Annotated in this window: 44 protein-coding genes and 2 other annotated features; of the genes, 37 read left to right on the top strand and 7 right to left on the bottom strand. The window is 38.8% G+C overall.

Features of this window, described 5'->3' with window-relative positions:
• On the bottom strand, positions 1–196 hold a 196-nt coding region (locus M3182_RS23250), incomplete at its 3' end, for a hypothetical protein (protein ID WP_251560292.1).
• Between the two features lie 314 nt (positions 197–510).
• Between M3182_RS23250 and M3182_RS23255 the strand changes: the two genes are divergently transcribed.
• Positions 511–1,446, top strand: a complete 936-nt coding sequence (locus M3182_RS23255; protein ID WP_251431656.1) for a manganese-dependent inorganic pyrophosphatase — start codon at positions 511–513, stop codon at positions 1,444–1,446.
• Between the two features lie 54 nt (positions 1,447–1,500).
• On the opposite strand, the gene deoC is transcribed toward M3182_RS23255, so the two are convergent.
• Together deoC and M3182_RS23265 are read right to left on the bottom strand one after the other, a co-directional pair.
• Positions 1,501–2,175, bottom strand: coding sequence for a deoxyribose-phosphate aldolase (gene deoC / locus M3182_RS23260; protein ID WP_251431654.1), 675 nt, complete (start codon positions 2,173–2,175; stop codon positions 1,501–1,503).
• 120 nt (positions 2,176–2,295) lie between these two features.
• Complete coding sequence (locus tag M3182_RS23265; RefSeq protein ID WP_251560294.1) at positions 2,296–3,396, bottom strand: M24 family metallopeptidase; 1,101 nt, start codon at positions 3,394–3,396, stop codon at positions 2,296–2,298.
• Between the two features lie 150 nt (positions 3,397–3,546).
• Here M3182_RS23265 and M3182_RS23270 point away from each other — a divergent pair, with 150 nt between their 5' ends.
• The 3 genes from M3182_RS23270 to M3182_RS23280 all read left to right on the top strand — a co-directional run bounded on the left by M3182_RS23270 (position 3,547) and on the right by M3182_RS23280 (position 6,299).
• Positions 3,547–4,227 carry a metal-dependent hydrolase gene (locus M3182_RS23270; RefSeq protein WP_251560296.1) on the top strand — a complete coding sequence of 227 codons (681 nt, stop codon included), beginning with the start codon at positions 3,547–3,549 and terminating at the stop codon, positions 4,225–4,227.
• A 109-nt stretch (positions 4,228–4,336) separates the two neighbouring features.
• The gene (locus tag M3182_RS23275) at positions 4,337–4,579 is read left to right on the top strand and encodes a hypothetical protein (RefSeq protein ID WP_251431645.1); all 243 of its coding nucleotides are present in this window, start codon (positions 4,337–4,339) and stop codon (positions 4,577–4,579) included.
• Positions 4,580–4,979: 400 nt separating this feature from the next.
• On the top strand, positions 4,980–6,299 hold the full coding sequence (locus M3182_RS23280) for a CBS domain-containing protein (RefSeq protein ID WP_251431642.1): 1,320 nt from the start codon (positions 4,980–4,982) through the stop codon (positions 6,297–6,299).
• A 378-nt stretch (positions 6,300–6,677) separates the two neighbouring features.
• On the opposite strand, the gene M3182_RS23285 is transcribed toward M3182_RS23280, so the two are convergent.
• On the bottom strand, positions 6,678–6,983 hold the full coding sequence (locus tag M3182_RS23285; protein WP_251431640.1) for a YtpI family protein: 306 nt from the start codon (positions 6,981–6,983) through the stop codon (positions 6,678–6,680).
• A 142-nt stretch (positions 6,984–7,125) separates the two neighbouring features.
• Between M3182_RS23285 and M3182_RS23290 the strand changes: the two genes are divergently transcribed.
• Positions 7,126–8,061 (top strand): DHH family phosphoesterase, encoded by a 936-nt coding sequence (locus M3182_RS23290; protein ID WP_251431637.1) that lies wholly within the window; start codon positions 7,126–7,128, stop codon positions 8,059–8,061.
• A 481-nt stretch (positions 8,062–8,542) separates the two neighbouring features.
• Here the strand turns inward: M3182_RS23290 and ytrI are convergent, their stop codons facing one another.
• Positions 8,543–9,049 (bottom strand): sporulation membrane protein YtrI, encoded by a 507-nt coding sequence (ytrI, locus tag M3182_RS23295; protein ID WP_251431634.1) that lies wholly within the window; start codon positions 9,047–9,049, stop codon positions 8,543–8,545.
• A 1-nt stretch (position 9,050) separates the two neighbouring features.
• Positions 9,051–9,380 (bottom strand): sporulation membrane protein YtrH, encoded by a 330-nt coding sequence (gene ytrH / locus M3182_RS23300; protein WP_251431631.1) that lies wholly within the window; start codon positions 9,378–9,380, stop codon positions 9,051–9,053.
• A gap of 156 nt (positions 9,381–9,536) precedes the next feature.
• Here ytrH and dnaE point away from each other — a divergent pair, with 156 nt between their 5' ends.
• The 8 genes from dnaE to M3182_RS23340 all read left to right on the top strand — a co-directional run bounded on the left by dnaE (position 9,537) and on the right by M3182_RS23340 (position 20,597).
• Positions 9,537–12,902: a DNA polymerase III subunit alpha gene (gene dnaE / locus M3182_RS23305; RefSeq protein WP_251560298.1), complete on the top strand. Its 3,366-nt coding sequence runs from the start codon at positions 9,537–9,539 to the stop codon at positions 12,900–12,902.
• Between the two features lie 118 nt (positions 12,903–13,020).
• Positions 13,021–14,259, top strand: a complete 1,239-nt coding sequence (gene ystJ, locus M3182_RS23310; RefSeq protein ID WP_251431625.1) for an NADP-dependent malic enzyme — start codon at positions 13,021–13,023, stop codon at positions 14,257–14,259.
• Positions 14,260–14,324: 65 nt separating this feature from the next.
• Positions 14,325–14,894: a FadR/GntR family transcriptional regulator gene (locus M3182_RS23315; protein WP_432806611.1), complete on the top strand. Its 570-nt coding sequence runs from the start codon at positions 14,325–14,327 to the stop codon at positions 14,892–14,894.
• 161 nt (positions 14,895–15,055) lie between these two features.
• On the top strand, positions 15,056–15,937 hold the full coding sequence (accD, locus tag M3182_RS23320; RefSeq protein ID WP_251431620.1) for an acetyl-CoA carboxylase, carboxyltransferase subunit beta: 882 nt from the start codon (positions 15,056–15,058) through the stop codon (positions 15,935–15,937).
• On the top strand, positions 15,922–16,899 hold the full coding sequence (accA, locus tag M3182_RS23325; protein ID WP_251431618.1) for an acetyl-CoA carboxylase carboxyl transferase subunit alpha: 978 nt from the start codon (positions 15,922–15,924) through the stop codon (positions 16,897–16,899). Before accD ends, accA begins: the two co-directional genes overlap by 16 nt.
• 246 nt (positions 16,900–17,145) lie before the next feature.
• Complete coding sequence (gene pfkA, locus M3182_RS23330) at positions 17,146–18,105, top strand: 6-phosphofructokinase (RefSeq protein WP_251431616.1); 960 nt, start codon at positions 17,146–17,148, stop codon at positions 18,103–18,105.
• A gap of 28 nt (positions 18,106–18,133) precedes the next feature.
• The gene (gene pyk / locus M3182_RS23335; RefSeq protein ID WP_251560300.1) at positions 18,134–19,894 is read left to right on the top strand and encodes a pyruvate kinase; all 1,761 of its coding nucleotides are present in this window, start codon (positions 18,134–18,136) and stop codon (positions 19,892–19,894) included.
• Positions 19,895–20,210: 316 nt separating this feature from the next.
• A complete protein-coding gene (locus tag M3182_RS23340; RefSeq protein ID WP_251431612.1) occupies positions 20,211–20,597 on the top strand; it encodes an FxsA family protein in 387 nt (128 codons plus the stop codon).
• Positions 20,598–20,604: 7 nt separating this feature from the next.
• Here M3182_RS23340 and ytvI read toward each other — a convergent pair whose 3' ends face one another.
• A complete protein-coding gene (gene ytvI / locus M3182_RS23345; protein WP_251431609.1) occupies positions 20,605–21,729 on the bottom strand; it encodes a sporulation integral membrane protein YtvI in 1,125 nt (374 codons plus the stop codon).
• A gap of 232 nt (positions 21,730–21,961) precedes the next feature.
• Here ytvI and M3182_RS23350 point away from each other — a divergent pair, with 232 nt between their 5' ends.
• The 24 genes from M3182_RS23350 to M3182_RS23465 all read left to right on the top strand — a co-directional run bounded on the left by M3182_RS23350 (position 21,962) and on the right by M3182_RS23465 (position 47,350).
• Entirely contained in the window at positions 21,962–22,423 is a 462-nt protein-coding gene (locus M3182_RS23350; RefSeq protein WP_251431606.1) for a DUF441 domain-containing protein, read from the top strand.
• A gap of 342 nt (positions 22,424–22,765) precedes the next feature.
• Positions 22,766–23,884: a citrate synthase gene (gene citZ, locus M3182_RS23355; RefSeq protein WP_251431604.1), complete on the top strand. Its 1,119-nt coding sequence runs from the start codon at positions 22,766–22,768 to the stop codon at positions 23,882–23,884.
• Positions 23,885–24,048: 164 nt separating this feature from the next.
• The gene (gene icd / locus M3182_RS23360; RefSeq protein ID WP_251431601.1) at positions 24,049–25,323 is read left to right on the top strand and encodes an NADP-dependent isocitrate dehydrogenase; all 1,275 of its coding nucleotides are present in this window, start codon (positions 24,049–24,051) and stop codon (positions 25,321–25,323) included.
• A gap of 98 nt (positions 25,324–25,421) precedes the next feature.
• Positions 25,422–26,360 carry a malate dehydrogenase gene (gene mdh, locus M3182_RS23365; protein ID WP_251431598.1) on the top strand — a complete coding sequence of 313 codons (939 nt, stop codon included), beginning with the start codon at positions 25,422–25,424 and terminating at the stop codon, positions 26,358–26,360.
• 84 nt (positions 26,361–26,444) lie between these two features.
• The gene (locus M3182_RS23370; protein WP_251560302.1) at positions 26,445–26,921 is read left to right on the top strand and encodes a MaoC/PaaZ C-terminal domain-containing protein; all 477 of its coding nucleotides are present in this window, start codon (positions 26,445–26,447) and stop codon (positions 26,919–26,921) included.
• Positions 26,922–27,189: 268 nt separating this feature from the next.
• A complete protein-coding gene (locus M3182_RS23375; RefSeq protein WP_251431592.1) occupies positions 27,190–27,906 on the top strand; it encodes a response regulator transcription factor in 717 nt (238 codons plus the stop codon).
• Positions 27,903–29,663, top strand: coding sequence for a two-component system histidine kinase PnpS (gene pnpS / locus M3182_RS23380; RefSeq protein ID WP_251560304.1), 1,761 nt, complete (start codon positions 27,903–27,905; stop codon positions 29,661–29,663). Before M3182_RS23375 ends, pnpS begins: the two co-directional genes overlap by 4 nt.
• Before the next feature lie 115 nt (positions 29,664–29,778).
• Complete coding sequence (hflK, locus tag M3182_RS23385) at positions 29,779–30,711, top strand: FtsH protease activity modulator HflK (RefSeq protein ID WP_432806731.1); 933 nt, start codon at positions 29,779–29,781, stop codon at positions 30,709–30,711.
• Positions 30,704–31,642 (top strand): protease modulator HflC, encoded by a 939-nt coding sequence (gene hflC, locus M3182_RS23390; protein ID WP_251560307.1) that lies wholly within the window; start codon positions 30,704–30,706, stop codon positions 31,640–31,642. Before hflK ends, hflC begins: the two co-directional genes overlap by 8 nt.
• A gap of 195 nt (positions 31,643–31,837) precedes the next feature.
• The gene (gene polA, locus M3182_RS23395; RefSeq protein WP_251560308.1) at positions 31,838–34,468 is read left to right on the top strand and encodes a DNA polymerase I; all 2,631 of its coding nucleotides are present in this window, start codon (positions 31,838–31,840) and stop codon (positions 34,466–34,468) included.
• An 18-nt stretch (positions 34,469–34,486) separates the two neighbouring features.
• On the top strand, positions 34,487–35,311 hold the full coding sequence (mutM, locus tag M3182_RS23400) for a DNA-formamidopyrimidine glycosylase (protein WP_251431577.1): 825 nt from the start codon (positions 34,487–34,489) through the stop codon (positions 35,309–35,311).
• A gap of 132 nt (positions 35,312–35,443) precedes the next feature.
• Positions 35,444–36,079, top strand: coding sequence for a sporulation membrane protein YtaF (gene ytaF, locus M3182_RS23405; protein WP_251560310.1), 636 nt, complete (start codon positions 35,444–35,446; stop codon positions 36,077–36,079).
• 20 nt (positions 36,080–36,099) lie between these two features.
• Positions 36,100–36,705: a dephospho-CoA kinase gene (gene coaE, locus M3182_RS23410; protein WP_251431571.1), complete on the top strand. Its 606-nt coding sequence runs from the start codon at positions 36,100–36,102 to the stop codon at positions 36,703–36,705.
• A 206-nt stretch (positions 36,706–36,911) separates the two neighbouring features.
• Positions 36,912–37,943 carry a glyceraldehyde-3-phosphate dehydrogenase gene (locus M3182_RS23415; protein WP_251431567.1) on the top strand — a complete coding sequence of 344 codons (1,032 nt, stop codon included), beginning with the start codon at positions 36,912–36,914 and terminating at the stop codon, positions 37,941–37,943.
• A 423-nt stretch (positions 37,944–38,366) separates the two neighbouring features.
• Positions 38,367–38,750 carry an adenosylmethionine decarboxylase gene (gene speD, locus M3182_RS23420; protein WP_251431564.1) on the top strand — a complete coding sequence of 128 codons (384 nt, stop codon included), beginning with the start codon at positions 38,367–38,369 and terminating at the stop codon, positions 38,748–38,750.
• A 292-nt stretch (positions 38,751–39,042) separates the two neighbouring features.
• Positions 39,043–39,504 carry a transcriptional regulator NrdR gene (gene nrdR, locus M3182_RS23425; protein WP_251431561.1) on the top strand — a complete coding sequence of 154 codons (462 nt, stop codon included), beginning with the start codon at positions 39,043–39,045 and terminating at the stop codon, positions 39,502–39,504.
• A gap of 163 nt (positions 39,505–39,667) precedes the next feature.
• Positions 39,668–41,065: a replication initiation and membrane attachment family protein gene (locus tag M3182_RS23430; RefSeq protein ID WP_251431558.1), complete on the top strand. Its 1,398-nt coding sequence runs from the start codon at positions 39,668–39,670 to the stop codon at positions 41,063–41,065.
• Positions 41,066–41,070: 5 nt separating this feature from the next.
• The gene (gene dnaI / locus M3182_RS23435; protein ID WP_251431555.1) at positions 41,071–42,003 is read left to right on the top strand and encodes a primosomal protein DnaI; all 933 of its coding nucleotides are present in this window, start codon (positions 41,071–41,073) and stop codon (positions 42,001–42,003) included.
• 154 nt (positions 42,004–42,157) lie between these two features.
• On the top strand, positions 42,158–43,024 hold the full coding sequence (locus tag M3182_RS23440) for a putative sporulation protein YtxC (RefSeq protein ID WP_251560312.1): 867 nt from the start codon (positions 42,158–42,160) through the stop codon (positions 43,022–43,024).
• 55 nt (positions 43,025–43,079) lie between these two features.
• Positions 43,080–43,311 (top strand) — a binding site (T-box leader).
• Positions 43,312–43,408: 97 nt separating this feature from the next.
• The gene (gene thrS / locus M3182_RS23445) at positions 43,409–45,340 is read left to right on the top strand and encodes a threonine--tRNA ligase (RefSeq protein ID WP_251560314.1); all 1,932 of its coding nucleotides are present in this window, start codon (positions 43,409–43,411) and stop codon (positions 45,338–45,340) included.
• A gap of 142 nt (positions 45,341–45,482) precedes the next feature.
• Positions 45,483–45,614, top strand: a sequence feature (ribosomal protein L20 leader region).
• A gap of 113 nt (positions 45,615–45,727) precedes the next feature.
• Entirely contained in the window at positions 45,728–46,231 is a 504-nt protein-coding gene (gene infC, locus M3182_RS23450) for a translation initiation factor IF-3 (protein WP_251431546.1), read from the top strand.
• 17 nt (positions 46,232–46,248) lie between these two features.
• Positions 46,249–46,449 (top strand): 50S ribosomal protein L35, encoded by a 201-nt coding sequence (gene rpmI, locus M3182_RS23455; RefSeq protein ID WP_251431543.1) that lies wholly within the window; start codon positions 46,249–46,251, stop codon positions 46,447–46,449.
• Positions 46,450–46,486: 37 nt separating this feature from the next.
• A complete protein-coding gene (gene rplT, locus M3182_RS23460; protein WP_251431540.1) occupies positions 46,487–46,846 on the top strand; it encodes a 50S ribosomal protein L20 in 360 nt (119 codons plus the stop codon).
• Positions 46,847–47,083: 237 nt separating this feature from the next.
• Positions 47,084–47,350 carry a DUF1294 domain-containing protein gene (locus tag M3182_RS23465; RefSeq protein WP_251431537.1) on the top strand — a complete coding sequence of 89 codons (267 nt, stop codon included), beginning with the start codon at positions 47,084–47,086 and terminating at the stop codon, positions 47,348–47,350.
• Positions 47,351–47,497: the final 147 nt, after the last annotated feature.

Here is a 47,497-nt window from a genome sequence, read left to right on the forward strand (position 1 = left end):
AAGATGCAAAATGCCTGGAACGCATCCTCTTGATAACACTTGTAACATATGGGTAAGCCGTATGCCTTAATAGGGCACGTACGGTTTGATAAGGGGGAAGCCATGATAGTGGTTTCCCTACTTTATTCATTTTGGCTCTTTTCTCAAACTTTGTTGCTTTCAGATACAAGGAGAAAAGCATTCGCTTTGTTTTCACTGGACAACAACTTTAAATCAGGAGAAAAGAATCTGTAAACTTAGCATGAACGCACAAAATGGTCTATCACGCGTTAAAATCGGCTTTAGGATTTTAACAATAATCTTTACCAAAATAGCCTTCATTTTTAATCATCTAAAATATTTTCAGTTAAGACCATTATTGTAAAGTTTGATTTGTACTGGGTCTTTTTTCTATTTAGTGAATAGGAATGATGTAAATTCTTGCCGATTTATAGTATATTGGTTAATGGATAAAGAGTGCATCTACAAGGTGTTCACTAAAATAGGAAATGAGTTGAAGGAGTGTCATAATTGGAAAAAGTATTGATTTTTGGACATAAGAACCCTGATACAGATACGATTTGTTCAGCGATTGCTTATGCGAATTTAAAGCAAAAACTTGGAGAAAACGTGGAACCTGTACGTTTAGGGCAAGTGAATGGTGAAACAGCATACGCACTAGAATATTTTAAGGCGGAAGAACCACGTTTAGTTGGAAATGTATCAGAAGAAACACAACAAGTTATTTTAGTAGATCACAATGAACGTCAGCAAAGTGCTGATGATATTGAAAAAGTGAAAGTTATAGAAGTCATTGACCATCACCGTGTTGCAAATTTTGAAACAAGTGATCCATTGTATTTCCGTGTAGAACCAGTGGGTTGTACCGCGACCATTTTAAATAAAATGTACAAAGAAAACAATGTTGAACTTGATAAGCAGACAGCAGGATTAATGCTATCCGCTATTATCTCTGATTCTTTATTGTTTAAATCTCCTACATGCACTGAGCAAGATGTTGCTGCAGCAAAAGAATTAGCGGAAATTGCTGGCGTGGATGCAGAAGTATACGGATTGGAAATGCTAAAAGCAGGTGCTGACTTAAGTAGCAAAACGACAAAAGAACTAATTTCCCTTGATGCGAAAGAATTTTCAATGGGAAGTTCTAAAGTTGAGATTGCACAAGTAAATACTGTAGATGTCAACGACGTACTCGCACGTCAAGCTGAATTGGAAGATGTGATTAACAATGTCATCGCTGACAAGGAGTTAGACCTATTCCTATTAGTCATCACAGATATTTTAACAAATGATTCTACTGGGTTGGCCCTAGGTAAGCAGGCGGATGCCGTTGAAACAGCGTTTGATGTTAAATTAGAAAATAACACAGCCGTTCTTAAAGGTGTTGTTTCTCGTAAGAAACAAGTTGTTCCTGTGTTAACAGATACGCTTGTTGCAAAAGGATAATAGAAAAATTGCGAACAAAAAACCAGCCATTGTTTTATTGGCTGGTTTTTTCAATTAATATGAACTATTTGAGGTTTGTCCCGATACAATAGCAATCCCAGAACTTGCACCAATGCGGGTAGCCCCAGCTTCAATCATCGTTTGAGCATCTTCCAAGCTTCTTACGCCACCTGAAGCTTTTACTCCAATGGATGGACCTACGACTTTTCTCATTAACGCAATATCTTCTTTCGTTGCCCCTCCAGTTGAAAAACCAGTTGAGGTTTTAACAAAATCAGTACCTGCTTGGACAGCAAGTTTACATGCTGTTTCTTTTTCTTCGTCAGTAAGAAGTGATGTTTCAATGATCACTTTTACCAAAGCTTTTCCTTTTGCAGCGTCAACAACAGCTTTAATATCTTGTTCGACGACATCATATTGTTTTCCTTTTAACGCTCCAATATTGATGACCATGTCCACTTCTCCCGCGCCATTTTCAATCGCATTTTTTGTTTCGAATGCTTTGACTTCTGGAGTGGATGCTCCAAGTGGGAAACCAATTACGGTACAAACCTTTACTTCTGGTACGTCTTTAAGGACTTTCGCTGCTGTTTTTACCCAAGCTGGGTTTACACAAACAGAGGCAAATTTATGTTCTTTTGCTTCCTCAGCAAGTTTGATAATTTCAGCTTCGGTTGCATTTGCTTTTAATAAAGTGTGGTCAATCATTTGTGCAAGTTGTGTTGTCATGCTTTATTTCCTCCTAGTTCTTTAGGGTAGTGCTTAACTTACTCTACTAGAACAATATATCAATTATATGAACAAATGTAAATTAGATGATGAACAGATGTTAAAACGTTTCATGAACGATTATTTTATTATTTGCAACTCTTTAGGATACTTTGTAAGAATTTCGCAGCCTGTGCTGGTAACAATGAGATCATCCTCAATACGGACACCTGCTAGCTCTGGTACATAGATACCTGGCTCAATGGTGAAAACGTTTCCTTCCTTTAAAACCAATGAATTCTTTTCCGTGATGGAAGGGTATTCGTGAACGCTAATCCCTAAACCATGACCAAGTCGATGTGGGAAAAATTCCCCATAGCCAGCATCTGAGATAACATTTCTCGCTGCTAAATCAACCGTTGAACAGGCGACACCTGGTCTTACGGTCTTAAGCGCCTCTAATTGCGCATTCAAGACAGTTTGATAAATTTTTTCTTGTTCAGAGCTAATGTCATGATAAGCAACAGTCCTTGTAATATCAGAGCAGTATCCGTCGACTATAACACCGAGGTCAAAGAGGACGAAATCACCTTTTTGAATTCGGGTATTGCCTGGGGTTCCGTGGGGAGAAGCAGCATTTTTTCCGGTTAAAACCATTGTAGAAAAGGACATCTCTAAGACTCCTTTTTTCTTAAGGGCGTATTCGATAGCTGCAAGGATTTCCATTTCTGTTTTACCTTCTTTAATCTCATGAACCCCAACTTCAATTGCATAGTCTGCTAAAGCACAAGCTTCCCGGAGTTTCTCAACTTCATGGGAATCCTTAACTAGGCGAAGTTCCCTTAACCTTTCTTCGACAGAAACATAGGTGCTATTTGGCAACATTTTCTGTAATTGTTCGTATCGCTCAACATTTAGATGTTCTTTTTCAACCGCTGTTTTATGTACATTGGCACTTCTGGAAAGAATTGCAGTGCGCACCATTTCCCAAGGGTTTACGGTGTCGTCATAACCAATGATTTCATAAGGCCAACCCGTTTTCTTTGCATCCTCTTTTTCCATACCTGGGCAAATTAAAAATGGTTCTGCATCGGGGAATACACCAATTCCTAGTAATCGTTCATGCGGATCACTTAAAAAACCACTTAGATAAAAGACATTCTCGGAAGAAGTAAGAAAAGCTACATCGATTTCCTTCTCCTCTAACCAGCTTGATAATTTTGTTAACCGTTCGGTTGTCATTAGTATTCCTCCTTTTTTATCTCATTATTAAGAGACTATCAAATGAAAAGAAGAAAGGGAAATGTTTGATGTATGATGTGTATAAATGAAAAGGATTTATATTAGAATTGTAGAAGTATCTAAGTGAGAAGATTGAAAGGAGAGATCAATTTGAAAGTATCTTATCATGGGCATTCAGTTGTGAAAGTGGAAACAGGCGGAAAGACAATAATAGTCGATCCTTTTATTAATGGGAATGAACTAACAGATTTAAAAGTAAATGAAATCAATGCGGATTATATTATTTTAACCCATGCACATAATGATCATGTCGGGGATACAGTGGAGTTGGCTAAAAAGAATGATGCGCTAGTAATCACCAATGCGGATTTAGCTACATATTTAGGTTGGCAAGGTGTTCGTACACATGGTATGAATATCGGTGGTGCATTTGAATTTGATTTTGGAAAAGTGAAGATGACTCAGGCTTTTCATGGCTCCGGATATGCAACAAGCGATCAACAAATTATTTATGGTGGAATGCCTGCGGGTGTGCTTTTGTTTATAGAAGGGAAAACCATTTATCATGCAGGTGATACAGGATTGTTTTCCGATATGAAACTAATTGGGGAACTTCACCCGATTGATCTTGCTTTCCTACCAATCGGTGACAATTTTACGATGGGACCTGAAGATGCTGCGATTGCGGCAGAGTTCCTGCAAGCGAAGAAAGTCGTACCAATTCATTTTAATACATTCCCACCAATTAAACAGGATCCACAGAAATTTATCCAATTGTTAAAAGCTGAAAATGGGCAAGTACTCAAGCCGGGAGAGAGTATTAAGCTATAAAACACAAAAAACTGTTGTTGCATGGATGACATGTGACAACAGTTTTTGTGTTTTTTTATAACTTTAAGCATAGATATATAGAACAAGCTATTAAAAAAGGAGGAGTACGATGAACAAAAATAAATATCTGCTATATTTGTTACTTTGCGGTTTGATGCTTTATTACGCGGTCCCAAAGTTTTCTTTGGAATCAATAGGAGTGGACAGCCTATTTGCCGGAACATGGCTTCTATTTGCCTTATTGGTTGCTGCAGGAAACCTTTCCGCTTTTCTTTATACACCGAAGAAGCAAAAAGCAGTTAGAACGAGTGGAGGATATGATCAAAAGAGAGAACGGGGTTTTGGTGGATAAGCTACTTTGATATGGGAGGTCCTCCTACATGTTGGTTGTTGTTTTTGTAAAGATTGTTGTTAAAATCCTAAAGTCGATTTTAACGCAGGATAAGCCATTTTGTGCGTTCGAATGAGTTTACTGACTCTTTTTTCCTGATTTTTAAGTTGCTGACCCGTGTAAACACAGCTAATTTTCTTCTCTTTATATCTAAAAGCAACAAAGTTTCAGAAAAGAGCCATAATCCAAAACCGGTGTCCACTCTGGTTCCCTTTAAAAGGATTGGTAAGGGGGTTTATACAAGTATCGGTGAAAAAAGGCTGTTGAAGGTAGGATATAATTGAATCAAGACTTTTTTCTCTTTATAATAAGGATAGGAAAGTATTTCCGTACGGAACTTTATTGATAAAGGGTGAACGTCTTGGCAACAAAGCATGAGCAAATTTTACAATACATTGATGGACTTCCTATTGGGGAAAAAATATCTGTACGACAGATCGCCAAGGCAATGAATGTAAGTGAAGGGACTGCATATCGCGCGATAAAAGATGCTGAAAATAAAGGGTATGTCAGTACGATTGAACGGGTAGGAACCATCCGAATCGAAAAGAAAAAGAAAGAAAATATTGAAAAGCTTACGTTTGCAGAGGTTGTTAACATCGTTGATGGTCAGGTTCTAGGTGGCAGAGGAGGCCTGCATAAGACGTTAAACAAATTCGTTATCGGAGCCATGAAACTTGAAGCGATGATGCGATATACAGGTGCGGGCAATCTATTAATCGTCGGAAATCGTGATAAAGCACATGAACAAGCATTAAGAGCTGGTGCAGCAGTATTAATTACTGGTGGTTTTGATACAGAGGAAAGTGTTAAAAAGCTAGCAGATGAACTTCAATTACCGATTATCTCTAGTAGTTATGATACATTCACGGTAGCGACGATGATTAACCGAGCAATTTACGATCAGCTAATTAAAAAAGAAATTGTCTTGGTTGAGGACATTCTTACATCGATTACCGAGACCGCGTATTTAAGGACGAATCATACAGTTGGAGACTGGTATCGATATAAAGAAGAGACCTCTCATAGTCGCTTCCCTGTTGTTGACAAGAATTTGAAGGTTCAAGGGATGGTCACTTCAAAGGATATATTGGGAGATAGCCCCGATACGCCAATTGAAAAAGTAATGACAAAACAACCGATGACCGTTGGCGGCAAAACGAGTGTAGCATCGGCCGCTCATATGATGGTATGGGAAGGAATCGAGATGCTCCCTGTTGTAGATGAATCAAATAAATTAATCGGGATCATTAGTAGGCAGGATGTATTGAAGGCGTTACAAATGATTCAGCGCCAGCCTCAAGTAGGGGAAACATTGGATGATACCGTGACAAGCCAAATAATTGTGACGAAAGGGAAAGGCAAAGGTGAGGAGAGTTTCCGCTGCACGGTCACTCCACAAATGACCAACCACATCGGGACAATTTCTTACGGGGTCTTTACAACTCTAGTCTCGGAAGCAGCGAATCGTATCCTAAGAGGATATAAAAAAGGTGATCTGGTCGTCGAAAACATGACGATTTATTTTCTGAAACCAGTACAAATTGATAGTGTTCTCGAGATTATTCCAAGAATCCTTGAAGTCGGTCGGAAGTTCGGAAAAGTCGACGTAGAAGTATATAACGACGGAGTCCTAGTAGGTAAAGCAATGATGGTCTGCCAACTAATCGATAGACAATAAGAAAAGCGGAAGCGCCCTGCTCAGCGGCGTATGGCCTGGAACTCTCCAACTGAGATAAAGGAAACACGAAGAGCGATAGCAATTCGATGTTGACGCAATCGTTGCGGCGGAGAGGGAAGGACACTAGCCGCTAGGGCGCTGGAGCTAGACAATAAGAAAAGCGGAGGCGACTGGCTCAGCCCCGACAAGCGCTGGAGGGCTGGCAGATGAAGTCGTTCTTTGACTTCAACTGCCAGACTGAAGCGACTCGAGGGGCTAGGAGCCGCAGCTTGACAAAAAAGAAAAGCGGAGGCGCCTTGCGCAACATCAAAGCTTTAAAGCTATACTCTATTGGGTAGTAAAAAAGAAGCCAGACCTAAAGTCGGCTTCTTTCTAATCTTAATGGTTGTTTAATGCTTCTGCTTCTTCTCTTGCGAATGGAAGATAGTGCTGATAAGCTTTAATCCCGTGATAGGCGTTATAGGCTCCTAACAGAATAAACAAACCAGCTATGATATACGTAATTGTGGCTGGAAATAAAAACAATTGATTGACCCCGAAAAGAGCAACAAAGATTCCTAATGCTATGCTTGATTTTGCGGAGAGCCACTTTTTTTCAATCGGCCGAGAGCTCCGAACATATTTCAGCTTATAGAATACATACATAACAAAGGAAACAACAATTAAGAAGACAAGGATTGCCATTATTTGTACCTCCAAACAAAAGTCTTCTTTTATTTTAACGGTAAATTGTATAAATTACTATAATACAGTTTTTTCTTTTTATTTTCTAAATACTAAGATTATAATAAACTTAACTATTTTGTTATTGAAGGAGATTTTCCCGATGAAAGAGCAAATTATTCGTGAAATTGAAAACTATGAAACCATTATTGTTCATCGTCATGTTCGTCCAGATCCAGATGCATATGGATCACAAGGAGGACTAGTAGAGATACTCAAACAATCCTATCCTGAAAAGAAGGTATATGCAGTTGGAAAAGAGGAGCCTTCGCTTCATTATATGAGAAGGTTGGATCAAATCACAGATGAAGAGTATGAGAAAGCTTTAGTCATTGTTTGTGATACAGCCAATCAGGAACGAGTCTGTGACAAGCGCTACCGGCAAGGAGAGAAGTTGATTAAAATTGACCATCATCCGAACGAGGACCCGTATGGGGATTTAGTATGGGTAGATACAACTGCAAGCTCTACCAGCGAAATGATTTATGAATTCTATCTTACATATAAAGAACGTGGCTTGAAATTATCAGATGAAGCAGCACGTTTGTTATTTGCAGGTATAGTTGGTGATACAGGACGTTTTCTTTATCCAAGTACAACAGATAAAACCTTCGCTTATGCAGGAGAGCTAATCCATTACAATTTCTCCCGGCCAGAACTTTTTAATCAGATGTATGATTTAGATGTAAAAGTCATCAAATTAAAGGGGTATGTCCTGCAGAATTTTGAAGCACTTGCAAACGGTGCTGCCTGTGTGTATTTGAAAAAAGAGCTTTTAGAAGAGTACGATGTAAGGCCTTCAGATGCATCACTACTTGTTAGTGAACTTGGATCAATTAAGGGAATTAAGGCATGGGTATTCTTCATTGAAGAGGAAGATCAAATACGGGTTCGCTTGCGTTCAAAAGGTCCAATTATTAATGTTCTTGCTCGTAAATACAATGGTGGAGGACATCCGCTAGCTTCTGGCGCGTCCATTTACTCATGGGATGAGGCAGAAAAAGTAATCAACGATTTAATTGAATTGTGTAAAGAATAGATATTACGGTTATAGTGTGTTGCGTTTTATCACATAAGTTCATATAGAAGAGTTCGATTTATTTTCGGTAGGGGGAATAAATCTTGAGAGATTGCTTGTTTATTCTCGGTAGTGTGAATATAACGAGCGACTTATTCCCGGTACTGGCATTAAGTTGTTCCTTACCGGGAATAAAACACTTTTATATTTCTCGTATGGGGGCCATGAGAAATATTTCAATATTATAGAGAACAAAATCGAAATTAGGATTAAATCTAGTGGGTATATATACCGTCTATTAATCCAGGTAATAGACCTGTTATCCTTGCCTTTTACCATTAAAAACAAATGAACAAGAACCCTCGGGAAAAACCCGTTTCCAGGCTGCCGAATAAATCGACAGTTATTTTTTTGCTTTTCTAATAAAAATAAAATACCCCTTTTGCTTATTGAAAAAGGGGCATGCAAGAGCCATGTAAATACTCAAAATGAACGGTCCGAATTAGTCATCTAACTGGAGTTCTAGCTCTAAATTGACTGTCGTGTAAACAACCGTTGATTTAATTCTGAGGCGATAACGTTTTCCGTTTGCCGCTTTGATTACTTTATTTTTAATGATTTTTGTTATTAAATCTCTGCTTTTATAAACGAATTCTAAATCCTTTGCAATAAAATAAGTCAAATCTTCTCTAATTTCTTCTTCTACTTGTAGGACAGCAAGTGTGTCTAAATCATATTTTGCTCCATTAGTAATTTTCACTTTGATATCTTGAATCGTAAGTTGTTCGAGGCTTTTTTCATTTAATGCTTTATAATCGTCCTGCCATATTTTCACTTTATTCTTCTCGTCTTTAAGTTCTGATGAAAGTTTGCTTATTTCTGCCGATTTTTCTTCAAGCATAACTCCATGCATGTAGAGAAAGATGCACCAGCTTAAACCGGCACCAACCACCATTCCTGAAAAAAAACGCTGCCATGAGGGTTTCCGGTAATAAGGTGGAATGTGCATGTTATACCTGCTCCAATGTTAGCCATTTAATAATCGTTGCTCCCGTTTTTGCTCCGCCCATAGCCGACAGGATGAGTAAAAACTGTTTAAAAATATCCTTCGTATCTCCATCCATTAAACCGCGTTCAAAACTGTAAACCGTGTCAAAGGTACCCCCAATCGCTGCAATAATAGCCCAAATCCGGATAAGATCAGAAATACGCGAAATCTGGGTGAGTAAGGGTTGACCGGTTAAGAAAGAAGCGAGTCCTCCAATTAAAGAACCGCCTAACAATACGCCAAGTGCAATAAAATAACTCTGAAATAACTGTGTAATAAATGGTTGGTTCATTTAATAGTCCCCTTTGGGAAAAATTCTCTTCCTTAAATCGTATGGACAAACAATCGGAATTATGATTAAACTCGTAGTGTAAAATGAGAACATATTTTCTTTTTTTGATACAACCCATATAATGAAATAGATAGAACTTTTAAGGGGGTGATTTCATTGTCAGCATTTATTCACCTACAAGTACATAGTTCATATAGTCTTTTGACTAGTACCATTAAGATTGAGGGTTTAGTTAAAAAAGCAAAAGAGAGTAGTTTTGATGCGATTGCGCTTACTGACCGTAATGTTATGTATGGAACGGTTGCTTTTTATAAAGAATGTCTGAAACATGGAATAAAGCCGATTATCGGGTTAACAGTAGATGTAGTAGAAGAGATAGATGGAGAAAAATTAGGGCCACTCGTCCTTTTAGCGATTAATAACGAGGGATTTAAAAACCTTATGAAAATATCAAGTGCTGTTCAAACAAAATCCCCGCAAGGAATACCGCTTAAATGGCTACGTCATTATGCGGTAGGTTTATATGCCCTCACACCTGGGATGGAAGGCAAGATTGAACAAGCATTACTGAATAACGAACCAGAGGTAGCTAACCGTACGTTAAAAATGTTAGCTGATCTATTTGGGGAAAATCGCTTTTACTTGTCGATACAGAACCAAGGGCTTTCTGGTCAAGTGGAACTTGTTGAGCGGTTGGCTAGCCTTTCAGCTGAAATGAACATCCCGCTCGTTGCAACAAATAATGTTCATTATTTGGATCGTGAAGATTCGTTTGCACAAGAATGTCTGTTAGCGATTAAGAGTGGGCAGAAACTCTCGGAAGACGGGCGACTAAAATTAGGGTCCGATCAGTTTTATTTGAAAAATACTTTGGAAATGACTGATTTATTTGGGGAATACCCGGACGCGCTAGAAAATACTTTGAAGATTGCTGAAAACTGTAATGTCATGATTGATTTGAAAAGCAGACATTTGCCAAAATACCCGGTAACTCAGGGGCAAACAGCAGATGAATTATTAGACGAGATTTGCTTTACTGGTCTAAAAAGTCGCTACATTCAACCAACCGCTGTTCAAGTAAATAGACTTAAATACGAACTATCAGTGATCAAAAAAATGAAGTTTAGTGACTATTTTTTAATTGTTTGGGACTTTATGAAGTTTGCTCGAGAGAATGGCATTTTAACAGGGCCAGGACGTGGTTCAGCTGCCGGTTCAATTGTTGCTTATGTTTTGTATATAACCGACGTCGATCCGATTCAACATAATTTGCTTTTTGAACGTTTTCTTAATCCTGAACGAGTAACTATGCCTGATATTGATATCGACTTTCCCGACCATCGTCGTGATGAAATGATTGCCTATGTGGCTGGAAAGTACGGTGAATTACATGTCGCTCAAATTGTTACCTTTGGGACACTAGCGGCTAAGGCTGCAGCTCGCGATGTAGGGAAGGTTTTTGGTCTCAATACAAAAGAATTAGAGCGGTTATCAAGGTTCATTCCTTCACGATTAGGGATTACATTAGCCGATGCCTATAAAGAGTCAGAACCGTTACGGAAATTTGTAGCTGAATCAGAATTAAATCAAAGGTTATTCCAAACGGCAGTAAAGTTAGAAGGCCTTCCAAGACATACTTCTACCCATGCAGCTGGGGTTGTGATTAGTGAACAGCCTCTTACAGAGTTAATCCCTATTCAATCTGGGCACGGAAATGTTCTATTGACACAATACTCTATGGAACATCTTGAAGAAGCTGGGTTATTAAAAATGGATTTTCTAGGTTTAAGAAATTTGACGCTCATTGAATCCATCCTTGTATCCATCCATAGGAAAACTGGTCAGAAAGTAGATATCCGTAAAATCCCCCTGCAAGACAAACAGACATTTGAATTATTGAGCAAGGGAGATACCACTGGTGTATTCCAATTAGAATCAGAAGGGATGCGCAAGGTCCTAACGAAATTAAAGCCTACTAGATTTGAAGACATCGTAGCCGTAAATGCTTTATATCGCCCAGGACCAATGGAGAATATTCCATTGTTTATTGACCGCAAACACGGAAAGGAACCAATTCAGTATCCACATCCTGATTTAGCGGAGATTCTGGAAAATACTTACGGAGTCATTGTTTATCAGGAACAAATCATTCAGATTGCTTCCAAGCTTGCAGGGTTTTCACTAGGAGAGGCCGATTTACTTCGTAGAGCCGTGAGTAAAAAGAAAAAAGAAGTGCTCGATAAGGAGAGAACTCATTTTGTTAAAGGGGCACTAGGGAAAGGATACAAAGAGCAAACAGCCAATCAGATTTATGATTTGATAGTACGTTTTGCTAATTATGGTTTTAATCGCAGCCATGCGGTAGCTTATAGTTTTATCTCCTATCAGTTAGCTTTTTTAAAAGCGCATTACCCGCTTTATTTTCTTGCTTCATTAATGACTTCATCGCTTGGAAATGAAGCGAAGATGACTCAATATGCTAGGGAATTGACACATAGAGGCTATGAATTATTACCCCCTTCGATTAATAAAAGTCATTTTAGTTTTTTGGTTGAAGGTAATAATATTCGATATAGTCTTGCAGGTATTAAAGGAGTTGGGGCAGTAGCATTAAAGGCGATCTTTCAAGCAAGGAGGAAAAAAGCTTTTGCCGATTTGTTTGATTTTTGTCTTCGGGTTCCTCAGAAAGTTATGAATCGAAAAACGATGGAGGCGCTAGTGCATTCGGGTGCTTTTGATGAATTTGGCCATGATCGTGCAACATTATTAGCGACCCTGGATGTTGCAGCCGAACATGCCCAATTGATGGCTCCGGATGACGAAAATCAATTTGGTCTGTTTGCCGAGGCTGAATTTGATATCAAACCTAAATACGTCATGGTTGATCCGATGAGAGTAGAAGATAAACTGGCCCTTGAAAAGGAAGTGCTAGGTCTGTATTTATCGACTCATCCAATTTCCGTAAGAAAAGAAGCATTTGCTCAAGCTGGTGCAAGGGCAATCATGGATATTCAAACCGGAGAACGTGCAAAAATAGGGGTATACATTACGGATGCTAAGATGATCCGAACAAAAAAAGGTGAAGCGATGTCCTTTTATACTCTTAGTGATCCTAGTGATGAAATCGAAGCTGTTGCCTTTCCGTTAGTCTATAAACGCTCAGGACATAATTTAAAGCAAGGAGAAATCGTCCTGCTTGAAGGGAAGCTTGAAGAAAGAAATGGGAAAAGGCAATTTATTATTCAAAGTCTACTCGACCTTGATCAGGAGAGAAAAGCAGTTCAGCAAAAACAGCCTACACTGTATTTGAAAGTTGATTCAAGTCATCAAGAAGCAGATCACTTATACGAGTTAAAAGAAGTTCTGAAAAAACACAATGGGTCAATACCGGTCATTCTTCACTATGCGGATATAGAAAAAACAGTGCTATTAAGTAAAGACTATCAAGTGGATGGTTCCAAACCTTGTTTGGAAGCTCTAAGGGAATTCCTCGGTGAGAAAAATGTCGTCCTAAAAAAATAGCCTTTTACAAGTTTCTGGAATGTGTTATATTGTAAAAGAAAATGTGGTCTGACCACCTAAAGACGTTTTGCTCGCGATAGAGGACCTTTTTTTAATGATAAAAGGGAGTGGACTTTAGTTGAACTTAAGAGATGAAGCATTGCATATGCACAAAGAGCACAAAGGTAAATTGGAATCAAAATCAAAGGTTCCAGTTAAAAATGCAAAAGATTTAAGCCTAGCATACTCTCCAGGGGTGGCAGAACCTTGTAAGGAAATTTATGATAAGCCTGAAACCGTATTTGATTATACGATGAAAGGCAATATGGTCGCTGTTGTTTCAGATGGTACAGCCGTGTTAGGGTTAGGAAATATTGGACCTGAAGCAGCTTTACCTGTTATGGAAGGAAAAGCAGTGCTATTTAAAAGTTTTGCAGGCGTAGACGCTTTCCCAATTTGTTTAAATACAACAGATATTGATAAAATTGTTGAAACGGTAAAGTTAATGGAACCAACATTTGGCGGAGTAAACCTTGAGGATATTGCTGCTCCGAATTGTTTTGTCATTGAAGAACGCTTGAAAAAAGAAGCGAATATTCCTGTTTTCCATGACGACCAGCATGGTACAGCTATTGTAACTGTAGCCGGTCTTGTAAATGCGTTGAAGATTACGGGCAAGAAGATGACTGAAATTAAGGTAGTTGCCAATGGGGCAGGTGCAGCGGGAATCGCGATTATCAAGTTACTTTATTCTTATGGAGTTCGTGACATTATCATGTGTGATACTAAGGGAGCCATCTATGAAGGGCGTCCTGAGGGTATGAATACTATAAAAGCAGAAATTGCCAAATACACAAACCGCAATAATGTTAAAGGAAGCCTTGCTGATGCTATTGTTGGAGCAGATGTTTTCATTGGCGTTTCAGCTGCTGGTGCATTGACAGCGGAAATGGTTAAGACAATGAACCCTGATCCAATTGTGTTTGCGATGGCAAATCCAACTCCAGAAATTATGCCAGAAGAGGCAAAAGCAGCAGGAGTTAAAGTAATTGGTACAGGACGTTCTGATTTCCCTAATCAAGTTAACAATGTGCTCGCTTTCCCAGGGATTTTTAGAGGTGCGCTGGATGCTAGGGCTACTCATATTAATGAAAAAATGAAGGTTGCTGCTGTAGAAGCAATTGCTGGTTTAGTTAGTGCAGAAGAGTTGTCGAGTGATTACGTGATTCCTGGACCATTTGATCCGCGTGTAGCTCCTGCTGTTGCTGCTGCGGTTGCGCAAGCGGCAATGGAAACAGGCGTGGCTAGAATTAAAGTGGATCCAGAAGAAGTGAAGGATCGCACACGCCGGCTCTCTATTATCGAAAAAAGCGAGTGATAGCAGTGGTGGGCCAAAATGAAAGCTCAACGAAAGTATATATCGAAATTGTGAAACAGTTAAGAATGATTATCGAGAAAGATGGCCTTAAACCTGGTGACAAAATCCCTTCAGAACGGGAACTATCGGAGCGTCTCAATGCGGGACGCTCCTCTGTTCGGGAGGCCCTAAGAGCTCTAGAACTGCTTGGGTTAATTGAAACTAGGCGAGGAGAAGGGACTTTTATCAGGGATTTTCGTGGCAATCAGCTTGTCCAACTGTTAAGTACTTTTATTCTCCAAGATCAAAAAGCGGTTCGTGATGTGATTGAGACAAAATATTTAGTCGAAATGGACTGTTTGCGGTTAGCGGTCCTTAAACGAGATAAAAATGACTTTCAACGTTTAAAAGCTTGGGTGAATGAACATAACGTTGAGGATAATGATTTTTTTATTAGAATAGCGGATCTAGCAGATAATCATCTTATCTATCGCATTTGGCAGATACTAGTAGACTATTATCAGGCAACGAATCGAGAGGAATTTAAAACAAACAAGGAAGACTATCTAGAATTAGTGGAATTTCTTGAACAAGGGGATATTGACCGAGTCCTCATCAAATATCGAAGGCTGCGTAATTTGTCGTACGAGTCGTGACAATATTCAACAGAATCCACCTCCCGATTGTTATATAGTAAAGGACAGGCTTTATACAAGATGAGGATTCGGGCATGATTTTGTTTTTTAGTGGTCTGTCCACCTAAGTGGTCTGTCCACTTTTGGAGTGTCATTGTTAAATCAATATGGGAGGTATTACCTTGCTGAAAGAACTATTTACGAAAACTACAAAAAAGAAAAAATACGCCACCATCCCTTCTGAAACAGCAAAACAGGATGTCCCTGAAGGAATTATGACAAAATGTCCGAGCTGTAAAAAGATTATGTATACAAAAGAGTTGGTGAAAAACCTCAAGGTATGTTTCCATTGTGGCTTTCATCATCAAATGAATTCCAAGGAGCGAATTGATAGCTTCGTTGATTTAGGAAGCTTTGAGGAATTGAACAATGGTATGATTTCTGGAAATCCCTTAGATTTTCCGGACTATGAGGATAAGCTTGAGAAAGACCGGTTAAAAACAAATTTAAATGAAGCAGTGGTTACGGGGACTGGGAGCATAGATGGTTTGAATGTAGTAGTCGCTATTATGGATGCTTCTTTCCGTATGGGAAGCATGGGGTCGGTAGTAGGAGAGAAGATTACATTAGCGATTGAAAAGGCGGATGAACTGAAGGTACCATTTATTATTTTTACGGCCTCCGGAGGTGCTAGAATGCAAGAGGGCGTGCTAAGTTTAATGCAAATGGCAAAAACAAGCGCGGCTCTTAAGAGATTTAGTGACCATGGAGGATTGATTATCTCAATTATGACGCATCCGACCACGGGGGGTGTTTCAGCAAGTTTCGCTTCATTAGGAGATTATAATTTTGCTGAGCCAGGTGCCTTAATCGGGTTTGCTGGGCGTAGAATCATTGAACAGACCATCCGTGAGGAACTTCCTGAGGATTTCCAAACATCAGAGTTTTTACTTAAGCATGGACAGCTAGATGCGGTTGTTTCACGTTCCGATTTACGTGAAACCATCGCGTCCATTTTAGAAATACATCAACCGGGGGGGATTAATCGGTGGCAGGAGATTTAGAATTTGAAAAACCAGTGGTTGAATTAAGGAAAAAGATTTCTGAACTAAGAGATTATACCCAAAACACGGATATGGACTTATCTGCAGAAATTGAAAAACTTGAAGCTAGACTAGAGAAGTTAGAAAATGAGATATATGAGAATATAAAACCGTGGGATCGTGTTCAAATTGCTCGTCATCCAGAGCGTCCAACTAGTTTGGATTATATTTCTAAACTTTTTACAGATTTCTTTGAATGCCATGGAGATCGAGTCTTTGGCGATGACGAGGCCATTGTTGGTGGTATTGCAAAATATCACGGTTTGCCCGTCACTGTAATTGGACACCAACGCGGGAAAGATACAAAAGAGAATATCCGAAGGAACTTTGGAATGCCTCATCCTGAAGGGTATCGAAAGGCACTTCGTTTAATGAAACAGGCTGAAAAATTTAGAAGACCAATTATTTGCTTTATTGACACGAAAGGTGCGTATCCAGGAAAGGCCGCTGAAGAAAGAGGACAGAGTGAAGCCATTGCAAGAAACCTATTCGAAATGGCAGGCTTAAAAGTACCGGTTGTTTGTATCGTAATAGGAGAAGGTGGTAGTGGGGGAGCACTGGCTCTTGGAGTTGGAAATCATATTCATATGCTCGAAAACTCAACCTATTCCGTAATCTCTCCAGAAGGGGCAGCCTCTATTCTGTGGAGAGATGCTTCGCAAGCAAAAAAAGCGGCAGAGACAATGCGAATTACCGCTCCAGATTTGAAAGAATTAGGAGTAGTGGATGAAATTATTCCTGAAGCAAGAGGTGGGGCCCATCGCGATTTAGAAAAACAGGTTCAAGCGATTGACCAGACCTTATTAGCATCGTTAAAGTCATTATCTGGATATTCTGAGGAAGAAATCATCGACCATCGATATAAAAAATATAAATTGATTGGGCAATATTCGTCATTAAATGAATATATCGGGGTAAATTAAGAACGTGTTTTTTACACGTTCTTTTTTAAATTTTTCAAAAAAACACCGCTTTCAATTAGGATGAAACGCTTCCATTATACTCATTATTCTGTCTTTATGAGTATTTAATGTCTATTCTTGTGATAGGCTAATCTTCATGGTATTTTTAAAATATTGGTGTTTAAAACTAATCCAATAGGTAGCGTACATAATGGAAATTATTGTTACCCAATAGGATACATAATTATAAAGAAGAGGTGAGTGACTATGAAACGAATCGGTGTTCTAACTAGTGGCGGTGACGCCCCAGGTATGAATGCGGCAGTACGTGCAGTGGTCAGAAAAGCGATCTACCATGATATGGAGATTTATGGAGTCTTCGGTGGATATGCTGGATTAATGAGTGGAAATATTAAAAAACTGGAACTGGGTTCTGTAGGAGATATTATTCATCGTGGAGGTACTTTTCTTCAATCTGCTCGCAGTGAGGAGTTTAAGACAAAAGAAGGTCGACAAAAAGGGATTGAACAATTAAAAAAACATGGGATTGAAGGTTTGGTTGTTATTGGTGGGGACGGCTCTTACCGTGGGGCAATGCTTTTGACGGAAGAGGGCTTTCCTTGTGTAGGTGTTCCAGGAACAATTGATAATGATATTCCAGGAACAGAATTTACGATTGGTTTCGATACAGCTGTCAATACAGTTATTGACGCAGTCGATAAGATTCGTGATACAGCTTCTTCACACGAAAGAACTTTCGTGATTGAGGTAATGGGGCGAAACGCAGGGGACATTGCGCTATGGGCTGGATTAGCTGGAGGAGCAGAGACGATTTTAATCCCTGAAGCAGAACAAGATATTCAAGAAATTGCTCAGCGATTGAAAAATGGACAAGAACGAGGCAAAAAGCATAGTATCATTATCGTTGCTGAAGGGGTAATGAGTGGATACGAAGCGGGAAAACAGATTGAAGAAGTAACAAAAATGGATACAAGGGTTACGGTTCTAGGCCATGTTCAGCGTGGGGGAACGCCAACTGTTACCGACCGTGTACTAGCAAGTCGTCTTGGTGCTAGAGCAGTTGAACTATTATTGAATAATACAGGTGGACGTGCAGTCGGTATCGAGAACAACCAGTTGGTAGATTATGATATCATAGAAGCGTTAGCTATGCCTCATAAGATTGATTTAGACATCTATAAACTTTCAAAAGAATTATCTATTTAAGAAGCAAATTCAGGGAGGTTCACTTTTAATGCGTAAAACAAAGATTGTATGTACCATTGGTCCAGCAAGTGAAAGTATTGAAAATTTAACAGCGTTGATGGAAGCGGGAATGAATGTTGCCCGTCTAAATTTCTCTCACGGTGACTTTGACGAGCATGGCCAAAGAATTAAGAATATCCGTGTAGCGTCAGAGAAAACAGGTAAAACTGTTGCGATTTTATTAGACACAAAAGGTCCTGAAATTCGGACAAATAATATGGAGAACGGTGCTATTGAGCTTCAATCTGGTAACGAGATCATTGTTTCAATGACTGAGGTACTTGGTACAACAGAAAAGTTTTCCGTTACATATGAAAACCTCATCGATGATGTGAAACCAGGAGATAAAATTTTATTAGATGATGGATTAATTGGTCTTGAAGTGTTAGACATTGATAAGGCGAAAAATGAAATCAAAACAAAAATCTTAAATAGCGGTACTTTGAAAAATAAAAAAGGTGTTAATGTTCCAGGTGTTTCTGTTAAATTACCAGGTATTACGGAGAAGGATGCCAACGATATTCGCTTTGGAATTGAACAAGGGGTAGATTTTATCGCTGCATCTTTTGTTAGACGTGGTTCGGATGTTCTAGAAATTCGTGAACTATTGGAAGAAAACAATGCTTCCCATATTAACATCATTCCTAAGATTGAGAACCAAGAAGGTGTCGATAATATCGATGAAATCTTAGCGGTTTCAGACGGTTTAATGGTTGCCCGTGGAGACTTAGGTGTAGAAATTCCTGCGGAAGAAGTTCCACTTGTACAAAAGGAATTAATTAAAAAGTGTAATACGCTTGGGAAGCCAGTTATTACTGCAACGCAAATGTTAGATTCAATGCAACGTAATCCAAGACCAACACGTGCAGAGGCAAGTGACGTAGCCAATGCAATTTTTGATGGTACTGATGCAATTATGCTTTCAGGTGAAACAGCTGCTGGACAATATCCAGTTGAAGCAGTTCAAACGATGCACAATATTGCTTCACGTGCAGAACAGGCATTAAACCATAAGAACTTATTATCAGCTCGTAGTAAGTCAACAGAACATAGCATCACGGATGCCATCGGACAGTCTGTTGCACATACAGCACTAAACCTGGACGTGAAGGCGATTATTACTCCAACTGAAAGTGGACACACTGCTCGGATGATTTCTAAATACCGTCCAAAAGCACCAATTGTTGCGGTTACATCAAATGACTTTGTTCAGCGTCGATTAGCTTTAGTATGGGGTGTTTATCCTCAGTTAGGGAAAAAGGCAGATACAACCGATGAAATGTTATCGAATGCAGTAGAAGATAGCATGAATAGTGGTTTAGTAAATAATAGTGATCTAGTTGTGATCACTGCTGGCGTACCGGTTGGTGAATCAGGAACAACAAACATTATGAAAATCCATGTTGTCGGAGATGTCATTGTTAAAGCTCAAGGCATTGGACGCAAAAGCGCATATGGGAAAGTCGTTTTAGCTCAAAATGCTCAAGAAGCAATAGATAAGGTACAAGCGGGAGACATTCTTGTTACGATTGGATCTGATCGCGAAATGGTTCCTGCCATTGAAAAATGTGCCGCTCTCATTACCCAAGAGGGTGGTTTAACAAGTCATGCTGCAGTTGTTGGATTGAATGTGGGCATTCCAGTAATTGTCGGTGTGGAAGATGCTATGGAGCGTTTTACAGAAGGTCAAGAAATTACTGTTGACGCACAAAGAGGAATCATTTATAACGGCCGTACGAATGTATTGTAAGTTTTAAAAGAGGCTGTTTTTGTAAAGAATGGTGTTAAAATCCTAAAACTGATTTTAACGCAATAGTAAGCCATTTCGTAAGTTTTAATGATATCTGCAAGCTCTTTTCTAATTAAGAAGCTATTATTTGGTATGACCTATCTCTTTTCAGTTGTATCATTTGTTCAAAGGCAACAAAGTTTGAGAAAAGAGCGTTAAAAAAGAACGGGCATGTGTGCTCGTTCTTTTTAATTTATCCTTTGTGGACTTCTAATGGACTTCCTCCCATTAAAAATGCGTATAATAGAGGGAAAACAAGCATTGCGAGGTGTATACAATGAGATATTTATTCTTAGTAATTGTAATTATTCCAGCTGTAGAAATTGCACTATTATTATTAATTGGTCAAACCATAGGGGCTTTCCCAACAATGGCTTTAATTTTGCTCACAGGAATCTTAGGTGCTTATTTAGCAAAGCAACAGGGATTGATGGCGATTCACAAGGTTCAAGACCTTTTAAGCCGCGGTATGATGCCAGGTGATGCTTTACTTGATGGTGTTTGTATTTTAGTAGGTGGAACCTTACTGCTTACTCCAGGATTTGTCACAGATGTGACAGGATTTTTATTGTTGTTCCCGATAACTCGGACATATGTAAAGCAGTGGTTAACAAAATATTTTAAAAAACGAATGGACAAGGGGACCATTACGATTATTCGTTAAGGTTACGCTATATTTTTGGTTTTCCAGAGCCAACAATGAAATCCCAAACGTCATGGAATACATTTGCACGGTGCAATGTGTTAACAATCACGAGAACGACTGGTCCCACAATCAATCCAAGGAAACCGATTAACTTATAGCCGACAAACAAGGCGACTAATGTTGCTAAAGGATCAATTCCAATGTTAGAAGAAAGTACTTTTGGTTCAATCAGCTGACGTTGAACTAACACAATAATGTAAAGTACACCTAAACCGATTGCAAGTCGCATATCACCAGTGATTGCTTCGAAAATAATCCACGGTACAAAGACAGCTCCGGTTCCTAAATAGGGCACAATGTCGACTAGGCCTGTAACAAGTGCAATCGTAATGGCATAATCAACTCGTAGAATTAACAAACCGATTAAAATGGTAATCGTTGTGATTGAAATTAGTGTGGCCTGTGCAGTGACAAACCCTAATAATGCTTTTTTCAGGTCAACAAAGACTGTTTTCCCACTAGATCTCGCTTTACCAGGGATGAACCTACTGCCAATAGCGGATAATCGATACCAATCTTTACTAATAAAAAATGTCCCTAAGAGAGAGAATATAATCACGGTCGCAGCAGTTGGTAACCATCCGAGCATATTGGGGATTTTTTCAAAAAAACGCTGAATAAAACTCCCAATCGTGCCTCCGACTTGAGTCCCAACGTTTTGGATATTCTCAAGAATGGTGTCTTGTTGACCAGTTTCAAGGTTCATAAACATACTTGAAAGCTGGTTATAAAGTGGAATAAGTTGAGCTGCAAAGATCATTTCAATGTAATCGATTAAGGTTTCAATATGATTTGGCACGACCTTAGCCAAGTATTCTGCACCGGCCACAATTTCTACAATTAATAAAGAAACCAAACCGGCTATCAGAGAGAAGATTAAAAATAAGGCGACAAAGACGGCGATTCCTCTTGGCATTTTCACTTTTCGCTCAAAGAAATTTACGAGTGGATTGATAAAAAAAGCAATACATAAACCAATGATAAATGGATAGGCAAACTTTGTAAGGAAATAAACAGAAACTATGGAAAGTAGGATAATGGCAACAACTAATAATGATCGAATGACCCTATTTACATAGACGGGATTCAATGCAATCCTCCTTAACAACTTTAAATAGTAAGATTATGGAGGAATTCGCCACATAGCTAGTCAATTCCTGCTCTAACGAAGTCGTTCTCGAAAAGTTTGTTCCAATCAGGGATAAAACGTTAATAACAAAAAAGAAGGTCTATATGTATGTTAAATGGGAATAATGAGAAATTTTTGATGAAACTGAATAAATTATGTTACAATAGTGACAACCTTGGAAGGGGCGAAGAAAGTGGTATATGAACCTCTGCTTTTCTTAGGCTTATTACTAGTAATCGCCTTAATCGTAAAGAACCAATCTTTAATGATTGCAGTTGGAGTGCTTATTGTACTAAAACTTCTTGGCATGGATTCAAAGGTCTTTTCTTTTATCCAAGGAAAGGGGATTAATTGGGGGGTAACGATCATTACGATCGCTGTCTTAGCCCCGATCGCAAGTGGTGATATTGGTTTTAAAGATTTATCAAGTGCGTTTAAAACCCCATATGCGTGGATTGCACTTATCTCTGGTATTTTGGTTGCGCTCCTTGCAAAAGGGGGAGTCGTTCTTCTCGCGGCCGATCCACATATTACTACTGCGCTTGTGCTCGGCACTATTTTGGCGGTGACCATTTTTAAAGGGGTTGCGGTTGGTCCTTTAATTGGTGCTGGAATTGCCTATGTTGCAATGAAAATCTTTGAGATTTTCAAATAGTTTTTTGGCGCAATAACATTTTTTTTGCTAATTAACTACTTTTCATTCACAAAAGTCAGAGAATTGTTTATAATAGGACTTGTAATTATACTTGCTCTTCCTTTCATCATTGATAGAACCCGGATATACGGGTTTTTCGTTAAGGGATAATGTAAGCATTTTCTTTTTTGGCTGATTTCTGAGCAAGCGCTCGGTCTACAGGATACTGGGGAAGGAAAGGAAGGCTTATTGCAACTAATAGTTCAGAAATTTCTTACTTTGTATTATGATTTATGCTCCAGTAGCAGAAAGAAAGAAAAAATACGAAATGGGGAAAATTACCAGGAGAAGGAGAGATTCAGTATGACAGTAACACGTGGTCTTGAAGGGGTAGTGGCAACGACATCTTCCATTAGTTCAATCATTGATGACACACTTACTTATGTAGGGTATAACATCGATGATCTTGCTGAAAATGCAAGCTTTGAGGAAGTCATTTATTTATTATGGCATGGAAGACTCCCACTTGCTACTGAACTAGATGAATTGAAAACTCAATTGGCAGAAAATATGGAATTGCCAAAAGAGGTTCTAGATCACTTCAAATTGTACCCAATCGATAAGATTCATCCTATGGGCGCACTTCGAACTGCGGTTTCATTGTTGGGGCTACATGACGAAGAGGCAGATGTTATGGATGAAGAAGCGAATTATCGTAAAGCTATCCGCCTTCAAGCAAAAATGCCTGCCATTGTCACTGCATTCGCTCGTATTCGTAAAGGTTTAGAACCAGTAGCACCACGCAAAGACTTGGGCTTTGCAGCTAACTTCTTATATATGTTAACTGGTAAAGAGCCAGAAGCTATTGCTGTAGAAGCTTTTAATAAGGCACTTGTTCTGCATGCGGACCATGAGTTAAATGCATCGACATTCACTGCACGTGTATGTGTAGCTACATTATCTGATGTTTATTCAGGCGTTACAGCAGCGATTGGTGCATTAAAAGGTCCTCTTCACGGTGGTGCAAATGAGGCTGTTATGAAGATGTTGACTGAAATCGGAACATTAGAAAACGTGGAACCGTATATCCGTCAAAAGCTTGATAATAAAGAAAAAATTATGGGCTTTGGGCATCGAGTTTATCGCCTAGGCGATCCACGCGCGAAGCATCTTCGTGACATGTCAGCTAAACTCACTGAATTAACAGGAGAGCCACACTGGTATCAAATGTCTACTAAGATTGAAGCAATCGTGACTGGAGAGAAGAAGTTACCACCAAATGTTGACTTTTACTCTGCTTCTGTTTACCATAGTCTGGGAATTGATCATGATTTGTTCACGCCAATCTTCGCTGTTAGCCGAGTATCTGGATGGCTTGCACATATCCTTGAGCAATACTCTAACAACCGCTTAATTCGTCCACGTGCTGAGTATACAGGACCTGGAATGCAAAAGTATGTTGCAATTGAGCTAAGAGGTTAATAGCCCAAGTTCAATCAATATATAAATCTCAATTAGAAAAAGAGAGAAAGTGCCACTAGATGGGAAAGTTTATGATTCTTAATAGTGGCACACTGGAATAGAATAGGAGGTTTATACAGGTTGTAACCTTCTATTCTAGTGAATAATTTGGAGGGAGATATATCATGACACAACAAGGTGAAAAAATCACAGTTACAAATGGAGTATTAAACGTACCAAACAACCCAATCGTTCCTTTTATTGAAGGTGATGGAACAGGTCCTGATATTTGGGCATCTGCAAGCAGAGTTTTAGATGCTGCAGTTGAAAAAGCATATAAAGGTGAGCGTAAGCTTGTCTGGAAAGAAGTATTAGCTGGAGAAAAAGCATACAACCAAACAGGTGAGTGGCTACCGTCTGAAACGCTTGATGTTATCAATGAATATTTAATCGCGATTAAAGGACCTCTTACAACACCAATCGGTGGCGGAATTCGTTCTCTAAACGTTGCGTTACGTCAAGAATTAGATCTTTTCGTATGCTTGCGTCCAGTTCGTTGGTTTGAAGGCGTACCTTCACCAGTTAAACGTCCACAAGACACTGACATGGTTATCTTCCGTGAAAACACTGAAGACATCTATGCTGGTATCGAATACCAAAAGGGTTCTGATGAAGTGAAAAAATTAATCAACTTCCTTCAGAATGAACTAGGTGTAAATAAAATCCGCTTCCCTGAAACTTCTGGTCTTGGAATTAAGCCTGTTTCAGAAGAAGGAACAAGCCGCCTAGTACGTGCTGCAATCGATTATGCGATTAAAGAAGGTCGTAAGTCAGTAACTCTAGTACATAAAGGCAATATCATGAAGTTCACTGAAGGTGCCTTCAAGAACTGGGGCTACGAACTTGCTGAAAGAGAATACGGTGATAAAGTATTCACTTGGGCAGAATACGATCGTATCAAAGATGAGCAAGGTTTAGATGCAGCGAATAAAGCACAAGCTGATGCTGAAGCAGCTGGTAAGATCATCGTGAAAGATGCGATTGCTGATATCTTCTTACAACAAATTTTAACTCGTCCAAAAGAGTTTGATGTTGTTGCGACAATGAACCTAAACGGAGACTATATCTCTGATGCACTTGCTGCACAAGTTGGTGGAATTGGTATCGCGCCAGGAGCAAACATCAATTATGAAACTGGTCATGCTATTTTTGAAGCTACTCATGGTACAGCTCCAAAATATGCTGGACTAGATAAAGTAAACCCATCTTCTGTTATCCTTTCTGGTGTTCTATTGCTTGAACACTTAGGTTGGAACGAAGCAGCCAACATGATTGTGAAATCAATGGAAAACACAATTGCTTCTAAGGTTGTTACTTATGATTTCGCTCGTCTAATGGATGGCGCAACAGAAGTGAAATGCTCAGAGTTCGGTGACGAACTAATCAAAAATATGGAATAAGAACTGAATGAAGGGGGCTTTTTTAAGCCCCCTTTATTGTAGTTAAACAACAATTTTGATATAAGTAGAATAAAAAATGGATTCTAGGAGGATGGTTTATGTCTTTAAAACGTAAAAAAGTCTCTGTCATTGGTGCAGGATTCACTGGGGCAACCACCGCTTTTATTCTGGCGCAAAAAGAACTTGGAGATGTTGTACTAGTCGACATTCCACAAGCTGAAAATCCGACAAAAGGGAAAGCTCTCGATATGTTGGAAGCTGGGCCAATTCAGGGGTTTGATGCTAATATAATTGGAACTTCTAATTATGAGGATACAAAAGATTCAGATGTAGTGGTAATTACAGCGGGGATTGCGCGCAAACCGGGGATGAGTCGAGATGATTTAGTTCAAACAAATCAAAAGGTTATGAAAGCAGTTACTAGGGAAATCGTGAAATACTCTCCAAATTGCCATATTGTTGTGTTAACAAACCCAGTTGATGCAATGACTTATACGGTATTTAAAGAATCAGGCTTTCCAAAAAACCGAGTAATCGGACAGTCAGGTGTTCTTGATTCTGCTCGTTTCCGCACATTTGTAGCTCAAGAACTTAATCTTTCGGTAAAAGATATTACTGGTTTTGTTCTTGGAGGACATGGAGACGATATGGTGCCGCTTGTTCGCTACTCATATGCAGGAGGAATTCCGCTTGAGACGTTAATACCGAAAGAGCGCTTAGATGCAATTGTGGAACGCACTCGTAAAGGTGGGGGAGAAATTGTTAACCTGTTAGGGAATGGAAGTGCTTATTATGCACCTGCCGCATCCCTAGTTGAAATGGTGGAAGCACTTGTTAAAGACCAACGTCGTGTTCTTCCTGCAATTGCATATCTTGAGGGCGAATATGGTTATAATGGAATTTACTTGGGAGTACCAACGGTCCTTGGAGCGAATGGGATTGAGCAGGTAATCGAATTAGACTTAACAGCTGAAGAAAAAGCAGCACTTGATAAATCTGCTGAATCTGTTCGTAATGTTATGGATGTATTAGCATAATATGGTACTACAAGAAAAATCGGGGATTGGTCCCCGATTTTTTTGCTAATAATAGTAGAGATTATTATTATGGGGGAAGATGCTATGTTGTTAGGGAAAAAACAAAAGCTTGGAAGAACGATTGAGGATATTAATGTTGGAGAAAAACTCAGTTTAACAGAAAAAATAGAAGATAAGGAGCTTTTATTGTTTCTAGGTCTTACAAATGACTCAAACCCATTGTATATTCAACATGATTATGCCTCCCAGACCCCGCACAAAAAACCAGTTGTTCCTACTATTATGTTAACAGGAATCATCACATCTGCAGTTTCAAAATATTTACCAGGACCAGGTAGTTATATTTTAAAACAAGAAATTGAGTTTCCGAATCCGGTCTATCATTATGGAACCGTAGAATTTCTATTTGAAGTGACGGCGGTAAACCGAGACAATCATACAGTTGAGATCACCGTAAATGGTACAAATGAGGAAAACTTGGATGTCCTTGTTGCTAAGCTTATCGTCTCTCCACCTTATCCGCTTCATGTTGATGAGGGGCAGGCGTTAGAGAACTTTTAAAAGAGTGCCTTCAAGCACTCTTTTTTTGGTTTGCAGTCGTTCGATTGTCCGAAATTGTGTTAAGGAATTGCGAACGGTTATTTATCTAATCAGCTGTTAATCGAATTAGAGCCTCATGAGGTTTCAGATTAGCTTTTTTTCCAAGCCCTAGTGATATTGTTAAGGGATTGTAAAGTTTTTTACCGAACTGTAAGAAGCCTTTAAGTAGTTCTTCAGAAAGGTTTATAATAAAGGAAAGAAATTTTTAAATATTTTACTGGAGGAACTTATGACGAAGGTATTGGTAGTTGACGATGAACAATCTATTATGACGTTGTTGCAATATAATTTGGAGCAAGCAGGATTTGAAGTAATTACCGCCATGGATGGTGCAGAAGGGGAAAAACTAGCATTGGAGGAAAACCCAGATTTGATTATTTTGGATTTAATGCTGCCCAAATTAGATGGAATTGAAGTCTGCAAACGTCTTCGCCAAGAAAAAGTTATGACGCCTATTTTAATGCTAACAGCTAAAGATGATGAGTTTGATAAAATTCTAGGGCTTGAACTAGGCGCAGACGATTATATGACAAAGCCGTTTAGTCCGCGGGAAGTTGTTGCGCGGGTGAAAGCAATCCTTCGGCGTTCTCAACAAATTCCAGAAGAACACAAGGTACGGGAAGAACAAGAAGGAGAACAAATCCGAATCGGAGATTTGAAAATACTTTCAGAAAACTATGAAGCTTACTTTGCGGGAGAGTTACTAGAATTAACTCCGAAAGAATTTGAATTACTCGTTTATCTAGCAAAAAATAAAGGGCGGGTATTAACAAGGGACCAACTTTTAAGTGCGGTATGGCAGTATGATTTTGCAGGAGACTCTCGGATTGTCGATGTACATATAAGTCATTTAAGAGATAAAATCGAACAAAATACAAAAAAACCAATCTACATTAAAACGATTCGCGGTTTAGGGTACAAGTTGGAGGAACCGAAGAAAGGATGACAAAATACCGAACTCGTCTTCTCTTTGCTTTAATTACGTTGCTCATTACTGTCCTAGTAGGTTTGGGAATTGTCCTCGGACAACTTTTTAAAAGCCATTATTTAAACAATTTTAATGAAAGGCTTCAAAATGAAATCGATATTGTTTCTTATATGATTGAAAAAGATGGGGGTTTGACTGTTCTCGATCAGTCACAGCTTAATGAAATCGGTGAGTTTTTGAAAACGCGAATTACCATAGTAGATAGTGATGGTACTATTCAATTTGATTCGGATGATAATGTCGATAATAACAATGCCCTTCATCAACACATCCTCGAAAAAGCTTTATCAGAAAGAGATAGTGGTGCAAGCGAAGGGAAATATTCGCACGGAACAACCTTGCAATATTATTGGGAAGTAATTGAAAAAAATGGTCAAGTTGAGGGATATATCTTTTTAGCATCAAAGGTTAATGAAATGAAAAATGCCTACCACCAACTTTGGTGGGTTCTAAGTCTTAGCCTTGGTTTAGCGCTAGTTGTCATTATTTTGCTTGGTTCGAAAATAACAAATCGGTATACAAAACCAATCGAATCGGCAACAAAGGTAGCAATTGAGTTAGCGAAGGGAAATTATCGAGCGAGAACGTATGAAGACCATATAGATGAAACGGGAATGCTAAGTACTTCGATAAATATCCTTGCCCGTAATTTACAAGATTTAATGAAATCCCAAGAAGTGCAGCAAGATCGCTTAAGCGCTTTGATTGAAAACATGGGAAGTGGCCTTATTTTAATCGATAAAAGAGGCTATATCAATCTTATTAATAAAACCTATAAAGAGATTTTTCAGGTGAACCAGAATGAGTATTTATATAATCTTTATCATGAAGTCATCGAACATAAAGAAATAAATTCAGTTATTGAAGAAATCTTTATGACGGAACAAAAAAAGCGAAAACAAGTCGTACTTCCAATCGGCATCGAACGAAAGCACTTTGAAATTTATGGGGTTCCCATTATTAGTTCGGATAAGGATTGGAAAGGGGTTTTACTTGTCTTTCATGATATTACTGAATTAAAAAAGCTCGAAATTATGCGCAAGGATTTTGTAGCAAATGTTTCTCATGAATTAAAGACCCCGATTACATCGATAAAAGGTTTTTCCGAAACATTACTTGATGGTGCAATGAATGATAAACAAACTTTAGAGTCGTTCTTAGAAATTATTTTAAAAGAAAGTGACCGACTTCAGTTACTGATTCAGGATCTGTTGGAGCTTTCGAGAATTGAGCAACATGGGTTTTCTTTAAAGCTTCAGGAAATTGAATTAACTACTCAAATCTCAGAAGCTCTCACAATCCTAAAAGCCAGAGCGGTAGAAAAGTCCATTCAGCTCCACTTTCAAACGGACAGTCCGAACGTACGCATCATGGGAGATGCAGATCGATTAAAGCAGGTTTTTCTAAATCTAGTTGCCAATGCAATCACTTATACACCAAGTGGAGGCTCTGTTTACCTTGAGGTAATTGACAAACCTAACGAAGCGATTGTCACAGTGCGAGATACAGGGATTGGAATTGAACAAAACGAAATATCTAGGATCTTTGAACGGTTCTACAGAGTAGATAAAGCCAGAAGCAGGAATTCTGGAGGGACCGGTCTAGGCTTGGCAATTGTTAAGCATATTATGGAGGCCCATAAAGGGATGATTGAGGTTGAGAGCAAAGTAGGGGAAGGAACAGCGTTTATCCTGAAATTTCGAAAAGATTTATAGTGTGAATCTGTAAGATTCTTGAAACCATCTAGGCCTTTATCCGTATTAATAGATATAGATAAAGAAGGGGGAGAGATGGGTGACCTTAAGAAAAGTATATGTTCTAGTCGGAGCCATCGTGCTAGCCGTACTACTGCTATTAGTCGGGTTAACAAGTTGGTATACCGTCGATGAATCAGAACAAGCCGTTATCTTGACTTTTGGGGAAGTTGAAGAGGGAATTAGTGATCCTGGATTGCATTTCAAGTTGCCTTGGCCAATTCAATCAGTTGAAACTCTATCAAAAGAAACCTTTAGCTTACAGTTTGGATATGAACAAAAAGATGGTGAGGTTAAGGATTTTCCGGACGAGACAAAAATGATCACCGGAGATGAAAATATTGTCCTTGCTGATTTGGTTGTACAGTGGAAAATAACGGATCCCGAAAAGTACTTGTTTAATGCGGAATCTCCAAAAGATGTCTTATATGATGCCACATCGGCTTCTTTGAGAAGCATCATTGGAAGTTCCAAAATTGACGATGCCTTAACCTCTGGAAAAGCAGAGATTGAAGCGGATGTACGAGATTTATTATCCAATTTAATTGAAAAGTACGACATCGGAGTCTCGATTTTAGCCGTCAAACTTCAAGATGTAGAACTGCCGAATGAGGATGTTCGGAAGGCTTTTACTGATGTTACCGATGCGCGTGAAACAATGAATACGAAGATTAATGAAGCGAATAAGTATCGAAATCAAAAGTTAAATGAAGCGGAAGGGGAAAAGGATGCGATCATCTCTCGAGCAGAAGGGGAAAAAGCAGCTCGAATCGAGCGTTCCCGAGGAGATGTTGCAGTCTTTAACGCTTTATATGGTGAATATGAAGGAAATCCGGAAATCACTAGAGAACGATTGGTTATTGAAACATTAGAACAGGTCCTTCCTGGAGCTGAAATTTATATAATGAATGATGATGGAAATACAATGAAGTACTTCCCATTACGAACAATGAATAATGAGCAGCCTAAGCCTGCTGTAGAAGAAGGGAGCGAGGAGAATAATGGCTGATGACAACATTATCAACATGAATGAACGCTCAAACAAAATGAGTTTCAGTTGGAATAAATACACGAAAATTGGTCTTTTCTTTGTTATTCTTCTAGCTTTGTTGCTGTTCATTTTCACCAATCTTTTTGTTGTAAAAGAAGGAGAGTATAAGGTCATCCGGCAGTTTGGTGAGGTTGTAAGGATTGAAAGTGAACCTGGATTGTCTTATAAAATTCCATTTATTCAAAGTGTCAGCACTTTACCTAAATATCAAATGAAATATGACGTGTCACAGGCAGAAATCAATACCCGAGATAAAAAGCGAATCTTAATTGATAATTATGCCATTTGGAAAATTGATGATCCAAAGAAAATGATCTCCAATGCACGTACAGTCGAAGCAGCGGAATCAAGGATGGAAGAATTTGTTTACTCTGTGACAAGAACTTTACTTGGACAATTGAATTATGATGAGATTATCAACGATGAAAAGTCTTCTCGCGGTTCTTTGAATGATCAAATTACGGAACAAGTAAATGAATTACTCGCCAATGATCAATATGGGATTTCTGTAACAGATGTCCGCATGAAACGAACGGATCTTCCAGAAGAGAATGAGCAGTCGGTCTTTACGAGGATGATTTCCGAACGTCACTCAACCGCTCAAGAATACCTTTCAAGAGGGGATGCGGATAAAAACAGAATAGAAGCAAAAACAGATAAAGAAGTAAATGAAATTCTTGCAAAGGCGAAAGCGGATGCCGAGGAAATTCGAAGTCAAGGTGAGGCAGAAGCCGCTAAGGTTTACAATCAGGCTTTCTCTAAAGACCCAGAATTCTATTCCTTATACCGAACGCTTGAATCTTATAAACAAACAATCGGTGATGATACGGTCATCATTCTCCCATCTGATTCACCGTATGCACGTTTACTAATGGGGGAAACAAATTAACGATTAACTAAATTAAGTTTATTTCTATAAGACCGTTATTTTTCTTTCTTTTCTAGCTCATGATAGAATAAGAAGGAAAAATGAACGGTCTTTCTGTTTGATTCTATTGTTTTACGACGCTTATATGGCAACAGTCAGAAGTTGTATTCAATATAATTTATAACTTACATATGAATAAGAATGGAGGAGAATTATTTGGCAAAAAAGTTAGTTTTAATTGATGGCAACAGTATAGCGTATCGTGCTTTTTTTGCATTACCGCTGCTGAATAATGATAAAGGTGTACATACAAATGCCGTTTATGGGTTTACAACGATGTTAATGAAGATTCTTGAAGATGAAAAACCATCTCATATCATGGTCGCTTTTGATGCGGGCAAAACCACTTTTAGACATGAAACATTTAAGGAATATAAAGGAGGGAGACAAAAGACACCACCAGAGTTATCTGAGCAATTTCCGTTTGTTCGGGAGCTAATAAAATCTTACGGTATCTCTCAGTATGAACTTGAGAACTATGAAGCCGATGATATTATCGGAACTCTAGCAACAAAGGCTGAAAAAGAAGGCTTTGAAGTGAAAGTAATCTCTGGTGATAAGGATTTGACCCAATTAAGTTCTGAAAATATAACTGTCAGTATAACGAAAAAAGGGATTAGTGAAATCGAAGATTATACGCCTGATCATATTAAAGAAAAATATGGCCTGAACGCTAATCAAATCGTTGATATGAAAGGCTTAATGGGTGACCAGTCTGATAATATTCCAGGTGTTCCTGGTGTTGGTGAGAAGACAGCCATTAAGCTATTAAAAGAATTTCATAGTGTTGAAAACCTACTGGAATCCATCGATCAAGTAAGTGGAAAGAAGCTTAAAGAAAAGCTGCAAGAGTTTAAAGACCAAGCGGTTATGAGCAAACAACTAGCTACAATCATAAGAGAAGCTCCAATCCAACTTGAGTTGTCTGAATTAGAATATGAAGGCTATCAACGGGAGGAACTAGTGAGATTCTTTAAAGAGCTTGGCTTCAACTCCTTATTAGACAAGATTGGAGGCGATGTAGCTGAAGAAGAGGTCGAACTAGATGATATTGATTGGACGACCCCTGAGGAAATAACGGATGAGATTTTTGCTGACGAAAATGCCTTTTATGTAGAAATTCTCGATGATAACTACCATTATGCTGCCATTATTGGTTTTTCGATTTCCAACGAAAACGGGAACTTCTTTTTGCCAACAAAGCAAGCACTCAATTCAGAAGCATTTAAACGCTGGGCGGAAGATGAAAGTAAAAAGAAATTCGTCTTTGATGCAAAACGATCAGAAGTGGCTTTGCGACACGCCGGTATCCATTTAGTTGGAGTTGAGTTTGATGTCATCCTCGCTTCTTATATTCTAAATCCTTCCGAGTCTCCAGATGATTTCGCTGCTGTTGCAAAACTGCATGGTTATTACGATGTTCAATCTGATCAAGCGGTATATGGCAAAGGAGCGAAACGAAAGATTCCTGAAGAAGCGATTGTTGCCGAACATTTGGCTCGTAAAGCGAGCACGATTTTTGAAATGAAACCACAACTTGCAAAAGAGCTAGGGAAAAATGAACAATATGAGTTATTTAGTGAGTTAGAAATGCCGCTTTCGCTAGTTTTAGCAGACATGGAATTTCAGGGTGTAAAACTTGATATGGATAGGCTTAGAAAAATGGGGGCGGATATCAGCAGTCAATTAAATGAAATTGAAAAGAAAATCTATTCTTATGCTGGCGAAGCCTTCAATATCAACTCTCCTAAACAATTAGGGGTCATTTTATTTGAGAAACTAGGATTACCACCACTGAAAAAAACAAAAACCGGCTATTCTACGAGCGCTGACGTATTGGAGCAATTGGCTCCTAAGCATGAAATTATTCGTGAAATATTGCATTACCGCCAACTAGGAAAGCTACAATCAACTTATATTGAGGGCTTACAAAAAGTAGTCAATAGCAAAACCGATAAGGTCCATACTAGATTTAATCAAGCACTTACACAAACTGGCCGTCTAAGTTCAACAGATCCGAACTTGCAAAACATTCCAATTCGGTTAGAGGAAGGAAGAAAAATTCGTCAAGCTTTTGTTCCTTCTGAAGAAGGGTGGGTCATATTCGCAGCGGACTACTCACAAATTGAATTGCGCGTTTTAGCGCATATTGCCGGTGACGACAAGTTGATTGAAGCATTCCGGGAAGGGCTAGATATTCATACGAAAACAGCAATGGATGTCTTTCATGTTAGTAAAGAAGAGGTCACAGATAATATGCGACGCCATGCTAAAGCGGTAAACTTTGGAATTGTTTATGGAATTAGTGATTATGGATTATCCCAGAGTTTGCATATCACGCGAAAAGAAGCGGGGCAGTTTATCGAGCGATATTTACAAAGCTATCCCGGTGTAAAAGAATATATGGAGAATATCGTCCTTGATGCAAAGGAAAAAGGGTATGTTAGCACTCTTCTACATCGTCGGAGATATCTACCTGAAATAACAAGTCGAAACTTTAACATTCGCAGCTTTGCAGAACGTACAGCAATGAATACACCTATTCAGGGGAGTGCGGCGGATATTATCAAAAAGGCAATGATTGAAATGGCCATTCGAATGGAAACGGAAAACCTCAAGTCACGCCTGTTGCTTCAGGTACACGATGAATTAATCTTTGAAGCACCGCAAGAGGAAGTGGATATTCTAAAGGAAATCGTCCCTGATGTGATGGAAAATGCTGTTGAATTAAAGGTTCCGTTAAAAGTAGATTATGCTTACGGTCCAACCTGGTTCGACGCGAAGTGATAATGGAGGAATATAGGTATGCCAGAACTTCCAGAAGTAGAGACAGTTAGAAAAACATTAGAAGCACTTGTCCTCGGAAAAAAAATCGAAAAAGTGACCATATACTGGCCAAAAATGGTGAAGCATCCCGTTGAGGTTGAACAATTCCTTGATGCTTTAATAGGACAGAGCATCTTAGAGATTAGCAGAAGAGGGAAGTTTCTCATTTTTTATACAAATGATTTCGCGCTTATCTCTCATTTAAGGATGGAAGGAAAATATGGGGTTTTTCCAGGTGATACACCAGTTGAAAACCATACGCACGCAATTTTTCAGTTTACGGATGGAACAGAATTGCGTTACAAAGATGTTCGTAAATTTGGCACGTACCATCTCTATAAAAAAGGTTCAGAGTGGAATGAACCTCCGTTAATTGGTTTAGGTCCAGAGCCTTTTTCAGAGGAATTTACCTTGGAAGCATTAAAGCAAAAATTAAGTAAGACGAGCAGGAAAATAAAACCTGCTCTTCTAGATCAAAAAGTATTAGTTGGGTTGGGAAATATTTATGTCGATGAAGCACTTTTTCGGGCAGGTATTCACCCAGAACGAATTGCTTCCACCTTAAGTGATGAAGAACTTAAGCTCCTGCATAAGGAAATTATTCAAACGTTAAAAGAGGCAGTGGAAAAGGGTGGAAGCACAATTCGTTCCTATATCAATTCACAGGGACAAATCGGTTTATTCCAATTAGAACTAAATGTGTATGGCCGAAACGGTGAGGCTTGTAAAAAATGTGGATCAGAAATTGAAAAAATGGTGGTTGGTGGCCGAGGAACACATATTTGCCCCGTTTGCCAAAAATAAGTTTGTAGCAGGGAAAAAACATTAGGAAACTATTGGATTTAAAGGAAACTTGTCTTTTTTAGCTGTTTTTGTTTAACCATGGAAAAGCGTATCCCATATACTAAGGTAGCGATTGACAGGAGGGGCTTTTCCATGGTTGAGTTTGTCTCTTTATTTTTGCTTGCTTTCGCTGTCAGTCTTGACAGTTTTAGTGTAGGATTTACGTATGGTTTAAGAAATGTAAAAATACCGACAAAGTCAATTATCACGATTGCCATCTGTTCAGCAGGTGTCCTGATGATTGCCATGACTATAGGAGAATTCCTAGAGGAAGTTCTTCCAGGGGATATATCTGGAAAACTAGGTGGCTTTATCTTGATTGTGCTGGGCGCATGGATTTTATATCAATTTTTTCGCCCGGAGCAGCATGATCTTCCGAAAGAGGACGAAGAAACATTGATTAATTTTGAAATCCAGTCCCTAGGAATCGTGGTAAATATTTTAAAAAAGCCGATGTCTGCTGACTTTGACCGGTCAGGTACGATTACGGGAATTGAAGCTCTAATGCTGGGGATGGCGCTATCTCTTGATGCATTTGGTGCAGGTATTGGTGCTGCAATGCTAGGTTTTTCACCGCTTTCGCTCGCACTCGCAGCTGCGGTCATGAGTTCAACCTTCGTATTTGCAGGAATGAAAATGGGGATTTATTTGTCAGGGTATAGCTGGGTACAAAAACTTAGCTTTTTACCTGGCTTACTATTAATTATTGTTGGAATCTTTAAATTATGAGCTAGAGAGGATTTTCGTTTATGTCATTAACCATTGGACTAACCGGAGGCATTGCAAGCGGGAAAAGTACAGTTTCAAAAATGTTTCAAGCAATCGGAATACAAGTGATTGATGCCGACATCGAGGCAAGGCTTGCAGTTGAAAAAGGAGAACGAGCTTATAATGACATTGTGAATTATTTTGGCGAAGAAATCTTACAACAAGATGGAAGTATTAACAGAGAAAAGTTAGGTAGCATTGTTTTTCATGATGAATTAAAAAGAAAAGCATTAAATTCTTTTGTCCATCCAGCCGTTCGCGAAAGAATGCTTGCGAAGGTGGAGGAGGCGAAGGATAACGGGAGCCAGGCAATTGTTTTGGATATTCCGTTGTTAATTGAAGGAAAGTTGCAGTATATGGCGGATAAAATTTTACTTGTTTATGTAGATGAAGAAACCCAACTCAAACGATTAATGGATCGAAATCAATTTTCAAAGGAAGACGCACTTGCAAGAATAAATTCGCAAATGCCGTTGAAGGAAAAAATTGAATTCGCAGATGCAGTAATTGATAACAATGCCACGATAGAAAATACAGAACAACAATTAAAAGAAATATTAACGCAATGGGGCTTAAAGGAGATCTGAGAAGATTTCCTTTTTTTTGTGTCCATTAATGATTCAATTGGTAAACAATACAAGTAAAAAGGAGGCCTTTTAAATGAATACATTAGGAAATTTCATTATATTTTAAAATGTATGCGTTTCATTATCACAAATGAATTTTATTATGTTATACTAATAGCATCTAAGAGGAATAAAAAGTATAACACTAATGTGAGAGGAGCCGTAGAATGAAGGCTAAAGTTGCGATTAATGGATTTGGAAGAATTGGAAGAATGGTGTTCCGTAGAGCCATTCTTGATCATAATCTTGAAATTGTGGCGGTGAATGCTAGTTATCCAGCTGAAACGTTGGCACATTTGTTAAAGTATGATTCGAATCATGGAAAATTTGAGGCGGATGTCAAAGCAGAAAAAGACGCATTGATTGTAAATGGAAAAAGAGTCCAACTGTTAAACAATCGTAATCCAGAATTATTACCATGGAAAGAATTAGAGATTGATATTGTTATAGAAGCCACTGGGAAGTTTAATTCTCGGGACAAGGCAAGTTTGCATTTAGACGCAGGGGCAAAAAAAGTGATTTTGACAGCACCTGGGAAGCAAGAAGATATCACGATTGTCATGGGAGTAAATGAAGGGGAATTAAACCTAGAAAAACATGACGTCATATCCAATGCATCTTGTACAACGAATTGTCTAGCGCCTGTAGCAAAAGTTCTCGATGAACAATTCGGCATTGAATATGGTCTAATGACAACTGTTCATGCATATACAAATGACCAAAAAAATATTGATAACCCTCATAAAGACTTACGTCGAGCTCGTTCATGTGCGGATTCGATCATTCCAACATCTACAGGTGCTGCTAAAGCATTGGCACTTGTTTTACCTCAACTAAAGGGGAAATTGCATGGAATGGCTTTAAGGGTACCAACCCCAAATGTCTCGTTAGTCGATCTCGTAGTAGACTTAAAACGTGAGGTTACGATTGATGAAGTAAATGAAGCGTTTGTTACAGCATCTCGTGGATCGTTAAAAGGTATTCTTGATTACACGGAAGAACCACTTGTCTCAGTAGATTTTAATACAAATGATCACTCTGCGATTATCGACGGTCTTTCAACAATGGTCATTGGTGCGAATAAGGTAAAAGTTCTTGCTTGGTATGACAATGAGTGGGGCTATTCTTGTCGAGTTGTGGACTTGGTTAATTATGTTGCTAAGGAAATGCACCAGACTTCCAAAATGAAGGTTAGTTAAAGAGTTTGAGCCTACCTATTTAGGTAGGCATTTTTTTTACCTTCTTTTATTTAAGGATTGCTTTTGTAGATAAAAATAAAGTGTTTAAACGAGTTTTTTCTCCGGAAGAGAGCATAGTAAAGGGTAAAGTGAAATTAGAAAATCCTAATTTTGCTTTATAAAGCATGCATAAAAATACCCGAAAAGCTCGTTTGGGATTTTCCACTTTTTCCCTAGGGAAATCCGAATGAAAGTTTCAGTGCTATTATTGCAAAACCCCATTAAACACAGTATACTAATCACCGTGAACTTCTTCATTACGGTAAATATTAACTACTTAAAGGGTTAGGACCTCTTTGGACTAACTTTCCCCCGTTGTAGTTAATATGCCAATAAAAATGGGAAATTCATTTTAGAAAATTTTGTAAGAGGGGGAAACTGAATATGGAAACAATGGGTCGTCACGTCATTTCCGAATTATGGGGTTGCGATTTAGAGAAACTAAATGATATTGATTTTATTGAAAGAACATTTGTTGATGCAGCATTAAAATCAGGTGCAGAAATTCGCGAGGTAGCCTTTCATAAGTTTGCGCCTCAAGGTGTGAGTGGAGTCGTGATTATCTCAGAATCTCATCTTACCATTCATAGCTTTCCTGAGCATGGTTACGCAAGCATTGATGTCTATACATGTGGCGATTTAAATCCTAATGTTGCAGCTGAATATATCGCTGAAGCGTTGAATGCCGAAACACGTGAGAATATTGAACTTCCTCGTGGGATGGGTCCAGTTCAAATTAAAAAGAATCCAGAAGCAAAAGTTCTTTAATTTTGATGATTTTCAGAGGTGTAGCGATACACCTCTTTTTTAAATGGCAAATTTAATCGAATTTTTAAAAATGTTTACTCACAGTTTTGATTCCTCTGGTTATAAGCTTTTCTAGTCGCTGCTCTTATTGAATCCTGTCCTGTCCTGAATTGCTCGGATCTATATTGTGTCCGTTATTCCTAATCTTGAAATGGAGAAATAAGTTGTGCAACGAAAATCTTTTTATTAAGATAGAATTAGAGCATAATGAAATTAAAGGTTACATATTTACAAATACCGGAGTGAGATAGAGATGAAATGTCCAGCCTGCCAAAATAATAATACCCGTGTCCTTGATTCACGACCTGTCGACGAAGGAAGGTCCATTCGCCGAAGACGGGAATGTGAAGCTTGCTCCTACCGCTTTACAACTTTTGAGAAAGTAGAAGAAATTCCTTTAATTGTTGTAAAAAAAGAAGGAACTCGAGAAGAATTCAATCGGGATAAGCTTCTACGCGGATTGCTAAAAGCTTGTGAAAAACGTCCAGTTGCTTTGAAACAATTGGAAGATATTGTGTCGGAAGTAGAAAAAGAACTGCGAAACAATGGAGTAGCTGAAGTAAAAAGTAATGACATTGGTGAAATGGTGATGGACAGGCTGGCAAAGGTAGACGAGGTAGCCTACGTACGATTTGCCTCTGTTTATCGTCAATTTAAAGATATCAATGTTTTTATCGATGAATTAAAGGAACTTATTAAGAAGGAACAAAAATAAACCGAGCTGAAGGTCAATCCTTGGCTCTTTTTTTTAGAGGAAAGGTTGGAGTGGGCGTATTAGAACAGCTTTTTGAAACGTTGTATTCATTCGTCGAAGTGCTCCTGCTCATACGTCGCTGAACAGTCGCCTTCGCTTTTCTATTCACCAGGGGGGTTTTTACATGACACAGCATTGGCAGGAAATTTTGCCTGTTGATCAATATTCGGTTGCATCGAGTGGATTATTGCATGAATACGACCGGAAAGTACTGACATTCTTATATCAACCTTTGATTGGTCCGGTTTGTTTGAGTTTATATATGACTCTTTGGGCAGAGCTTGAAGAAAATCGGCTATGGTCTGAGTCAACGTCTCATCATAGTTTAATGAGTCTGCTTGATTTAAATCTGAAAGAGATTTATCAAGCTCGTCTAAAGCTTGAGGGGATGGGGCTGCTCAAGACATATATGAAAAACGATGACGATAATCGCTTCTTTATTTATGAATTACAACCGCCCCTTACCCCTGAACAATTCTTTCTTGACGGAATGCTCAATATTTTTCTATATAGAAAAGTGGGAAAGAACCAGTTTTTTCGTCTAAAGCGCTTCTTTGCTGACAAATCAGTTCGCAAACAAGAGCAATACTCAGAAGTGACGAGGGCCTTCCAAGATGTGTTTGTCTCTGCTTCTCCAGATGCACTCCGTTATCATCGGGATTCCGAGGAAGAACTCGCTCCGCCGGAGGGGCAAGAGTTTATCGGGAGACAGAGTGCAGAAGCGATTCAGATTGACACCACAACATTCGATTTTGAACTTTTGACCGCAGGACTGACAGAATCGCTCGTTCCGAAAAAAGCTTTAACAGCTAGAGTGAAAGAAGCGATTAGCAATCTCGCGTTTTTATATGGAATTGATCCGCTTCAAATGAAGAACCTTTTGTTAAGTGCCTTAACAGCTGAAAATGAAATTGATATTGACGAGCTGCGAAAAGCAGCTAGGGATTGGTTTCAGTTTGAGCATCAAGATCAATTGCCACAGCTTTTAGACCGAACCCAGCCGTTCCAATTACAATCGGCTAAAACAGAGCCGGTCACACAAGAAGATAAACTCATGCAGTATTTTGATAAGGCTTCACCAAGAGAACTGTTGGTACAGCTTTCGCAAGGTGCTACTCCTTCGAAATCGGACTTGCAGATTATCGAAGATATTATGTTTAATCAGAAGCTTCAGCCTGGAGTAGTGAATGTTTTAATTGAGTATGTTATGCTCAGAACGGATATGAAATTAAATAAGAGCTACGTTGAAAAAATTGCGGGCCACTGGTCGAGAAAACAAATTAAAACGGTTAAGGAAGCAATGGATTTAGCCAAAAAAGAACACCGACAATATATGGAGTGGGCTGAAGAGAAAAAGTCTAAGCCGAAGCAACAGAAGAAGATTATTCGAAAAGAAGTTCTGCCAGATTGGTTCGAATCTTCTCAAGAGAATAAAGACCAACAAAAACAAGTGGATTTTGATTTTGAAAAAGAAAAACGACTACTTGAAGAAGAACTAAAAGAGTTTAAATCAGGGAGGTGAGAGGCATGCAAAACATCAATGATTCACTAAGAAAACTTGCAAATAATCAGAACTTCCAACAAAGGTATGAAGCACTGCGAAATGAAGTCTTGAGCGATCCATTAGTCAAAGATTTTTTAGCTCAGCACCAAGGAGAAATCACCAAAGAAATGGTGGATAAAAGCTTAATGAAACTCCACGAATTTATCAACCAAAGTAAAGGCTGCAGCGATTGCAGTAGTCTTGCGAATTGCAAAAACATGATTCAAGGCTATGAACCACGCTTGGTGTTTAACGGGAAGTTTATCGATGTAAAATATGACAAATGTCAGAAGAAGATTTTCCATGAAGAAAAACAAAAAAATGAGAAATTGATTTCAAGTCTTTATGTGCCGAAGGAAATCTTGAAAGCCTCACTTGGTGATATTGATTTAGACGACCCTGGGCGGTTAATGGCGATAAAGATGGCAAAGGATTTTATTAAAAATTATACCCCAGGTGAAAAGCAGAAAGGATTGTATCTTCACGGACCGTTTGGTACGGGGAAATCCTACTTACTTGGAGCAATCGCAAACGAATTAGCGAAAATGCGCATTAGTTCAATGATTGTTTACGTTCCAGAGTTATTTCGCGAGATGAAGAATTCAATAGGGGATCATACCATTAATGAAAAACTTGAAGTGATTAAAAAAGCCCCTGTTCTCATGTTAGATGATATTGGTGCGGAAACGATGAGTAGCTGGGCGCGCGATGAGATTCTTGGACCTATTCTTCAATTTAGAATGATGGAAAACTTGCCTACTTTCTTTACATCAAACTTTGATATTGGTGGACTTGGCCATCATTTAACCTACAGTCAACGTGGGGAAGAAGAGCAATTGAAAGCTGCAAGAATCCTTGAGCGAATAAGGTATTTAGCTGCACCAGTAAAGGTGGAAGGGATAAACCGCCGAATATAAAACAAACTTGTTGGTTACACCTATGAGGAATTCTCTGGAGAATTCTTCATAGGTGTTTTTTATTAACATGCAATTTAAGGTTCGTTTGGTGCTTCTAAATTGAACAAGTCCCCCATATATTAAATCAGGAGATTTTATCAAAGGGGGGATATGGTTGATCGAAATCATCTTCCAAAAGCAACAAGATGCCAATGGAATGTACAGGCATATTGCTGGGCAATTGCAGGCTGCTCAATACGAAAATGAAATGATACAATTGGAGGAAGACAAGAAGAAAATAAAAATATCGACAGGAAATCTGCCAATATCGGCTTTTCATATGATTAAGGAAAGCATATATGAGTTCATCGTAATAAAAAAGCGGGAGGATTGGTTTAGAAATATTTTAACTGAACGTTTTTTTTACAAAGATCCTAGCGAACAAGAGCAGATACTTGAGATAATTTATGCGGTAATGGACGGTCATCGGGAGGAGTTAGCTTCCTTTGTAAATGGACATGATGAAAAAACCTATGTTTTTGAAGCGGTTGATGAGTTTTTTAAAGAAAATATTAGTTTCTCTTTTGATTCGTTTGTTGTATTTCGCTTAAAAACGTATCTTGATAAGCTTCGTCATTATGTGGAAATCGCGATTGATGAATATAAGCTGGAACAAGAATACCAAATGTTTGTGCAAACTTTACGCGATTTTTTAGCAGACAGAACACCGAAAAAAGAAATCATCCATTTAATCTTAGACGAAGAAACGATTTTTCACGATCAAGACTTCAGAGAAATCAAACGCAGTGAATTAATTAAAGAAATTGATCGTAAGTTACTTGGCAATCATCCAATCTATGTTGATTCAGTCACCATTGCTCCATTATTATCGATTGCGCCCATGGATATTTATCTGTATACAAACCAGCCGGAGCAACCACTGGTGCGAACAATTCGAAATATTTTTGAAGAACGTGTGAAGTTAAACCCGTTAGAAGCTTTTTGTAAAAATAAGCAGTTGCCTAATGAAAAAGTCCAGTAGTCCCCTTGATTTTAGAAAGATTACAAACTATAATAACCTACATAATAGGAATCAAGTAAAAGTATCGATGAGGACATGGGCTTATCTTTTAGGGTTTCCAGAGAGGGAAGGCACGGCTGAAAACTTCCTAACTACTAGAGAATAGCTTACCACCTCTGAACTTCAGCTGCGAACACGATTGTCAGTAGTAGCTGACGGTAATAGCCGTTATCTTAAACCAAGCCGTTTTTACGTTTGCGTAAAATCGGGAAGTTGGGTGGAACCACGAATTCAAACTCGTCCCTATTTTTTTATAGGGGCGAGTTTTTTGTTTTGCCGACAAGTGGGGATACTTGGTGAAAGATGGATGCTTTTGCTTTTGTTAAAATTAGGAGGGTAAACGTTATGGCAGACATGATTAAATTAACATTCCCAGATGGAGCAGTGAAGGAGTTTTCTGCCGGTACGACGACTGAAGACGTTGCGGCTTCGATTAGTCCGGGACTTAGAAAAAAAGCGATTGCTGGTAAGGTTAATGGTGAAATGTATGATTTACGCCGTCCAATTGAATCAGACGGCTCGATTGAAATCGTCACACCAGACCGCGAGGAAGCAATAGAAGTTCTTCGTCATAGCACGGCTCACCTTATGGCTCAGGCAATCAAGCGTTTATATAAAAATGTAAAGCTTGGAGTTGGTCCAGTAATTGAAGGTGGATTTTATTATGATATCGATCTTGAGGAATCGTTAACTCCAGAAGATTTACCACTGATTGAAAAAGAAATGAAAAAAATCATTAATGAAAATTTAGATGTTGTACGTAAAGAGGTTAGCCGTGATGAAGCGGTTCAGCTTTACAAAGAAATCGGCGACGAATATAAGCTTGAGTTAATCGAAGCGATTCCAGCTGACGAAACAGTAACGATTTATGAGCAAGGTGAGTTTTTCGACCTTTGCCGTGGAATCCATGTACCATCTACTGGAAAGCTAAAGGAATTCAAATTGCTTAGCATTGCCGGTGCATACTGGCGCGGCGATAGCGACAATAAGATGCTTCAGCGTATCTATGGAACAGCGTTCTTCAAGAAAGAAGATTTGGCAGAACATTTACGTCTGCTAGAAGAAGCTAAAGAGCGCGACCATCGCAAACTAGGAAAAGAGCTTGGCTTATTTACCAACTCTCAAAAAGTCGGTCAAGGTCTACCGCTTTGGTTACCAAAGGGTGCTACGATCCGTCGCATCATTGAACGCTATATTGTCGATAAAGAAGTTAGCCTAGGATATGACCATGTATATACTCCAATCATGGCAAATGTTGAGTTATATAAGACTTCTGGTCACTGGGAGCATTACCAAGAAGATATGTTCCCGCCAATGGAAATGGATAATGAACAATTGGTGCTTCGCCCAATGAACTGTCCTCATCATATGATGGTTTATAAAAATAGCATGCACAGCTATCGTGAACTGCCGATTCGAATTGCCGAACTTGGAACAATGCACCGCTATGAAATGTCAGGAGCGCTATCAGGACTACAGCGTGTTCGTGGGATGACTTTAAATGACGCGCACGTATTTGTTCGTCCAGACCAAATCAAGGAAGAATTCAAGCGTGTGGTTGATTTGATTCTTGCTGTTTATAAAGACTTCGATTTAAATGAGTACTCGTTCCGATTATCCTACCGTGATCCTGAAGATACTGAAAAGTACTTTGATGATGATGAAATGTGGGAAAAAGCACAAGGAATGTTGAAAGAAGCAATGGATGAGCTTGGTCTTGATTATTACGAGGCTGATGGGGAGGCAGCGTTCTACGGACCAAAACTTGATGTTCAAGTCAAAACAGCTCTTGGCAAAGAGGAAACTCTTTCAACTGTCCAACTAGACTTCTTGCTACCAGAACGGTTTGATTTAACTTATATCGGAGAAGATGGCAAGCACCACCGTCCAGTGGTTATTCACCGTGGCGTTGTTTCAACAATGGAACGATTTGTTGCTTTCTTAACAGAAGAATACAAAGGAGCGTTCCCAACATGGCTTGCGCCGGTTCAAGTTCAAGTTATTCCGGTTTCTCCTGATGTACACTTTGATTATGCAAAACAAGTACAAGAAAAGTTAAAATCAGAAGGTTTCCGTGTTGAATTGGATGGCCGTGAAGAAAAGATTGGCTATAAAATTCGTGAAGCGCAAATGCAAAAAATCCCGTATATGCTTGTAGTCGGCGATAAAGAAATTGAGGAAAACGCTGTAAACGTCCGTAAATACGGAGAACAAAAATCAGAAACAGTAGGCTTTGAAACATTCTTAGAAGCCCTTAAACAAGAAGCGAGAAAATAGAGATTGAAAAGAATTCAAAAAAAGTGATTGCGTCTTGCTAGATTATTTGTTACAATACTTTTCGTTGCAGTAATTAATCTAGTGATTCGTTGACACAGTATCAACATTGTGATATAGTTACAAAGGTAGAATTGAATACGGTTTGTGGAAGAAGAGGCACCCGCTTCTCACCTGATTGACGCATTAAAGGCAGTTGACAGGTTTTACGTTAAGAACTGTTCGTTAAGTATGCTTTCGTAAAGTGTGGGTGTTTCGCCCGCACTTTTTTATTTGCGGAAAATGAGTTAGTCGATTAACGTTAAGAACTGTTAAGAGCGCCTTGAGCGATTCTTTGCCCAAACTTTGTATTCTGAAAAAACCTGGAGGTGGCTGACTATTAGCAAAGATATGCTGTTGAACGAGGGTATTCGTGCACGCGAACTTCGTCTCATTGACCAAAATGGCGATCAGCTAGGAATCAAAACAAAAAATGAAGCGCTGGAAATCGCTTCTCGTGTAAATCTTGATGTTGTCCTTGTGGCACCGAATGCGAAACCACCTGTAGCCCGTATTATGGACTATGGTAAATTTAAATTCGAGCAACAAAAGAAGGATAAAGAAGCACGTAAAAACCAGAAAGTAATCAACATCAAAGAAGTTCGTCTTAGCCCAACAATTGATGAGCATGACTTTAACACTAAGTTACGTAATGCAATCAAGTTCTTGGAAAAAGGCGATAAAGTGAAAGCATCGATTCGATTTAAAGGTCGCGCAATTACACATAAAGAAATTGGTCAGCGTGTTTTAGATCGTTTCTCTCAAGCATGTAAGGATGTTGCTACAGTTGAGTCCCATCCGAAAATGGATGGACGCAGCATGTTTCTGGTTTTAGCCCCTAAAAACGAAAAGTAACAAGGAGGAAGTCCCTAATGCCAAAAATGAAAACTCATCGTGGCGCTGCAAAGCGTTTCAAGAAAACTGGATCAGGCAAGCTGAAGCGTTCTCACGCTTACACTAGCCATATGTTCGCTAACAAATCACAAAAGCAAAAGCGTAAGCTTCGTAAAGGTGCAATCGTTTCTAAAGGTGATTTCAAGCGTATCCGTCATTTATTAGACAACATTAAGTAATCTCGAGTCATCTCGATTTATATAGGAGGGAAATTACATGCCACGTGTTAAAGGCGGTACAGTAACGCGCAAGCGTCGTAAAAAAGTTCTTAAGTTAGCAAAAGGTTATTTCGGTTCAAAACATACATTATATAAAGTTGCAAATCAGCAAGTAATGAAATCATTACAATATGCTTATCGTGACCGTCGCCAGAAGAAGCGCGACTTCCGTAAGCTTTGGATTACTCGTATCAACGCAGCTGCACGTATGAACGGTCTTTCTTACAGCCGTTTAATGCACGGCTTAAAGCTAGCTGGTGTTGAAGTAAACCGTAAGATGCTAGCTGAGCTTGCAATTTCAGACGAAAAAGCTTTCGCTGAATTAGCAAACGTTGCTAAAGCTCAATACAACAAGTAATTTTAAAAAGCCATCCACTAGGATGGCTTTTTCTACTATTAGCTGGTTGTTGGCGCTGATGGTGAAAGAGAGTTTCATGGTTATTGATGGTCAAACTGTTTTGGGAAAACAGGAGAAAGGTGACCAATAGTGGTTATTGGTGGGTAAACAGAGAAAGGAAACCAATCCTGGTGGTTGATGCCCAACTGGTATGAATAGCAGAAGAAAATGGTGAGAGGAAGAAGGAGGGAGGCACCTATGGGGGGAGAAATATCCATTGTTTATTTCGTGATTATCAATTTTATTGGTTTTTTTATAATGGGCTTAGATAAGCGGAAAGCGCAAAAAAATCAGTACCGAATCAGTGAGCGGACGTTATGGTTATTGGCAATTGTCGGAGGAGCTACAGGAACGACGATCGGCATGAACCAATTTCGTCATAAAACGAAACATCTTCAATTTAAAATAGGATTTCCATTATTGATGGTCGTCGAATTATTCTTGTTTGCTTATTTTATAATCTAAAAAAACCGTCTAGGAATCTCCGAGGGCACTGAAAAACTTACGTTTTTTATTCTGCAAATTCAAATGAATACAAAAAGGCAATTTTCCACCTGTTTTTCAAGCGGAAAATTGCCTTTTTCCTTTTCTTTTTTTATTCCTTTTCATTAA

The sequence above is a fragment of the Mesobacillus maritimus genome, assembly GCF_023715205.1.
Taxonomy (GTDB): Bacteria; Bacillota; Bacilli; order Bacillales; family Cytobacillaceae; genus Mesobacillus_B; species Mesobacillus_B maritimus_C.

Excerpts from the sequence above, each read along its gene's own strand:
- deoC (WP_251431654.1), bottom strand. The coding sequence starts at position 2,175 with ATGACAACACAACTTGCACAAATGATTGACCACACTTTATTAAAAGCA.
- M3182_RS23265 (WP_251560294.1), bottom strand. The coding sequence starts at position 3,396 with ATGACAACCGAACGGTTAACAAAATTATCAAGCTGGTTAGAGGAGAAG.
- M3182_RS23275 (WP_251431645.1), top strand. The coding sequence starts at position 4,337 with ATGAACAAAAATAAATATCTGCTATATTTGTTACTTTGCGGTTTGATG.
- M3182_RS23285 (WP_251431640.1), bottom strand. The coding sequence starts at position 6,983 with ATGGCAATCCTTGTCTTCTTAATTGTTGTTTCCTTTGTTATGTATGTA.
- M3182_RS23290 (WP_251431637.1), top strand. The coding sequence starts at position 7,126 with ATGAAAGAGCAAATTATTCGTGAAATTGAAAACTATGAAACCATTATT.
- ytrI (WP_251431634.1), bottom strand. The coding sequence starts at position 9,049 with ATGCACATTCCACCTTATTACCGGAAACCCTCATGGCAGCGTTTTTTT.
- ytrH (WP_251431631.1), bottom strand. The coding sequence starts at position 9,380 with ATGAACCAACCATTTATTACACAGTTATTTCAGAGTTATTTTATTGCA.
- M3182_RS23315 (WP_432806611.1), top strand. The coding sequence starts at position 14,325 with ATGATTATCGAGAAAGATGGCCTTAAACCTGGTGACAAAATCCCTTCA.
- pfkA (WP_251431616.1), top strand. The coding sequence starts at position 17,146 with ATGAAACGAATCGGTGTTCTAACTAGTGGCGGTGACGCCCCAGGTATG.
- pyk (WP_251560300.1), top strand. The coding sequence starts at position 18,134 with ATGCGTAAAACAAAGATTGTATGTACCATTGGTCCAGCAAGTGAAAGT.
- M3182_RS23340 (WP_251431612.1), top strand. The coding sequence starts at position 20,211 with ATGAGATATTTATTCTTAGTAATTGTAATTATTCCAGCTGTAGAAATT.
- citZ (WP_251431604.1), top strand. The coding sequence starts at position 22,766 with ATGACAGTAACACGTGGTCTTGAAGGGGTAGTGGCAACGACATCTTCC.
- icd (WP_251431601.1), top strand. The coding sequence starts at position 24,049 with ATGACACAACAAGGTGAAAAAATCACAGTTACAAATGGAGTATTAAAC.
- mdh (WP_251431598.1), top strand. The coding sequence starts at position 25,422 with ATGTCTTTAAAACGTAAAAAAGTCTCTGTCATTGGTGCAGGATTCACT.
- M3182_RS23370 (WP_251560302.1), top strand. The coding sequence starts at position 26,445 with ATGTTGTTAGGGAAAAAACAAAAGCTTGGAAGAACGATTGAGGATATT.
- M3182_RS23375 (WP_251431592.1), top strand. The coding sequence starts at position 27,190 with ATGACGAAGGTATTGGTAGTTGACGATGAACAATCTATTATGACGTTG.
- pnpS (WP_251560304.1), top strand. The coding sequence starts at position 27,903 with ATGACAAAATACCGAACTCGTCTTCTCTTTGCTTTAATTACGTTGCTC.
- hflC (WP_251560307.1), top strand. The coding sequence starts at position 30,704 with ATGGCTGATGACAACATTATCAACATGAATGAACGCTCAAACAAAATG.
- mutM (WP_251431577.1), top strand. The coding sequence starts at position 34,487 with ATGCCAGAACTTCCAGAAGTAGAGACAGTTAGAAAAACATTAGAAGCA.
- ytaF (WP_251560310.1), top strand. The coding sequence starts at position 35,444 with ATGGTTGAGTTTGTCTCTTTATTTTTGCTTGCTTTCGCTGTCAGTCTT.
- coaE (WP_251431571.1), top strand. The coding sequence starts at position 36,100 with ATGTCATTAACCATTGGACTAACCGGAGGCATTGCAAGCGGGAAAAGT.
- M3182_RS23415 (WP_251431567.1), top strand. The coding sequence starts at position 36,912 with ATGAAGGCTAAAGTTGCGATTAATGGATTTGGAAGAATTGGAAGAATG.
- speD (WP_251431564.1), top strand. The coding sequence starts at position 38,367 with ATGGAAACAATGGGTCGTCACGTCATTTCCGAATTATGGGGTTGCGAT.
- nrdR (WP_251431561.1), top strand. The coding sequence starts at position 39,043 with ATGAAATGTCCAGCCTGCCAAAATAATAATACCCGTGTCCTTGATTCA.
- M3182_RS23430 (WP_251431558.1), top strand. The coding sequence starts at position 39,668 with ATGACACAGCATTGGCAGGAAATTTTGCCTGTTGATCAATATTCGGTT.
- dnaI (WP_251431555.1), top strand. The coding sequence starts at position 41,071 with ATGCAAAACATCAATGATTCACTAAGAAAACTTGCAAATAATCAGAAC.
- thrS (WP_251560314.1), top strand. The coding sequence starts at position 43,409 with ATGGCAGACATGATTAAATTAACATTCCCAGATGGAGCAGTGAAGGAG.
- infC (WP_251431546.1), top strand. The coding sequence starts at position 45,728 with ATGCTGTTGAACGAGGGTATTCGTGCACGCGAACTTCGTCTCATTGAC.
- rpmI (WP_251431543.1), top strand. The coding sequence starts at position 46,249 with ATGCCAAAAATGAAAACTCATCGTGGCGCTGCAAAGCGTTTCAAGAAA.
- rplT (WP_251431540.1), top strand. The coding sequence starts at position 46,487 with ATGCCACGTGTTAAAGGCGGTACAGTAACGCGCAAGCGTCGTAAAAAA.
- M3182_RS23465 (WP_251431537.1), top strand. The coding sequence starts at position 47,084 with ATGGGGGGAGAAATATCCATTGTTTATTTCGTGATTATCAATTTTATT.